Raw genomic sequence first — 56,240 nt, 5'->3', positions numbered from 1 at the left:
GTGGCGGTGCCGGACGTCGGGAGCCCTGCCCGTCAGGCCCTGCCCATGAGGTCCCTCGGGAAGGCCCCGGCGGTCACGGCCTTGAGGACGAGGGCGCCGCCGAGCTCGGTGAGGCGGGCCAGGCCGTCCGCGCCGAGGTGCTCGTAGGGCGCGGCGTCGAGGCGGTCGGTGTCGCTCTCCAGTCGCTCGCGCAGGGCCGTGCCCTCCTCGGTCAGCTCGCCGGCGCCGTCGAGGACGCCGCGCTCGCGCAGCCTGCCGGCCGCGGCGTCGAGGTCGTCCTGGGTCCAGCCGCGCATGGCCTTGAGCCACTTGGGGGTCATGCCCTTGCCGGTGGCGGTGTGGCTCACGAGGGCCTCCACCGGGTCCAGGCCCGCGAGGAGCAGGGCGGCGAGGTGTCCGTCGCCGCGGTGCTCGCGCAGCAGGGTGGTGGCGTGCCACAGCCGCAGGTGCGGCTCCTCGGGTACGGGGAGGTCGGCGTGGGCCGCGTACAGGGTGCGGGCGTGCCGGGTACAGCCCTCGGTGGCCCGCATCGCCAGGTCGGCGGCCTCGGCCACCTCCGGGGACTTCACGGTCTCGGCGCCGAGGAGCCGGGTCAGGGCGGCGTCGGCGGCGCGCAGCCGGGCGGCGAGGGCCTGCTCGGGGGCGACGGTGTCCCAGACGGCGGGCAGGTGCCGGGCGACGAGGTCGTGCCGGTAGTTGTAGAAGGTGGCGGTGACCGCGCCGGCCCCGACGGCGCCCATCGCGGCGGAGCGGTGCGCCAGGTTGACGGCGACGGGGTCGGTTATCCCGAGGGCGGCGAACTCCGAGGCGATCTCCGGCGAGAAGTAGACGGTGGCGTGCAGCGGGTTGACGGCGGCGTGCCAGCAGCGTCGCGCGGCGAGCGGATGAAGGGTCATGCGCGGCACGGTACCGACTATTCGGTACGCCGGACAGGGCTGCCCCTGGGGGCCGTCGAGCAGGGGTGTTTCAACGGCCGGGCAGCCGCCAGGACCGGCTCTCCGCCCGGGGTCGCCCCACACCGCCGACCGGGCGCGGGGGCGACCGCGCGCCCGCAGGGGCGGGTGTGCGGCAAGGGGGCGTCGTGTCGATCCGGACGTTCCCGGGGGCGGGGGCGGGCGTTCGGCGGCGGCGTCGGGACCGGGGCTCCGGGCGGTCGGAGCGCAGGCCGGAGCGGGTGTGCCGGGGCGAGCGGTACCCCCGCGGTCGGCCGCGGCACCGTCCCACGCGCGTCCGCGTGACGGCCGAATGGCGATCGTGTGACAGCAGGGGCCATGGACATGACCTGAGCGGTCAAGGGTGAATACGGTCGAGCCACAAGGCCTTGGACCACTCTGTGAACCGATCTGTCTCCCCTACCACTTGGAGCCATTCGTGCACCGCAAAGTCATCGCCCCGAGCGTGCTCGCCGCTTCCCTCCTGCTGGTGATCCCGGCGTCGGCGGCGGGTTCGGGTTCGGGCGCCCCGGGTATCGGCGATCCCTACTACCCGGCCAGCGGCAACGGCGGATACGACGTGTCGCACTACGACCTGCGCCTGCAGTACCAGCCGAAGACGGACCTGCTGGAGGGCACGGCCACCCTGTTGGCCACCGCCAAGCAGGACCTGTCCCGCTTCAACCTGGACTTCGGCCTCCAGGTCAGCGAGATCCGGGTCAACGGCGTCAAGGCGAAGTTCGCCACGTCCGGCTCCCACGAGCTGGAGGTCACCCCGGCGAAGCCGCTGGCGCGCAACACCCCGCTGTCCGTCGTCGTCAAGTACGCGGGGAAGCCTTCCGAGTTCAAGGTGGACGGCTGGACGGCGTGGCAGCGCACGCCCGACGGTGGGGTCGCGGCGCAGGAGCCCGACTCGGCGGTCTGGTGGTTCCCGAGCAACGACCACCCGCTGGACAAGGCCACCTTCGACGTCTCGATCAACGTGCCCGACGGCACCCAGGCGATCAGCAACGGCGTGCTGCAGTCCCAGACCTCGCGGCTCGGCTGGACCCGGTACAACTGGCGTTCCAACAAGCCGCAGGCCACCTACCTGGCCACCCTGGCCGTCGGCAAGTTCGACATCACCACCGACAAGACGGCGAGCGGGCTGCCGATCCTCAACGCGTACAGCAAGGACCTCGGCGACAACGCGGGCGCGGCCCGCGCGAGCGTGGAGCGGACCGGCGAGGTCGCCGAGTGGCTGGAGGGGGTCTTCGGGCCGTACCCCTTCAACGCGCTGGGGGGCTACGTGCCGAACGTGACCGCCGGCTTCGCCCTGGAGACCCAGACGCGGCCGTTCTACGGCCCGGCCCAGTTCCGTAACGGCGCCAACGTCTCGGTGGTCGTGCACGAGCTGGCGCACCAGTGGTACGGCGACAGCGTGTCCGTCGAGGGCTGGAAGGACATCTGGATCAACGAGGGCTTCGCCCGCTACAGCCAGTGGCTGTGGTCGGAGAAGGAGGGCGAGGGCACGGCGCAGGAGCTGGCCGACTGGGCCTACGCCCTGCGCCCGGCCGAGGACGCGTTCTGGCAGGTCAAGCCGGGTGACCCGGGTCCGGAGAACCAGTTCCACGGGGCCGTCTACGACCGTGGGGCCATCGCCCTGCAGGCGCTGCGCAACGAGATCGGCGACGAGAAGTTCTTCGAGATCCTCAAGGGTTGGCCGACCGAGCGGGCCTACGGCAACGCCAAGGTCGGGGACTTCGTCCGGTACGCCGAGAAGGTCTCGAAGAAGCCGCTCGCGCAGCTCTTCGAGACCTGGCTGTACACCCCGGGCAAGCCCGAGGCCTCGGCCCTGAACCCGGTGTCCGCGAAGCCGGCGGCCCGCTCGGCGCAGTCCGCCCCGGCGACGCCCGCGGCGGAGCCGAAGTCCTGGAAGAAGATCGCGCAGACGAACACGATCCACGACACCGAGCGCGACACCGCGCACGGCTCCGGGCCCGGCCACCGGCACTGAGCCCGCGCCGGCCCCCGCACCGCACGCGGCCCCCGCATCCGGCGGGGGCCGCGTGTGCACCGGGGGCCGTCAGCGCCGTCCCGCACGCCACTCGGCCCGCGCCCGGTAGGCGATCGGCAGGTACCGCAGCCGCTCGGGCAGCAGCGGTACGAGGAGCCGTACGGCCGTGCTGAACCGCCGGAGCGCGCGCTCCTGGGCCGGGCTCCACTCCAGCCCGATCGCGGCGCGGGCCTCGGGCGGCATGTAGCCGACGGTGACGAAGGCCCGTAGGCGCAGGAAGCCGGCCCGCAGCACCGGCCAGGTCGATCTCAGCAGCAGGCGCACGGCGGGCGAGCCGACCTCCGGCCGGGGCAGCTTCACCTCGGTGGAGATCAGCTCGCGGGCGACCGCGGTGGGCTCGATCTCCTCGGCCAGCATCCGGCCCCAGTACGTCCAGTACTCCTCGATGCTCTGCGGCATGTCCCGGTCGCGCAGGCCGAGGATGCGCCCCACCTGGAGCCACTCCTGGTAGAGCTGCCGCTCCTGGGCGGGGGTGAAGCGCCGCAGCAGGTAGCGCCCGGCGTAGAGGTAGACCGGGAAGCCGGTGGCGTGGACCCAGGCGTAGCAGGCGGGGTCGAGGGAGTGGTAGCGACGGCCGCGGGTGTCGGTGCCCTGGATGTCCTTGTGCAGGCGGCGCACCCGGCGGCCTTCCTCGGCGGCTTCCTCCCCGCCGTACACCCACAGCTGGACCGAGCGCAGGGAGCGCTCGCCGCGGCCCCAGGGGTCGGTGCGGAAGACGGAGTACTGGTCGACGCCGGCCGCGATCGCGGGGTGCGCGACCTGCATGGTGAAGGCGGCGGGGAGCATCAGCAGGGCCCGGACGTCACCGGCGATGGTCCACAGCACCCCGCCGGGGGGCGGCGGCTCGGGGTCGGTGCGGCGCGCGGCCGCAGGTCCGGCGGGGTGTACGGGGTCCGTCTTCGTCATATGACAAGTATGCGAGCACCGGACGGCCGTCCTATGGACAGAAAGTCTCTGCACGGGTGTTACCCAGAGGTAACTGCTGCTGCTTGTATGACGGCGTCGATCTTCCCCCGCAGGAATGATGGAGACCTCCATGCTGCTTTCCTCGCCCCGCTCGCGCCGCGCCGCCGCCACGGCCGTCGCCGCGGTCGCCGCAGGCGCGCTGGCCGCCACCACCGCGCCCGCCGCCTCGGCGGCGGAGACCGCCGCCGCACCGCGGCTCAGCGTCCTGTCGTACAACGTGTTCCTGATGAGCAAGAACCTGTACCCGAACTGGGGCCAGGACCACCGGGCCGCCGAGATCCCCAAGACCTCCTTCTACCAGGGCCACGACGTGGTCGTGCTCCAGGAGGCCTTCGACAACAGCTCCTCGGACGCGCTGAAGGCGAACTCCGCCGCGCAGTACCCGTACCAGACGCCGGTCGTCGGCCGCGGCAAGAGCGGCTGGGACGCCACGGGCGGCGCGTACTCCGCCACCACCCCGGAGGACGGCGGGGTCACGATCCTCAGCAAGTGGCCGATCCTGCGCAAGGAACAGGTCGTCTACAAGGACGCCTGCGGCGCAGACTGGTGGTCCAACAAGGGCTTCGCCTACGTCGTCCTGAACGTGAACAGCACCAAGGTGCACGTGGTCGGTACGCACGCGCAGTCCACCGACCCCGGCTGCGGCGCGGGCGAGGCCGCGGAGATGCGCGCCCGTCAGTTCCGCGCCGTGGACGCCTTCCTGGACGGGAAGAACATCCCGGCGAGCGAGCAGGTCATCGTGGCGGGCGACCTCAACGTCGACTCGCGCACCCCGGAGTACGCGAGCCTGCTGGCGAACGCCGACCTGGCCGACGCCGACAGCCGTACCGGGCACCCGTACTCCTTCGACACCGCGCTGAACTCCATAGCGAACTACCGCTACCCGACCGACCCGCGCGAGGACCTGGACTACGTCCTCTACCGCAAGGGCAACGCCCGCCCGGCGGGCTGGGAGAACAACGTGGTCAAGGAGCAGTCGGCGCCCTGGACGGTCTCCAGCTGGGGCACCTCCTACACGTACACCAACCTCTCCGACCACTACCCGCTGATCGGACGCTGAGCGCTCGCTGTCGGATCGGCCCGTCAGGGACGGCCGTCGGGTGGCGAGGACGCCGAGGGCGGCCGGGCCGCGTCCGCCTCCTGGTCGCCGGACGGGCCGATGCGGATCTCGAACTCGCCGCCGTACTCCTCGTGGCCCGCGGCCACGGCCACCGCCACCGCTTCCTCACCCTGTTCGCCCTGGATGATGAGCGGGTCCCGGCGCAGGTCGCGCATGAGTGCCACGCACATACCGATCATGACCAGGGTGAACGGCGCCGCCACGAGGATCGTCAGGTTCTGCAGTCCGGCGAGCGCGTCGCCCTCGCCGTTGCCGATGAGCAGCATGACGGCCGCGACGGCGCCGGTGACCACGCCCCAGAAGATGATCACCGGCCGGGACGGTTCGAGGACGCCCTTCTGCGAGAGCGTGCCCATCACGATGGAGGCGGCGTCCGCGCCGGAGACGAAGAAGATCGCGACGAGGACCATGACCAGCAGGCTCATCACGGTGGCGGCGGGAAACTGCTGGAGCAGCCCGAAGAGCTGCCCCTCGGGGGTGCTCTCGCGGGGGAGGTCGCCGCTCTCCTGGAGCTTCATGGCCGTGCCGCCGAAGACGCAGAACCACAGCAGGCTGACGGTGCTCGGTACGAGGATGACACCGCCGATGAACTGCCGGATGGTGCGGCCGCGGCTGATGCGGGCGATGAACATGCCGACGAACGGGGTCCAGGAGATCCACCAGGCCCAGTAGAAGACCGTCCAGCTGCCCAGCCATTCGGCGACCTCGCCGGCGCCGGTGGCCTCGGTACGGCCCACGAGCTGGGGGAGGTCGCCGAGGTAGGCGCCCAGGGAGGTGGGCAGGAGGTCGAGCACGATGATGGTCGGCCCGGCGATGAACACGAAGACCACGAGGACGAGGGCGAGCACCATGTTGATGTTCGACAGCCACTGGATGCCCCGCTCCACGCCGGAGACCGCGGAGGCGACGAAGGCGACGGTCAGGACGGCGATGACGGCCACGAGGAGTCCGGTGCCGACCGAGTCCATCCACCCCAGCTGACTGATCCCGCTGCCGATCTGGAGAGCTCCGAGGCCCAGCGAGGCGGCGGAGCCGAAGAGGGTCGCGAAGATCGCCACGATGTCGATGACCCGGCCGGCGCCCCCGTGGGCGTGCCGGGAGCCGATCAGCGGCTCGAACACGGCGCTGATCGTCTGGCGGCGGTCGCGCCGGAAGGTGCTGTAGGCGATGGCGAGCCCGACGACCGCGTAGATGGCCCACGGATGGAGCGTCCAGTGGAACAGGGTGGTGGCCATCGCCGTCTGCATCCGCTCGGCGGAGTCGACCGGGTGCGTGCCGGGCGGGGGCGTCCCGTAGTGCGCCAGGGGTTCGCTGACGCCGTAGAACATGAGCCCGATGCCCATGCCGGCGCTGAACATCATGGCGACCCAGGAGACGGTGCGGAACTCCGGGACCTCGTCCTCGTGGCCGAGGCGGATCCGGCCGTAGCGGCTGATCGCCAGCCAGAGGGCGAAGACGACGAAGCCGCTGGCGGCGAGCATGAAGGCCCAGCCGCCGTTGTGGATGAGCCCTTCGAGCAGGCTGCTCGACACGCTCTCCAGCGAGTCCGTCGCCACGGCGCCCCAGAGGACGAACGCGAGGGTCAGGCCCGCGGTGACCCCGAAGACCACCTTGTCCGTGCGGGCAGGCTGATCGGCCGGCAACGAAGCCCCCTTCCCCGAAGGGCTGGAACCACACATCATGACAGAGCATCATGTATTTCACATTTAATCTCATATCGATCGATGCGGGCCACAGGGCGGCCGCGCGGCGGTTCACCCGCACCACGGCACCGGTGCGGTGGGCTCGATCCCGCCCACCGCACCGGTCCGTCCGGGCTACGCGGACGTGGACGGCTCCTCGTACGGCTCCCCGTACGACTCCCCGTTCGACTCTTCGTACAGGCCGTCGATCAGTGCGCCGTACTTGTCACGGACCACCCGGCGGCGGAGCTTGAGCGAGGGCGTGAGTTCCCCGGTCTCGGGGCCCCACTCCTGCGTCAGCAGCCGGTACCGCTTGATCTGTTCGGTCCGGTTGAGCCGGGCGTTGGCCCGCTCCACCGCGCGGGCGATCTCCTCCCGGACGGCGGGGTGCGCGGCGAGCTCGGCCGGGGAAGCCGCCTCGATGCCGCGGGCGGCGGCCCAGACCGGCGCCAGCTCCGGGTCCAGGACCAGCAGGGCGACGAGGTAGGAGCGGCCGTCGCCGTGCACCAGGGCCTGGCCGATCAGCGGGTGCTCCTTGACCGTGTTCTCCACCAGGGCGGGCGAGACGTTCTTGCCGTTCGAGGTGATGATCAGTTCCTTCTTGCGGTCGGTCAGCCAGAGGTAGCCGTCCTCGTCGACCCGGCCGATGTCCCCCGTCGGGAACCAGCCCTCGGTGTCCGCGGCGCCCTCCACCGAGCCGTCCGGCCGCAGATAGCCGCCGAAGACGGTCGCCCCACGGGTGAGGATCTCCCCGTCCTCGGCCAGCCTCAGCTCCAGCCCCTCGATCGGGCGGCCCACCGAGCCGAGGCGGAAACCGTCCGGGCTGTTGACCGTGCACACGCCCGAGGTCTCGGTGAGCCCCCAGGCGTCCATGATGGTGATGCCCCAGCCGGCCCAGAAACGGACCACGTCGATCGGCATCGGTGCGGTGGCGCTGGCCGTCCACATCAGCTTGTCCATGCCCGCGAGCCGCAGCAGCGGATCCAGCACCTGCTCCTTGGCCCCGGCGTACGAGGCTTCGAGCGCGGCCGGCACCTCCTCGCCGCGCTCCCGATGGGCGGCCCGGGCGCGGGCCAGGTCGTTCGCGGCCTCGATGGCCGTGCGCTGCGCCTCGGGGAGCTGGGCGAGGACCGCGCGGACCGAGGCGGCGAGCTTCTCCCACACCCGGGGCACGCCGAAGAACTGCACCGGGTGCAGCTCGCGGACCGCCCCCGACACGGCGGCGGGGTCCGCGCACAGCCGTACGTGCGAGGCCCGCAGCAGGGGCAGGTAGATGCCGAGGACCCGCTCGGCTATGTGCGCGAAGGGCAGGTAGCAGATGTGCTCGGCGTGCTCGGGCAGGTCCACGTGCCGGTCGAGGCGGATCGCCTGGAGCATGAGGTTGCGATGGGTCAGCCGCACGCCCTTCGGGTCCCCGGTGGTCCCGGAGGTGTAGACGACCGTCAGCGGGTCCTCGGGGCGGGTCTCCTGCCAGGCCTTCTCGAAGGCGTCGGCGCGGTGGAGCCGGGCCCCGCCGGCGTGCAGGGACCCGTAGGTGGAGTGTTCGCCGGCCTCGGCGGCCTCGGCCACGACGAGACGCTCCAGGGGCACGTCGGGGTCGGCCAGCAGCGGTTCCCACCGCAGGAGTTCGCGCGCGCCCTCGACGACGGCGACCCGGGCCCGGCTGTGCCGGGCGATGTGGGCGATCTGCTCGGGCGCGGAGGTCCCGTACACGGTGACGGGCACGGCGCCGAGGTGGACGAGGGCGAGGTCGCTGAGCCAGTGCTCGGGGCGGTTGCCCATCATCATCAGCACGTGTTCGCCGCGCTCGACGCCGAGGGCGGCGTATCCGGCGGCGAGGACGGCGACCTTGCGGCGCACCTCGCCCCAGGTGAGGGTCGTCCACTCGGCGGCGTCGGGGCCGGCCCGCCAGGAAAGGGCGGGGAGCTCGCCGTACTCGGCGGCGTTGCGGGCCAGCAGGGCCGGCAGGGTGATCTCTTCGGGTCGTCCGGGCAGTCGCAGGTTCGTGGTCATGGGCAGCTCCTGGCCGTTTCACATCGTTGGTGCGACAGCAATACTGTTGAACCCAAGCTGTGGAGCAGAGAGCGAGGCGCAGACGATGGCCGACCAGGCACCCGAGCCGATGCTCACCGTCGACGAGCTGGCGGCCAGGGCGGGCGTCACCGTGCGCACCGTTCGTTTCTACAGCACCCGCGGGCTTTTGCCCCCTCCCGTGATCGGCCCTCGTCGGGTGGGGCACTACGGGCCGGAACACCTGTCCCGGCTGGCGCTGATCGAGGAGCTGCAGCACCAGGGCATGACCCTGTCCGCCATCGAGCGCTATCTGGACGCGCTGCCGGACGACCTGAGCGCCCACGACCTGGCGATCCACCGCGCGATGGTGTCCAGTTGGGCTCCGGACGCGGCCCAGGAGGTGTCGCGGGAGGAGCTGGAGAAGCGGGCGGGGCGGAGCCTGTCGGACACCGATGTCCGGCGACTGACGGCGATGAACGTGCTCGCCGCCGCGGGGGACGGGTTCCGGGTGGACGTGGGGCTGCTGAGGCTCGGGGTCGCGCTGCTCGACGTACCGATCGCCCACGAGACGATCCTGGCGGCGCGCGGGGTGCTGGTGGAGCACACCCGGTCGGCGGCGCACGAGCTGACGGCGCTGTTCCGGGACGAGGTGTGGGGGCCGTTCACGGAGGGCGAGAGCGATCCGGAGCGGGTGGAGTCGATGAAGGCGTTGTCGGCGCACATGCAGCCGATGGTGGTCCAGGCGCTGGTGACGGCCTTCCAGCGGTCGCTACGGGAGGAACTGCGGGCGGCGTTCGTGTCCGGCGAGGCACCCGGCGGGCCATAGCCGCAGACCGAAGACCTGCTTTGGCGGGGCAGGCCCGTTCTCAGTAGGCTGGAAAGGACTCTTTGCGCCCGCCGGCCTGTGCCCTGAGCGGGTCGGCCCCAGCGGCCCCAGCGGATTCTGCCGCTCAAGGTGGCGGCCACCCCTGCACGTAACGGGCAGGTGTTCCATGGACCTCAACACCATCAGCGAAGTCGTCCGGCGACCGTCCGACCGTCCGGGCGCCGACTGGCGCGAGGGCGACGCATGGCTCGCCGGCGGGACGTGGCTGTTCTCCGCCGAGCAGCCGGGCCTGCACCGCCTGGTCGACCTGACCGCCCTGGGCTGGGATCCCCTCGTGCCGAGCGGCGCGGGCCTGGAGATCGGCGCCACGTGCACCATCCGGGACCTGTACGCCTTCACGCCCCCGGCCGACTGGACCGCGGGCCCCCTCTTCGCGCGGAGCTGCGAGGCGTTCCTGTCCTCGTTCAAGGTCTGGAACTCGGCGACCGTCGGCGGAAACATCTGCATGTCCCTGCCGGCCGGGCCCATGATCACGCTCACGGTCGCGCTCGAGGCCGAGTACGAGCTGTGGGCTCCCGACGGGTCCGTGCGCACGGTCGATGCCCTCGACTTCGTGACCGGGAACAACCGGAACATCCTCGCCCCCGGGGAACTGCTGCGGCGCATCCGTGTTCCGGCGCGCGCCCTGCGAGGCCGCACCGCCCACCGCCTCTTCACGCTGACCCGCCTGGGCCGTTCGACGGTCTTCCTCGTCGGTACGCAAACGGCGGGGAGGAGCGACCTGCTGCTCACCGTCACCGCCGGCACCACGCGCCCGCTGCGCATCGCTTTCGACACCGTTCCCGATGCCCGCACCCTGCAGCAGAGCATCAACGCCATCCCCGCCGACGTCTGGTTCGCCGACCCCAACGGAACCCCGGACCACCGCCACCACCTCACCCTCCACTTCGCCGAAGAGATCCGCCACGAACTCATGGCTGGGGGCCCGGCATGACGTACTCCGTGAACGGCAGGAGCTTCTCCGAGGAACCGGACCCCGGCCAGTGTCTGCGTACCTTCCTGCGCGCGCTCGGCCACTTCGGCGTCAAGAAGGGCTGCGACGCCGGCGACTGCGGCGCGTGCACCGTGTGGCTGGACGGCACTCCGGTCCACAGCTGCATCACGCCCGCGTTCCGCGCGGAAGGGCATGAGGTGACCACGATCGAGGGTCTCGGATCACCCGGCGACCTGCATCCCGCGCAGCGCCGGTTCCGGGACGCCCCGGGATTCCAGTGCGGGTTCTGCACCGCAGGGATGATCATGACCTCGGCGACGTTCACCGAGGCCCAGAAGGCGGACCTGCCCCGGGCGTTGAAGGGAAACCTCTGCCGTTGCACCGGCTACCGGGCGATCGAGGACGCGGTGAAGGGCGTCACCGGCGTGCAGAGGGCCGCGCCGGGACGGGCCGTCGGAACGAGCGTCGGCGCGCCCGCGGCCGACGACGTGGTGACCGGTCTCGCCGAATTCACGATGGACACCCGCATGGAAGGGATGCTGCACCTCAAAGTGCTGCGCTCGCCGCACGCGCACGCCCGCATCGTCTCCATCGACAAGGCCGCCGCGCTCGCGGTGCCCGGCGTGCATCGCGTCTACACGTGGGAGGACGTACCGCGCAGGCCCTTCACCACGGCGATCCACACCGACCACCTCGTCGATCCGGACGACACCTACATCCTCGACCGCACGGTCCGCTTCGTCGGCCAGCGCGTCGTCGCGGTGCTCGCCGACACGGTCGGGGCGGCCGAGGAGGGCTGCCGGAAGGTGGCCGTGGAGTACGAGGTGCTGCCGGCGGTCTTCGACCCCGAGAAGGCCATGGCCGACGGGGCACCGCAACTGCACGGCTCGGAGGACCCGTTCGCCCGCGACTACGTGCACAACCTCCTGCTGGAGATCCACTCGCACATCGGCGACGTCGACGCGGGCTTCGCCGCGGCCGACGTGATCCACGAGGGCACGTACTTCTCACCGCGCGTGCAGCACGCGCACCTGGAGACCCACGGTTCGATCGCCTGGATGGAGGACGGGCGGCTGAACGTCCGCACCAGTTCGCAGTCCCCGTCGATCGCGAAGGTCAAGCTGGCCTACCTGTTCGCGCTGCGCCCGGACCAGCTCCGCGTGTTCTGCAAGCGCGTCGGCGGCGGTTTCGGCGGCAAGCAGGAGGTCATCTCGGAGGACCTGGCCGCGCTCGCCGCCCTCGACACCGGCCGGCCCGTCTGCTTCGAGTACACGCGCGAGGAGGAGTTCACCACGGCTTCGCCCCGGCATCCGATGAAGCTGACGGTCAAGCTCGGCGCGAAGGCCGACGGCACGCTCACCGCCTTCCAGGTCCGCAACCTGTCGAACACGGGCGCCTACGGCAACCACGGCGGCGAGACCCTGTACGCGGGCGGCTCCGCCGTCATGATCTACCGCTGCCCCAACAAGAAGTACGACGCCTTCTCCGTCTACACGAACACCGTCCCGAGCGGCGCCCTGCGCGGTTACGGAATGACCCAGCCCGCCTTCGCCGTGGAATCGGCGATGGACGAACTGGCCCTCGCCCTGCACATGGATCCGCTCGAACTGCGACGCCGCAACATCGTGCGCCCGGGCGAGCCGCTCGTCGCCCTGCACGACGGGCCCGACGACGTGGTGTTCCACGAGGACGGGCTCGGCAAGTGCATCGACCTCGTGGCCGGCGAGCTGGCCCGTACGGCCGACCAGCCCTCCCCCGGCCCCGGATGGGTCGTCGGGGTCGGCGTCGCCAGTTCCATGCACGAGACCGCGCCCCCGACCGAGCACGTCTCCGAAGCCTGGATCACGCTCGGCGACGACCTCGTGTACGAACTGGCCGTCGGCACCGTGGAATTCGGGGAGGGCACGTCGACCGCGCACGTCCAGATCGCGGCCAACCAGCTGGGTACGACACCGTCGCGGATCCGCCTGGTGCAGTCCGACACCGACCGCACGGGATTCGACACCGGCGCCTTCGCGAGTGCCGGACTCTTCGTGGCGGGCAACGCGGTCCTCCGGGCGGCGGGCGCCGTACGCGACCGCATCATGGACTTCGCCGCCACACACACGGGCGTCCACGTCGTGATGTGCTCGATGGACGACGACGGCGTCGTCTGCGGGGACCAGCGCGTCTCGCTGGCCACGCTCGTCGCCGAGGCCCGGGCACGCGGCATCCGGTTCACGGCCGCCCGCAAGGCGTACGGCTCGCCCCGCAGCATCACCTCCAATACGCAGGGCTTCCGCATCGCCGTCCACCAGGTGACGGGTGAGATCCGTGTCCTGTACAGCGTCCAGGCGACCGACGCCGGGGTGCTCATCAACCCGGAACAGGTCCGGGGACAGGTGGAGGGCGGAGTCGCCCAGGGCATCGGATTCGCGCTGACCGAGAACTTCCAGATCGACGCGGACGGCGTCATGGCCAACCCGAACCTCCGCAACTACCGCATCCCCACCTACGCCGACGTGCCGCGCACCGACGTGCTCCTGGTGGGCTCGTCGGACTCCGTCGGGGCCATGCGGTCCAAGGGGATGGCGGAGTGCTGCATCAACCCGGTGGCTCCCGCGCTGGCGAACGCGCTCCGCGACGCCACCGGCGTCCGCTACCGCGAGCTGCCCCTCACTCCGGAGCGGATCTACGGCCGGCTCGTCGACAGCCGGTCGGCGCGGACGGGTACGCGACGATGACGACCGAACGGCAGACGGACGCCGCGGCGACGGTCATCATCGGCCGGAGGGTCCGCCCCGGCATGGACCGGGCATACGAGAAGTGGCAGGACGAAGTCAACGCCGCCGCCGCCCGGTACGCCGGACACCTCGGCGTCCAGGTGTCCCCGCCGACCACCGTGCAGCCCGACTGGGTGATCGTCTACCGGTTCGACTCGGTGGCCCACCTGCAGGCCTGGATGAACGGCGCGACCCGGCAACGGCTCCTCGACGCCGGCGAGCCGTACTTCGACGGTCCCGCGACCCAGCAGGTGATCAGAGGTGGCACACAGCCGACGGACCCGCTCGTGACCGTGGTGGTGACCCACCGCGTCCCCCCGGACCACGTCGACGACTTCCTCGCGTGGCAGCGCCACATGAGTCAGGAGGAGAGCAAGTTCGAAGGGTTTCGCGGCACCGAGATCTTCCGCCCCATCGAAGGCATTCAGGACGAGTGGACCACCCTGTACCGCTATGACAACGCCGAACACCTGGACGCCTGGCTGACGTCGGCGAAGCGGCGGGAGATGCTCGCCGAAGGGGAGAAGTTCAACGACTTCAAACTGCGCACGATCGACAACTCGTTCGGCAGTTGGTTCGCCTTCGAGGAGAACGGCAAGGAAGCGCCGCCGCCCTCGGAGACCAAGACCGCCGTCGCGGTCTGGGTCGGGCTCTACCCGACCGTCGTGATATTGAGCCTCGCCCTGCATCCGCTGGGCATGCCGCTCTGGTTCGGGCTGCTCGTGGGCAACCTGCTGTCGAGCTTCATCATGAGCTTCTTCACGATGCCCCACTACGTGAACCGGCTGCTCAGGCGGTGGCTGTGGCCCTCACCGGACGATCCGCCCGCCAGGACCAACCTGGTCGGCGGCGCCGTCGTCACCGCGCTGCTCCTGTTCTGGGTCGTCGTCTTCTACCTCGTGACGGAGGTGTTCTGGACGCTGCCCTGACAGGGGCTGGGTAGCTTCGTGTCATGGCAGTCATCCACCACACCACGCTGAGCCCGACCAAGCTGGAACTCCTCGCCGAATGGCTCCCGTCGCGGCCCTGGTACCAGGGAGCCACGGGCACCACCGGCCTCGCCAAGGCGGGCGGGTTCCGGCTCGACGACCCCGAGGGAGAGGTGGGCATCGAGTTCATGGTGGTCACCGACGCCGCCGGGGACGAGCCGGTGGCCTACCTGGTCCCGCTGACCTACCGCGGGGCTCCGCTGAAGGGCGCCGAGGACGGCCTGATCGGCACCTGCGAGCACGGTGTGCTGGGCCGTCGCTGGATCTACGACGGGGCCCACGACTTCGTCCTGGTCGAGCAGTTGCTGGCCCTGCTGGCGGGCCGTACGACGGCCCAGGCCCAGAGCGAGAGCGACACCCCCGACCCGACGGTCGAGGTCCGTACCGAGGGGGCCGGGGTGTCGGCGGGCCCGACCGGCCCCGGGACCGTGACGGACGCCGCCGACGCGAGCCTCGTCACCGTGGGCCCGATGATGGAGGAGGGCCCCGTGTCGACCCTGACCGTGTGCCGGGTACTGCGCCCCGCTCCCGCCGGTGACGGCGCGGGGCGACGGGTGCTGGCCGGCTGGTCCGCCCCGGACGGCGCCCGGCAGCACGGGCTGTTCGCCCACCTGGCCGTGTCCGAGGCCTGACCGGAGGGACGCCTCGGGCCCGCTCGCGGGCGGGCCCGAGGCTGTCACCAGATCAGTCGGCGTAGGTCTCGCCGCGCTCGGCCTTCGCGACCAGCGAGGCCGGCGGGGTGAAGCGCTCGCCGTACGTGTCGGCGAGCTCGCGGGCCCGGGCCACGAAGCCGGCCAGGCCGCCCTCGTAGCCGTTGATGTACTGGATCACGCCGCCCGTCCAGGCCGGGAAGCCGATGCCCATGATGGAGCCGATGTTGGCGTCGGCGATCGAGGTGAGGACGCCCTCGTCGAGGCAGCGGACGGTGTCCAGGGCCTCGGAGAAGAGCATCCGCTCCTTCATGTCCTCGAACGGGATCTCGTACCCCGGCTTGGCGAAGTGCTCGCGCAGGCCCGGCCAGATGCGGGCGCGCTTGCCGGCGTCGTCGTACTCGTAGAAGCCCGCCCCGCCGCTGCGGCCGGGACGCTCGAACTCGTCCACCATGCGGTCGATGACCGCGTCGGCGGGGTGCTCGGTCCACGCCTTGCCCTCGGCCTCGAAGGCCTTGCGGGTCTCGTTGCGGATCTTGCGCGGCAGGGTGAGGGTGAGCTCGTCCATCAAGGAGAGCACCTTGGCCGGGTAGCCGGCCTGGGCGGCGGCCTGTTCGATCGACGCGGGCTCGGCGCCCTCGCCGACCATCGCCACGCCCTCGTTGATGAACTGGCCGATGACGCGCGAGGTGAAGAAGCCGCGCGAGTCGTTGACCACGATCGGCGTCTTGTTGATCTGACGGACCAGGTCGAAGGCGCGGGCGATGGCCTCCTCGCCGGTCCGCTCCCCCTTGATGATCTCCACCAGCGGCATCTTGTCGACGGGCGAGAAGAAGTGCAGCCCGATGAAGTCGACCGGCCGCGAAACGCCTTCCGCGAGGCCCGTGATGGGCAGCGTGGAGGTGTTGGAGCACAGCAGCGCGTCCGGCTCGATGACGTCCTGGATCTCCTGGAACACCTTGTGCTTGAGGGAGGTGTCCTCGAAGACGGCCTCGATGACGGCGTCGCAGCCCGCGAGGTCGGCCGCGTCGGCGGTCGGGGTGATCCGGGCGAGCAGCTCGGCGCGCTTGGCCTCGGTGGTCCGGCCCCGGGAGAGCGCCTTGTCGAGCAGCTTCTCGGAGTACGCCTTGCCCTTGGCTGCGGCCTCGGCGGTGACGTCCTTGAGGACGACCTCGATGCCCGCGCGGGCGCAGGAGTAGGCGATGCCCGCGCCCATCATCCCGGCGCCGAGGACGGCGACCTTGCGGACCCCCCGCGCCTCGATCCCCTGCGGGCGGCTGCGGCCCGCGTTGACGGCCTGGAGGTCGAAGAAGAACGCCTGGATCATGTTCTTGGCGGTCTGGCCGGTGACCAGCTCGGTGAAGTAGCGGGCCTCGATGGTCAGCGCGGTCTCGAAGTCCACCTGGGAGCCCTCGACGGCGCAGGCCAGGATGTTGCGCGGCGCCGGGTACGGGGCCCCGTTCAGCTGCTTCTTCAGGTTGGCCGGGAAGGCCGGGAGGTTGGCGGCGAACCGCGGGTTGGACGGCGTACCACCCGGGATCTTGTAGCCGGGTACGTCCCAGGGCTGCTTCGACTCGGGGTTCGCGTCGATGAAGGCGCGGGCCTTGGTCAGCATCTCCTCGGGGGTGGCGGCCAGTTCGTGCACGAGGCCGTTGTCCAGGGCGCGCTGCGGGGTGTACTGGGTGCCCTGGAGCAGCACCTTGAGCAGCGCGTCGGCGATGCCCATCAGGCGCACGGTACGGGTGACACCGCCACCGGCGGGGAGGAGACCGAGGGTGACCTCGGGCAGGCCGATCTTGGAGCCGGGCGCGTCCAGGGCGACGCGGTGGTGGGAGGCGAGGGCGATCTCGTAGCCGCCGCCGAGGGCCGCGCCGTTGATGGCGGCGACGACGGGCTTGCCGAGGGTCTCGATCCGGCGCAGCGAGCGCTTGATCTCGGTGCCGGTGTCGAAGGCGATCCGCGCGTGCTCGGGGCGCAGCTGGATCATGTCCTTGAGGTCGCCGCCCGCGAAGAAGGTCTTCTTGGCGGAGGTGAAGATGATGCCGCGGATGGAGTCCTTCTCGGCCTCGGCGCGGTCGGCGACGGCCGCGATGGAGTCCTTGAAGGCCTGGTTCATCGTGTTGGCGGACTGGTTGGGGTCGTCGAGGATCAGGGTGACGACGCCGGTCTCGTCCTGTTCCCAGCGGATCGTGGTGGACTCGCTCATGGTCACTGCTTTCGTTTCAGAAGGTCCGGTGGGCAGGGGGAACGGGACGGATCAGAGGCGTTCGACGATGGTGGCGACGCCCATGCCGCCGCCGACGCAGAGGGTGACGAGCCCGTAGCGCTTGTCCTGGCGCTCCAGCTCGTCGACGATCGTGCCGAGGATCATCGCGCCGGTGGCACCGAGCGGGTGGCCGAGCGCGATGGCGCCGCCGTTGACGTTGACCTTGTCGAGGGACAGGCCCATGTCCTTGACGAAGCGCAGGACGACGCCCGCGAAGGCCTCGTTGATCTCGACGAGGTCGATGTCGTCGATGGTCAGGCCGGCCTTGGCGAGGGCCTTGCGGGTGGCGGGGGCGGGGCCGGTGAGCATGATGGTGGGCTCGGAGCCGGAGACGGCCGCCGAGACGATCCGGGCGCGCGGCGTCAGGCCGTTGCGCTCCCCCGCCTCGCGGGAGCCGATGGCGACGAGGGAGGCGCCGTCGACGATGCCGGAGGAGTTGCCGGCGTGGTGGACGTGGTCGATCTTCTCGACCCAGTGGTACTTCTGCAGCGCGACCGCGTCGAAGCCGCCGAGCTCGCCGATGTCGGCGAAGGAGGGCTTCAGCTTGGCGAGGGTGTCGGCGGTGGTGCCGGGGCGGACGAACTCGTCGTGGTCCAGGACGATCAGGCCGTTGCGGTCGGTGACCGGGACCACGGACTTCGCGAAGCGGCCGTCCTTGATGGCGGCGGCGGCGCGCTCCTGGGAGAGGGCCGCGTACTCGTCGACGTCGCGCCGGGAGAAGCCCTCGATGGTGGCGATCAGGTCGGCGCCGATGCCCTGCGGGACGAAGCCGGTGTCCCAGTTGGTCATCGGGTCGGCGAACCAGGCGCCGCCGTCGGAGGCCATCGGGACGCGGGACATGGACTCCACGCCGCCGGCGAGGACCAGGTCCTCCCAGCCGGAGCGGACCTTCGCGGCGGCCAGGTTGACGGCCTCCAGGCCGGAGGCGCAGAAGCGGTTCTCCTGTACGCCGGCCACGGTGTCCGGGAGGCCGGCGGCGATGGCCGCGATCCGGGCGATGTCGGAGCCCTGGTCGCCGACCGGGCCGACGACGCCGAGCACGATGTCGTCGATGGTGCCGGGGTCGAGGCCCGGGTTGCGCTCGCGCAGGGCGTCGATGAGTCCGACGACCAGGTCGATCGGCTTGGTGCCGTGCAGGGCGCCATTGGCCTTGCCGCGGCCGCGCGGGGTGCGGATCGCGTCGTATACGTAAGCTTCGGTGCTCACTGGTCAAGCCTTTCGGAGGTGTCCAAGGAGGAGGTGTCCGGGGGGAGGTGTCCGGGGGCCCGGGGGAGGTTCGGGGGAGGTCAGCCGAGCAGGGAACGGCCGATGATCTCCTTCATGATCTCGGTCGTGCCGCCGTAGATGGTCTGGATACGGCCGTCGGTGAAGGCTCGGGCGACCCGGTATTCGGTCATGTAGCCGTAGCCGCCGTGGAGTTGCAGGCAGCGGTCGGCGACGCGCTTTTGCAGTTCGGTGGCCCACCACTTGGCCATCGAGGCGTGCACGTGGTCCAGTTCGCCGTTGGAGTGGTCGGTGATGCAGCGGTCGAGGAAGGTCCGGGTGACGGCGACCTCGGTGGCCATCTCCGCTATCTCGAAGCGGATGTGCTGCAGCTTGGCCAGCGGACGGCCGAAGGCCTCGCGCTCCTTCACGTACTGCGTGGTGATCTCCAGCAGGTGTTCGGCGGCCGCGATGCCGGCCATCGCGATGCCCATCCGCTCCTGCGCGAGATTGGTCATCAGGTGGACGAAGGCGCCGTTCAGCTCGCCGAGCAGGTTCTCCTTCGGGACGCGTACGTCGTTGAAGAACAGCTCGGCGGTGTCCTGGGACTTCTGGCCGATCTTGTCGAGGTTGCGGCCGCGCTCGAAGCCCTCCGCGCCGCGCTCGACGACCAGCAGCGACAGTCCGTGCGCCCCGCCCTCGGGAGTGGTCTTCGCGACCACGATCACCAGGTCGGCGAGGATCCCGTTGGAGATGAAGGTCTTGGAGCCGTTCAGCACCCAGTGGTCGCCGTGGTCCTCGGCGGTGGTCCGGATCCCCTGGAGGTCGGAGCCGGCGCCCGGCTCGGTCATCGCGATGGCGGTGATGGTCTCCCCGGAACAGAAGCCGGGCAGCCAGCGGCGCTTCTGCTCCTCGGTGGCGAGCGAGGTCAGATAGGGCCCGATGATGTCGTTGTGCAGGCCGATGGCCAGCCCCGGGGCACCCGCGCGGGTGAACTCCTCGGCGATCACGGCGGCGTAGCGGAAGTCGGTGTTCCCGCCGCCGCCGTACTCCTCGGGGACGGCGAGGCCCAGCAACCCCTGTCGGCCCGCGGCCCGCCAGGCCTCGCGGCTGACGATGCCGTCCTTCTCCCACTGTTCGTAGTGCGGCAGCACCTCCTTGCCGAGGAAGGTGCGTACGGTCTCGCGGAACGCCTCGTGGTCGGCGTCGAAGATGCGGCGTTGCATCGGGGCCCCCTAGAGCCAGCTCTTGACGGTTTCGATCAACTTGGCCGGGTCGGGGCCGACCGGTGTGACGTTGAGCATGGTGACGCCCGCCTCGCGGAAGGCCTCGACGCGCTCGCGTACGTAGCCCTCGGGCCCGCACAGCGTCATCAGCTCGCAGAACTCGTCCGGGACGGCGGCAGCGGCGTCGCGCCTCCGCCCGGCGAGGTACAGCTCCTGGATCCGCCGGGCCTCTTCCTCGTAGCCGTAGGCGACGGCCAGGTCGTTGTAGAAGTTCTTGCCGACCGCGCCCATCCCGCCGACGTACAGCGCGATCTGCGGGCGCGCGAGGTCCCGTACCGCGGCCGCGTCGTCGCCGATGGCGAGCAGGCCGCCCGCGACGGTCTGCAGCGGGCCGAGCTCCGGCGAGCGCTTGGCGGTGCCCTCGGCGAGCGGGCCGCCCCACACCGCGGCGGCCTTCTCCGGGATGAAGAGCGTGGGCAGCCAGCCGTCCGCGATCTCGGCGGTCAGCCGCACGTTGGCGGGGCCGAGCGAGGCGATGTAGACGGGAATCGCGGGGCGGACCGGCCGGGTGAGGATCTTCAGCGGCTTGCCGTGCCGGCCGCCCTTCTCGGGCGGCAGCGGCATGTCGGTGATGCCGTGGTGGTCGATCGTCTCGCGGCGCCAGATGCGCCGACACAGCTCGACCGTCTCGCGGGTCCGGCCGAGCGGCTTGTCGTACGGCATCCCGTGCCAGCCCTCGACGACCTGCGGGCCGGAGGCGCCCAGACCCAGCAGCGCCCGGCCGCCGGAGAGCGCGTCCAGGCCGGCGGCGGTCTGGGCGATGAGGCCGGGGGTGCGCGAGTAGACGTTGAGGATGGCCGAGCCGATCTTCAGCCGCTCGGTGCGGGCGGCGAGGTAGCCCATGATCGTCGGGGAGTCGAACCCCCAGGCCTCGGCCACCCATACGGCGTCGAGCCCGGCCGACTCCAGCGCGGCGGCCTGGTCGGCGGCCCGGCGCGGGTCCCCGGCGTAGTCGAGCATCATGGACAGTTCCATCAGTTCTCCTCCTCCTTCGCGAGCAGGGCCGGTACGTCCCAGTCGGCCGCGACCGACTCGGTGTGCGCGCCCGGCCGCGCCGGTCCTGTGGTGAGGGCACCCGGGGTCGTCGAGAAGCGCGGCGCGGGCGCGGGCTGGACGATCCCGCCGAAGTCGGTGAAGGTCCCGCGGGCGGCGAGGTGCGGGTGGTCCGGGGCCTCGCGCAGCGAGAGCACGGGCGCCACGCAGGCGTCGCTGCCCTCGAAGACGGCCGTCCACTCCGCGCGCGTACGGGTCCTGAAGCGTGCGGCGACGGCCTCCCGCAGCTCGCCCCAGCGGGCGAGGTCCTTGCGGGCCGGGGCCTGGTCCTGGATGCCGAGGAGTTCCACGAAGGTGTCGTAGAACTGCTGCTCCAGCGCGCCGACCGCCATGTACCGGCCGTCGGAGGTCTCGTAGGTGCCGTAGAAGGGGCAGCCGCCGTCGAGGAGGTTGGCGCCGCGGCGGTCCTGCCAGCCGCCCGCCGCCATCATTCCGTGGATCATGGCGGTGAGGTGGGCGGTGCCGTCGACGATGGCCGCGTCGACGACCTGGCCGGTGCCGGTGGCGCGGGCGTGGTGCAGGGCGGCGAGGACCCCGATGACCAGGTAGAGCGAGCCGCCCGCGTAGTCCCCGACCAGGTTGGCGGGTACGGCCGGCGGCTCCCCCGGCTTCCCGATCATGCCCAGTGCGCCGGTGACGGCGATGTACGCGATGTCGTGCCCGGCGGTCTCGGCGAGCGGGCCGTCCTGGCCCCAGCCGGTCATCCGGCCGTAGACGAGCTTCGGATTGCGGGCGTGGCACCGGTCCGGTCCGACCCCGAGGCGCTCGGCGACCCCCGGCCGGAACCCTTCGAGGAGCACGTCGGCCCGCTCGACCAGGTCGAGGACCCGGGCGGGTCCGTCGGCGGACTTGAGGTCGAGCAGGACGGACCGTTTGCCGCGGTTGGTGATGTCGTAGGCCGGATCGACCGCGAGCCCGCCACCGCCGGGCCGGTCCACCCGTACGACGTCGGCGCCCAGGTCGGCGAGGAGCATGGCGGCGAACGGTCCGGGGCCGATGCCCGCCAGTTCGACGACGCGCACCCCGGCGAGCGGGCCGGACCCGCTCGCGTCCCGGTTCCCGTTCCCTGTCACTGCCATCGGGCCCCCAGCGGCTCTGGTGTGCGTGGTGTGCGTGGTGTGCGGCTGTGTGACACAACTGATGTAACACCAGTGATGCTAGGAACGTGGCCCATCGAACACAAGCCCCCGGGCGGGGCTCCCGGGGGATCGCCCGACCCCGGAGCGTCCGGCTCCGCGCGCCGCTCTCCCCCACCCGGCGCGCCGTACCCGCTCGTACCGGCGGCCGAGCATCACGCTAGCCTCGGCCACCGACACCCCCTGGGAGGAGCCGTTCATGAACGCAACTGTCCCGCACGACCGGCCGGAACGCGCCTACGACGTCGTGCTGTTCGGCGCCACCGGGTTCGTGGGCGCGCTCACCGCCGAGTACCTCGCCGCGCACGCGCCCGCCGGCTGCCGGTGGGCCCTCGCCGGCCGGGACACCGCGAAGCTGGAGCGGCTGCGCGAACGGCTGGCCTCGATCGACCCGGCGTGCGCGCGGCTGCCGCTGCTGCGGGCCGACGCCCAGGACCCCGCGGCCGTGCGGGAGCTGGCCGCGTCCACCCGGGTGCTGGCCACGACCGTGGGCCCGTACATCTGGTACGGGGCGGAACTGGTGGCCGCCTGCGCCGAGGCGGGCACGGACTACGTGGACCTCACGGGCGAGCCGGAGTTCGTGGACCGCATGTACGTCGAGCACGACGCACGGGCCCGGGAGACCGGGGCGCGGATCGTGCACGCCTGCGGCTTCGACTCGATCCCGGCCGACCTCGGGGCGTACTTCACGGTCCGGCGGCTGCCGCAGGGGGTCCCGCTGGCGGTCGACGGGTTCATGCGGTCCAACGCCTTCTTCTCCGGCGGCACCCTGGCCTCCGCGCTGACCGCGCTGAGCCGCGGCCCCCAGACCCTGGCCGCGGCGCGCGAGCGCCGGCTGCACGAGCCCCGGCTGCTGGGGCGGCGGGCCCGCGGGCCGGTGGGGGCACCGCGGTTCAGCCGGGAGACCGGGACGTGGGCGATGCCGCTGCCCTCGCTGGATCCGCGGATCGTGGCCCGGTCGGCGGCCGCGCTGGAGCGCTACGGCCCGGACTTCCGCTACCGGCACTACGCCTCCGTCAAGCACCTGCCCGTCGCGGTGGGCGGTACGGCGGCGCTGGGCGCGACGGTGGCCCTGGCCCAGGTGCCGCCGGCCCGGCGGTGGCTGATGAACCGCTGGGAGCCGGGCCAGGGACCGGACGCGGAACGCCGCGCGCGCAGCTGGTTCACCGTACGGTTCGTGGGCGAGGGCGGCGGCCGGCGCGTGTTCACGGAGGTCGCGGGCGGCGACCCCGGCTACGGGGAGACGGCGAAGATGCTGGCCGAGTCGGCGCTGTGCCTGGCCCACGACGCCCTGCCGGAGGTGGCCGGACAGCTGACGACGGCCGTGGCGATGGGCGACGCCCTGATCGCCCGCCTCCAGAAGGCCGGGATCACCTTCCGGGTGGCGGACGCCCGCTGACGGGCGGTCGGCCGATCGCCCACCGGCCGGGGCACCCGGACCGGGTGCCTCAGGAGGCCTCCCGCAGCGCCCGGCGGCACAGGGAGTCGGCATGGCGGGTGGTCTCGGGGATCCGGAAGCGGGGGCTCAGGGCCAGGGCGTGCGCGCAGGCGTTGTCCAGCGAGACCCGGTGCCCGACGGACACGTAGACCGGCTTGATCCCGTCCTGCGTGCGCAGCGCCCGCCCGACCTCGGTCCCGTCGGCCGCGAGCAGCGCGGCGCTGTCGCCCCGCCGGGCGCCCGGTTCCTCGTAGGTGAAGGTGAACGGGTTCTTCGCGACGCCGATGGCCGGGAGTCCGGTGACCACCCCGAGGTGGCAGGCGAGGCCGAAGCCGCGGGGGTGCGCGAGGCCGTAGCCGTCGCAGACGACGAGGCCGGGCCCGGTCTTCAGGGAGTCGAGGGCGGCCAGTACGGTCGGCAGGTCGCGGAACGCGAGCAGCCCGGGCACGTAGGGGAAGCTGACGTGCCCGACGGCGGTGGCCTCCTCGACGACCTCCAGGGTGGCGGCGTCGAGCACCACGGCCGCGGCGGCGACCAGGTCGCGCGCGTCGTCGTAGGCGACGTCCACTCCCGTGACGAGGCCGCGGCCGGGTGGCGGGCCGGGCTCGGTGAGCACGACCTGATGGCGTAGTTCGTCCTGTATCGCCCGGGCCTCGGCCTCGTCGGCGGGGGTCTTCACACTCGTCATGATGGAGCGAGAGTAGCCTGGCGATCATGTTCGTCATGGAGCTCAGCTACACCGCCCCCCTCGAGTCCGTCGAAGAACAGATGGACGCTCACATCGCCTGGTTGGACGGCTACTACGCCGCCGGCGTGTTCCTCGCGTCGGGGCGCAAGGTCCCGCGCGACGGCGGCGTGATCCTGGCCGGCGGGGTGTCCCGGGCCGAGATCGAGCGGATCGCGGCCGAGGACCCCTTCGTGGTGGCGGATGTCTGTACCTACGCCATCACCGAGTTCATCGCCACGAAGACCTCCGCGGACCTGTCGACGGTGCGGGAGAACCCGATCGTGTAGCGCGCCGGGGGACGGCGCCGGCCGGCCTCCGGCCCGGGCCACCGTCCGCCCCCCTCGGCCGTCCCCTCCCCCGCCGTCCGCCCCGCTCGGCCGTCCCCTCGGCCGTCCCCTCGGCCGTTCCCTCCCCCGCCGTCCGACCCGCTCGGCCGTCCCCTCCCGCCGGAGTGTCCATGCAGCCCCGCCCCGCCGTCCCCGCCGACGTCCCCGAGCTCATACGCCTGCGCGCCGCCGCCCTCGACTCCCTCGGGGTCGACCCCGGGCCCGCCGACGCCGCCTGGCGACAGGTCGCCCGCACCTGGTTCCTCGAACGCGTCGGCGACCGCCCCGACGTACGCTGCCTGGTCGTCGGCGGAGCTCCCGGCGAACCGCTGCTCGCCACCGGCATGGCCTGGGTCACCTACCACCTGCCCGGGCCGCTGTGGACCGACGGCCGGCGCGGCTACCTCGACGGGATCGTCACCGACGCGCCCGCCCGCGGGCGGGGCCACGGCCGCCGGATCGTCGACGCGCTGGTCGCCTGGCTCGACGACATCGACATCCACTACGTCCAGCTGCACGCCAGCCCGGACGGCGAGCCCGTCTACCGGGCAGCGGGCTTCACCGCCGGGCGCTACCCGGGCATGGACCTCGTCACCACCCCGGCGCCGCCCGCGCCCCCGGCCCCGCCGGCCGCGGCGGGCTGATCAGCGGCGTCGTTCCAGCCGCGCCACCCGTCCCTTCTCCCCCGCCGCCCAGCATCCTGTGTCCGCCGCGCAGTCGACCGTGTCGAAGGAGCCCGCCTCCAGGGACCGCCAGCCGCGACCCCCGTCCGTGGTCACATCGGTGCCGGTGGGCCCCACCGCGAGCGCCGTCCCCCGGCTGTACGGGAACCAGGCCGCGCCCGAGCGGTAGGCCGGCGGCGGTGTCGCGGCCTGGCGCCAGGTGCGTCCCCCGTCGGCGGACACGGCCGCGGCCTGCGGGGAGGCCTGCCCGGTGCGGTAGTCACCACCGACCGCGAGTCCCCTCGTACGGTCCCGGAAGGCGAGGGCGAAGACCCCGCGCGCCGGATCGCCCGCCGGGACGGTGGATTCGGCGACCCGCCAGGTCAGGCCGCGGTCCGCGGAGTGCAGCACCCGGGCCTGCGCCCCGCCGCCGGTGGCCAGCCACACGTCGCGCGGGCCGGAGCTCACCAGGCACTGGCCGCTCGCGGCGAAGCCCGCCTCGCCCGGCAGTGCCTCGGGCATGCCCTCGCTCGGCAGGACCCGCCAGGTGCGGCCGCCGTCGTCGGTGGCCAGGATGCGGAACTTCCCGTCCACCGGATCGCTCATCGCCAGACCGTGCCGGGCGTCGAAGAAGGTGAGGCAGTCGTAGAAGGCGCGCGGGTCGGGGTTGCGGAAGGCCTCGGTCCAAGTGGCTCCGCCGTCCTCGGTGCGCAGGACGCGGGAGGCCTCGCCCTCCCCGATGGACAGGGCCACCGCGCGCCGCGCGTCGAAGGCCTCGATGTCGCGGAACTCCAGGCCCTCCGCGGCCGCGCCGGGTGGCGAAACGTCACGCCAGCTGCGACCGCCGTCCCCCGTGCGCAGCACGGTCCCCTTGGAACCGGCCACCCAGGCCGTGGTCCGGGTGACCGCCGCGAGCCCGCGGAACCGTACGTCGCCCTTCCCGGTGTCCTTCAGGGCCCAGCCGGCGCCGCGTAAGTCCTGCGCCACCGGGGCCGGGTCTGGGGCCGGGGCCGCATCGGCCTGGGCGGGGGCGGCCAGTACCCCCACGACCAGGGCTGCCGCGCACATACCGATTCCGAGTTCCAGAAGTCTCATGGCGCCGGAAGCTAACGCACCCCGGATGCGCCGTCCAGAGCGCCTTCCGGCCCCTGCCGCCACACCTGTCACAGCCCCCGTACCCGGGTCACAGGCTCGCGTCGCGGTGGGTCACGCCGCCGTCGACGACGGTGAGGAGCACGGGCAGGTGCGGCAGTTCGGTGGCGGGGACGGTGAGCGGGTCGTCGGCGAGGACCGTCAGGTCGGCGCGGCGGCCGAGGGCGATCCGGCCCGTCCGACGCTCCGTCAGCGTCCTGTTCGACGGGGCCGTCGCCGTCGCGCTGACCCTGTACGGCCTGCTCGTCTCGAACCTCCTGGACACCGTCAGCAACTCCCTGCAGCTGATCGTCGTCCTGATCGGCCCGGTCATGGCGATCTACGCGACCGACATCCTGGCGCGCCGGTTCCGCTACGACGGCCGGGCGCTGGCCGACGAGAGCACCGGCAGCCCCTTCTGGTACACCGGGGGCGTCCATCTCGCCGGCGCCCTCGCGCTCGCGGCCGGGGTGGGCGCGGCCGCCCTGTGCGTCAACACCCTCTACACCGGGCCGATCGCCTCGGCCCTGGGCGGCATCGACCTCTCCCTGCCGGTCGGCATGACCGTCTCCGCCGCCCTCTACGCGGCCTCGATGCGGACCCTTACGCCTGTGGAGTGATCGGTTACCAGCCCTTCTCCGAGGCGCCCCGGACCCGTCGCGGTGCGGGGCCGCCTTCGGGCACATCACCCGTCCGGTCACTCTGTGCGATCACACGGAGTGGTTCAAGCCAATCGGTGACACAGCTCACGCAACGGCCCATGCACGGATTTGCCGATTCCGGCGTCTATCGGGTTGCCGGGCCCCACCCACAGTCCGGCAGCAGATCCGCCGCAAGGGAGTGAGCCTTGATCACTGTCATCGAGCAGGCCGCACAGGCCCGTCTGGTCGCCACCGCGCCGAAGGTCGAGACCGTGCCCGTCACCCTCTGCTACGACCGCGCGGATCCGTTCGCCGTGCGCATGGCCTTCCCGGCCCCCGCCACGCTGGAAGGCGTCGAGGTCTCGTGGACCTTCTCGCGCGAGCTGTTGGAGTCCGGGTTGGACCGCCCGTCGGGCTACGGCGACGTACGGGTGCGCCCGTACGACGGCGACCGGACCACCATCGAGTTCCACGCGACCGAGGGCGTCGCGATCGTGCTGATGCTGACGGCGGAGCTGCACCGCTTCCTGGAGCGGGCGGCGACCGTGGTGCCGCCCGGCCTCGAACACCTCTACCTGGACATGGACCACAGCCTGGCCGAGCTGATGAGGGACACCTGCTGAGTAATTCGATTGCGGGCGGTCACGGCCGCCCGTAGCTTCGAAGACGGCCCATCCCCGTCGAAACGGAGCAGGACATTGCTCGTCTGAGGTTCGAGACACCGACCACCACGCCCTGCGGCTGAACCGTCGGCTGTCTCCCCGCGTTGCACGCACCACTCACGCAACCTGGAGGCCTCCATGAGTCATGCCCCTGCTTTCATCACCTGCTCCGCCCTGTCCTTCGACTGGCCCGACGGCACTCCCGTCTTCGACGGGTTCCAACTCACCGTGGGTCCTGGCCGCACCGGCCTGATCGGGCTCAACGGCTGCGGGAAGTCGACCCTGCTGAAGCTGATCGCCGGCGAACTGACCCCGACCGAGGGCCAGTCCTCCATCGCCGGCTCGGTCGGTCACCTCCCGCAGAACATCACCCTCGACACCGCGCTGCGCGTGGACGAGGCACTCGGTATCCGCACCACCCGCGCCGCGCTCCACGCCATCGAGGCGGGTGAGGCCACCGAGGCGAACTTCACGGCCGTCGGCGACGACTGGGACGTGGAGGAGCGGGCCCTGGCCACGCTCGACCAGCTCGGTCTCGCCCGGATCGGTCTGGACCGCACCGTCGGCGAGCTCTCGGGCGGTGAGTCCGTACTCCTGCGGCTGGCCGCCCTGCTGCTCGCCCGCCCCGACGTCCTGCTGCTGGACGAGCCCACCAACAACCTGGACCTGCGGGCCCGTAGCCGGCTGTACGCGGCGGTCGAATCCTGGTCCGGGGTGATGCTCCTGGTCAGCCACGACCGGGAACTGCTGGAGCGGGTCGACCAGATCGCCGACCTGCGCGACGGCGAAGTGCGCTGGTACGGCGGCAACTTCACGGACTACGAGGAGATGCTCGCCGCCGAGCAGGAGTCCGCCGAGCGGATGGTCCGGGTCGCGGAGGCCGACGTGCACCGACAGAAGCGCGAACTGGCCGACGCGCAGGTCAAATTGGCGCGGCGCAAGCGGTACGGACAGAAGATGTTCGAGAACAAGCGCGAGCCGAAGATCGTGATGGGCGCGCGCAAGCGCGCGGCCCAGGAGTCGGCGGGCAAGCACCGGATCATGCACACCGAGAAGCTGGCGCAGGCGAAAGAACGCCTGGACCAAGCGGTGGAGGCGGTACGCGACGACGACGAGATCCGGATCCAACTGCCCGCCACCCAGGTCCCGCCGGGACGGCAGGTCCTGACGCTGAGCGATCTGCGCCTGGCCCACGGGGCCGCCGTACCGGGCGAGTGGGAACTGCGGGGTCCGGAGCGGATCGCCCTGGTGGGCCGCAACGGCTCGGGCAAGACCACCCTGCTGCGCACGATCGCGGGGCAGCTCGCGCCGGAGTCCGGGGCGGTGGTGGCGCACGTGACGACGCGGTTCCTGCCGCAGCGGCTCGACGTACTGGACGAGAGCCGTTCGGTGGTGGAGAACGTGGCGCGGTTCGCCCCGCAGGCCACGAACAACCTGATCCGGGCCCGGCTCGCGCACTTCCTGTTCCGCGGCGCCCGGGCGGACCGTCCGGCCGGCACGCTCTCGGGCGGCGAACGCTTCCGGGCGACACTGGCGGCCCTGCTGCTGGCGGAGCCGGCTCCGCAGCTGCTCATGCTGGACGAGCCGACGAACAACCTGGACCTGTCGAGCGTGCGGCAGCTGACCGACGCGCTGGAGTCGTACGAGGGCGCGCTCGTGGTGGCGAGCCACGACGTGCCGTTCCTGGAGTCGATCGGCATCACCCGATGGCTCCTGCTGGACGGCGAGCTGCGGCCGACCACGGCCGAGGAGGTCCGGGAAACGCTGTGGTCGGGTGAGTGACAGCTCGTCGGCGTCGCCCGTGGGGCCGGTACCGGCCCCGCCGTCGACGCCGGTGCCGCACCCGGACCCGCACCCGCTGCCGCTGCTCTCCGACGTCTATCCCGCCCTGGTGTCGTTCCTGGCTTCAAAGCTGGCGGCCGAGGACGAGCCGGCTCTGGCGCAGGGTGTGGCACGGTTGCGGTTCCACGGCTGGTGCACCTGCAGCCGGACCTGCGCCTACCTCCGCACCGCACCCGCGGACCGCGCGGACAACTCCTGGATCCATCTCGACGACGGGGACACCCCCCTCGTGTGCCTGCAGCTCGACCGCGAGCACACTTCGTTCGCGGGGATGGAGATCTGCGCGTTCGAGCTCGGCCCCGCGCCCGCGCTCGACCCCCGTCGGCCTGCCCGCGCGTGAGCGGCGAGGGGCCGGATCAGCGCCGGCCGCCGGTGAAGCGGAACCAATTTTTTCGCGTCGAAACGGGGCTCACGAGCCACCTGCCGGCGTGATTTCGGCCCCTCAAACCCCGCTCAGGCCACTCATAAACTGCATAGATAACTGGATGTAACCGGACATACACCTACCGGGGGGTTGGCTGGCCTTGATGTCACGCTTAACCTACGACTCCGTAGGCTACGGAACCGTAGGTAGTTCGCTTTACACCCAGGAGTACCCGTGACGATCACCTCTCCCCACCTCGGCAGCTCGGAGGCGTGGACGGACGCCAAGCTGCTGTTCGCGCTGGAAGAGGTGGTCGAAAAGGAGCTCAACCGCCATCTGAAGGTCACCAAGGACTGGATGCCCCACGAGTACGTCCCGTGGAGCGAGGGCCGGAACTTCCCCGGCTTCTTCGAGGACGGCGAGGCCTGGGACCCGCAGCAGTCCAAGGTCACCGACATCGGCAAGATCGCGCTGGTCGTGAACCTGCTGACCGAGGACAACCTCCCCAGCTACCACCACGAGATCGCGTCGCTCTTCGGCCGCAACGGCGCCTGGGGCACCTGGGTGCACCGCTGGACCGCCGAGGAGGGCCGCCACGGCATCGTGATGCGCGATTACCTGCTGGCCTCGCGCGCCGTGGACCCGGACAAGCTCGAAGCGTTCCGCATGCAGCACATGTCGGAGGGGTTCGAGTCCGACAACCGTCACTCGATGCTGCACTCGGTGGCGTACGTGGCCTTCCAGGAGCTCGCGACCCGCATCTCGCACCGCAACACCGGCCACCAGTCCGGTGACCCGGTCTGCGACCGGATGCTGGCCCGCATCGCGCAGGACGAGAACCTGCACATGGTCTTCTACCGCAACCTGCTGGGCGCGGCCTTCGAGCTCGCCCCGGACCTCACCATGCAGGCCGTGCGCGACGTCGTCGTCAACTTCCGGATGCCCGGACACGGCATGCCCGGCTTCGAGCGGATGGCCGCGCAGATGGCCATCGGCGGGGTCTACAACCTGCGGATCCACCACGACGACGTGCTGAGCCCCGTGATCCGCTTCCTCAAGATCATGGACATCGACGGCCTCGGCCCCGAGGGCCAGAAGGCTCAGGAGGAGCTCGGTCTGTTCATGAACGGCCTGGACTCCGAGGCCCGTAAGTTCGACGAGAAGCTGGCCGCCCGCGCCGCACGCCTCGCCGCCCGCAAGGGCTGACCGATTTCCGCTCGCTCGGGCGAGTGACGCCGATTGCCCTGGCAGAGCCGCGCTCTGCCAGGGTTTCGCGTCATGACCTCGCTCCAGGTGGACATCGACCAGCTGACCCGTCTGACGCGCGCCCTGGACTCCTCGCTGGTCTCCCTTCGGGAGGCCCGGCGCGCCCTGGACCACGTACGGCCCGATCAGCTGGGCACGGCGGACCTCGACGCGGCGTGTGACGGCTTCCAGGAACGCTGGGCCTACGGCACGCAGGAGCTGACCAAACGCGTCAAGGACCTCCGGGAGGGCGTGGACCGCAGCGCCGCGGAGTACGCGGAGCTGGATCAGGCCGTGCGTGCGGCCTTCCTCCGGGCGGCGGCCGCGCGTGACTGAGTACGCGGCGCTGGGCTTCGACCCGGCCCCCGGAAATCCCGCGACGGTCCTGGCCCTGGCCAAGAAGCTCAGCGCCTCGGCCACCTCCCTCGGGGAGGCCTCCCGGGTGGTGAAGGACCTGGTCTCCCACAGCTCGGCCTGGCAGGGCGAGGCCGCCACCGCCTTCCGCGCCTCCCTCTCGCAGGACCTCCCCCGCTACCTCGGCGCGGCCCACACCTCCCTCGCGGAGGCGGCCCGCAGGCTCACGGGGTGGCACGACACCCTGGTCGCCCACCGCGCGCTGGCCACCCGGTACGAGGACCGGGCCGCGGCGGCGAAGACGGAGGAGGCCCTCACCGACGCCCGCCGCCTGGCCCGCGAACTCGCCTCCGAGCACGGCACGGCCGCCCGCCGGGTGGCACAGACCCTGAACGCGGCGACGGATCGACTGGCCCCGAAGGAACCGGGCCTCCTGGCCTCGATCTGGAACAAGATCGTCGAAGACCCGGCGGACGCGATGTCGAACGCGTCGGCGATCCTGGGCGCGATCGGGGCGGGCATTGCCCTGGTCTGCCCGCCGGCCGGACTCGCGATCATGCTCGTCGGGAGCGGCCTGTCCCTGGCGGCTCTGGCGATGCACACCTCGGACCCGAAGTTCCGCAAGTCCCTGTCCGACGGCTTCACGAAGGGCCAGTTCGACGCGGACTTCTGGAAGAGCAGCGTGACACTCCTGGGAGACACCGCCGGCGCGGTCCCGGGCGTGGCGGCGGTGGCCTCCGGCGCGAAAGCCGGCACGGCAGCGGCCCGAGCGGCCATGGCCGCCGCTCCCGAAGGCAGCGCGGTGGTGGGACTCGCCCCTGGGGCCGGCGCGTTCAGGCAAGCGGCCTGGAGCACCTCTGACGATCTGCGGCAGCTGGACAGTCCACTGACTGGATGGGCCATGCGGTCGTCGTCTCAGGACGCAAGGGATCGAGTGGGCGTGGCGGTGGCAGCAACGGGCGCGGCAACCGCTGGAGGGGACTACGCCTCGGACAGCGAGACGCTCGAGCAAAGCTCGACCGCGGTGGACGGCACCCGAGGGGTCCTGGACGACGCTCCCTCGGCCATCAGGAAGTCAGGCCATGTCTTGTCGGTGTTGCGGCCATGATGCGTCAGGGCAGCCTTCCGCCGGTCTGGTTCCGTCTGCCTCCAGGCTTCTACGACGTCGGCCCCGAGGACAGGGCGAACTTGGACGCCTTCGCCGAGGCCCTGGGCGGCTCCGAGGCACAGCAGCAGTTGTCCCGGCTCATGGACGGGCTCGAGGGGCTGGCAGAGCACGAGGTCGTGCACACTGCGTTCGGATTTCATCCCGAGGAGCCGACCGGCGTCGCCACGTCACTGTTTTCCCTGACCGTACGCCGGATCGAGCAGCCCAACCCCCGCCTCGCCGTGGCACGTACCGCCCTGGCGATTGCCCGCTCGCCCTTGTGGACCAGCGCCGACCGCAGGTTCATCGAGTTGCCGTCCGCCCGTCCCTGCTGTCTCGTCGCCGGGACGATGTCCCTGCCCGACGTGGACCGATGCCCCTTTCAGGCCAGGGCCGTGACCACCCATCCGGACGGGCGACATCTGCTCGTCCTCGATCTGACCACTGCGTCGACCCAACATGCGGGCGCCTACACGGACATCCTCGAAGCGATCGCGCACACCCTCGCCTTCTCCGACCCCGACCCGGCTGCACATAGGCCGATGGTCTCGGGGGCCTCACGCATCCTGGAGGTACTCCTGTGAGCGTCACCCTCACCAAGGCGGCTTGGGACCATCCTCCGACCGTGGTCGGCTACAAGCGACTGGTGGTCCGCCGCCTCATCTGGGTGCTCAGCCTCGGCGTTCCTCCACTGATCGCCCTATCCTGCTCCGGCGTGAGCCGCCGCGCGGCGTGGGCCTTCATCATCATGATCATTCTTGGGACGCCCTATTTGCCGTGGGTGGTCGTCACGTACTTCCGGCGACGCAGGGTCGCCGCCGTGCTCCAGGCCTACCCCTGGCAGGAGTGGCCGTGCCGCCACCCGCGCAGGCCGCCCGGGAGCCCCGCGACCATCGCCATTCCGTTCCGGGAGGACTTCACCGCCATGTTCCGCGTCATCCCGTTCCCGGTCCCGGTCGAGACCATGGAAGGTGACTACCCCGACCGGATCTGGTTCGCGGGCGACCCCCGGTTCGGTGGCGTCGTGTCGCCCGTCGGGGGGCATTACCCGGTGCGGGTCGTGCCCCACACACCGCGTCGGGAGGAGTGCGGTGGCGAGGGGTTCGACCTCGCGCGGCGCGTGGGGCTGGTCCGTGGCAGCGGGAAAGGGACGCGCACCTGATCAGCGGCGGGGGCGCAGAGCCAGGCGCTCGGACTCCGAGAGGCCGCCCCAGACGCCGAAGCGCTCGTCATTGGCCAGGGCGTACTCCAGGCACGCAGTCCGCCCCTCGCAGGCCCCGCACAGTCGCTTCGCGTCGCGCAGCGAGGAGCCGGGCTCCGGGAAGAAGAAGCCGGGGCCGGTCTGGGCGCACAGGGCAAGGTCGTACCAAGCGGTGTCAGTGGATGCGGCAGTGGTGTTAATCGACATGCCGGTGATACTTACCGCCGCCGATGGACGTCCGATCAACGACTGATCAACACCTCGCCATGACCCGGGCGCGGGCGTGCCGGCTTTCACCGAGAACCGCGCGCCGAAGGGGTCCGCCGGCTTGGCGAGCTGGCCAACTCCCTTCATTGACACCGGGGCCATACGCGCTTCGCCACCGCCGCCTCACAGTCGGCCACTTCGAAGTACGGCATCCAGTAGGGCCGTTCGACTGCCTCCACCGGGTCCTGTCGAGAGCGACACCAGACCGCCGAACGCCGCTTCGTCCGTCGCGCCTACTGGCTTGGCCATCGTGTATGTACTGCCCTCGTAGGGCGTCGCGGTGGTCTCCCAGCCGAAGACCGCGCGGCAGAACTCGGCGGCAAGGGCCACGTCACCCGTGTACAGCTCCGTCCAGTACAAGGTGCCGACGTCGGTCACCGCGCCGAAGCCGGTGTTCATCCTCGGTTGCCACACTCCGCAGCCCACTCCCGCCGGGGCGGCGCATGTCGCCACGTGGCCGAACGTCACCGTGCCGCGTGCCTTGGTCACGGCGGCGGCCGTCGCGTCCGCGTCCGCGCTCTCCGCGACGGTCGTACCGTCGAGGTGGAACATCCCGTACCCGCCGACCTCCTCGCTGCCGGCCTGGAAGTCCCGCCCGAACCGTGGCCCGTCGAACCCGGCGGCGCCACCGATGTCGGGCGTGAGCTGGTGAGCATGGTCCGCTCTCCTTCCGACCCTGGCACTTCGTGCGCCGTCCGCTGTTCTGCCTCGTCGAGCATCGCACCCGCCACTGACAGCGGCCCCCTTCCTCCACTGAGTGAACGACCGTGCGTTCGGTAAGATGGTGCTATGGCTGACGGACGCGTGGAACGCGGCAACCAGACGCGGCGGGTCGTTCTCGACCGCACGATGAACATCGCTTCCGTGGACGGCCTGGAAGGCCTGTCCCTGGGGAAGATCGCCACGGATCTCGGCCTGAGCAAGAGTGGGGTGTTCGCGCTCTTCGGCTCCAAGGAGGACCTGCAGCTCGCCACCGTCCGTGCCGCCGTGGACGTGTTCAAGGACGAGGTGGTGCGGCCGGTGCACCGGGACCCCGACGGTCTCGCCAAGGTGTGGCGGCTGTGCGAGCGCTGGCTCGACTACTCCGGGCGCCGGGTGTTCCCCGGCGGGTGCTTCTTCTACTCCGTCTCCGCGGAGTTCGACGCCCGCCCCGGTCCGGTACGGGACGAGATCGCCAAGGCGCGGGCCGACTGGACGCGTTACATCGAGCGGCTGCTGGACGAGGCGCGGCTGACGGGCGGGTTCCGGGACGCGTCCGACGCGGACGAGGTACCGCAGGTCGCCTTCGAGTTGACGGCCCTGATGGAACTGGCCAACGCGCATTCCGTCCTGCACGGCGACCCGCTGGCGTACGAGCGGGCCGGCCGGGGGATCCTCCGTCGGCTGCGCGCGGTGGCGACCGCTCCGGACGAACTCCCGGAACGACCGCCGGCGTTCAGCTCGCCTTCCTGACCCCGCTCGTCACCCGCGCCGCACGGTCGCAGGGGCGGGCTCGGGCTCGGACAGCGCGAAATCGACCGTGGTCGCGATGATGTCGGGGTCGGACAGGATGCGGCGGTGGCCGAGGCCCGTTGTCTCGATCAGGTGGGCCTGCGGGCCGTAGGCGGCGGCGATCGCGCGGGACTGGGCGGGGTCGATCACGTCGTCCTCCGTGTCGTGGAAGAGGAGGATCGGCGCCCGCGTGCCGGGAAGGCGACGGCGGGCGTCGAGACGCTGCCAGATGTCGGGGTCACCGGGGAAGAGTCGGCGCTCGACATGGGTGCGCAGGGCGCGGCCGACTCCCTCGCCGAGGTTCAGCCCGGCCCGGAACCGCTCGACGAGATAGTCGAAGTGGGCCACGCCTCCGATACCGATGACGCGATCGGCCGGTATGCCGTCGTTCAGCATGGAGAAGGTGGCGACCACGCCGAAGGAGTGGGCCACGACGGCCGAGAAGTCACCGTGCTGCGCGTGCAGTCGGCCGATGATGGCGCGGTAGTCGAGGATCGTGGAGAACTGACCGTCCGACTCCCCGTGCCCGGGCGCGTCGAAGGCGATCACGGTACGGCCCTGGGCGCGCAGGGCCTCGACGAAGCCGGCGAACCGTGAGGCGCGCGAGGACCAGCCGTGCACGATCAGTACGGGCCCGTCCCCGTCCCCCCACCGGTAGGTGGTCACGGCCGTGCCGTGCACCACCATCCTCCCGGTCTCCGCCCGCGCCATCACCTCCGCCTCCTCGGGCCGTAGTCGCGCGCGCCCGAGGGGCTTGACGAAGAGTGCGAAGGCCCGGGGCCCGGCCAGGCCCGGGGCGAGCCGGCTGGTGATGTTGAGGGTGGTGCTCAGGAGTGAAGCCATGGGGTGCATGTGCGGGTTCTCCGGAATTCTCCTCAGGGCGGCCAGATGCCGATGGCAAGCCAATGAGGGGATATTAGCACGATCGTTCGTGTTGTTTCTGAGCGTCACCAGCTTCCCCCGGGCATCCGGGGCAGGCGCCAGGTGAATTCACTCGAGGACGCCACTGTCGAGGCGTTCCGAGAGTGCTCTTGAACGGCGCCCGGGTCGGCGCCCGCCGACGGCCGTCTCCGACGGCGGCGCCGCCCCGAGGAATTCCCGCAGCTTTCGCGACCTGTGGCTCAGTCCGATCCAGGGGGCGACAAGTCTCGCTACGCCGATCAGGCAACGGCCGAACCGGTGGACCTGAAACCACGTCAACCCGGCTCTGGCCAGCGGGTCGACCACTCCCGCACGGCAGAGGGAACCTCACGGCATGCTCGTCGACTGAACATGTGCGCTATGACTGAAAAGTAAGTTGGTGAACACGGAAATTCAGGAGGATCAACATGGCAGGTGCAGCTTTCGCCAAGCTTCTGTTCCTGGAGGCGAAAAGAGTTCAGGACCCGGATGGTGCGGACGAGATCCTCGTCGGCAGGGGTGACGGCGGCACCTTCGAAAAGGTGCGCATGCGCGTAGGGGACGTGTTCGAATTCGACGAGCGGTTCGTGCCGTTCGTCAACCAAGCGCCGATCGACATCGTCCTGCACGAAGTGAACGAAGCAGCCAGCAAATCCAGCTTCATCGGAGGGGCGAAGATTATCCCCTCCGAGGTAGGCCTCGGAGAACGAACGCAGGCAATCGGCGCGCTGTCTCTGGCCCTGTACGAGCTGACGTACAAGGTCCTGTAATGACCCGCCATCGGCCATCGAGACTCTGGCCTTCCTCGGTCTGAGCAGGCCGGCTCGTGGTGTCGGAGGCGGCAGGGACGCGGACCGCGCCCCTGCCGCCTCGACGGCCGTGTCGGCCCAGCAGCAGCACCACACGACCGTCAGCCGCGCAACGGGAATTCGTGCTGGAACCCGGCCGCGCGCACGTGTTTCGGAGCAGGATGCCGCCGCGTGGCGCCCGCCGCCCGTCAGTCCTCGTGCTTCGCCCGGCTGGGCTGGACGCGCTTGGGCTCGCCCGGCATCTTCGGGTAGTCCGGGGGGTAGGGCATGTCCCCCAGACCGTGCTCGTGTTCGTCGCGGGCCGCGAGTTCCAGTACCGCGTCCAGGGAGAAGGCGTGCTCGTCCATGTCGGCGTGCAGATCGCCCAGTTCGGCAAAGCGGGCCGGCATCGTCACGATGTCGAAGTCGCGGGGTTCCGCGTCGTCCACCTCGTCCCAGCGCAGCGGCGCGGATACCGGGGCGTGCGGGCGGGGGCGGACGGAGTAGGCCGAGGCGATCGTGCGGTCGCGTGCCGTCTGGTTGTAGTCGACGAAGATCCGCTCGCCGCGCTCCTCCTTCCACCAGGCCGTCGTGACCTTGCCCGGCATTCGGCGCTCCAGTTCCCGGCCGAGGGCGATGGCGCACCGGCGGACCTCGGTGAAGGTCCAGCGCGGCTCGATCGGCACGAAGACGTGCAGCCCGCGACCGCCCGAGGTCTTGGGCCAGCCCCGCAGACCGAGCTCCTCCAGCAGGGCGCGCAGTTCATGGGCGGCCGCCACCGCGTGGTGGTAGTCGGTGCCCGGCTGCGGATCCAGGTCGATCCGGAGCTCGTCGGGGCGGTCGGTGTCCTCGCGCCGCACCGGCCACGGGTGGAAGGTGAGGCACCCCAGGTTGGCCGCCCACAGGACGGCGGCCGGTTCGGTCGGGCAGATCTCGTCGGCCGAGCGGCCGCTCGGGAACGCGATGTGGGCAGTGGGGATCCAGTCGGGAAGGTTCTTCGGCGCCCGCTTCTGGAAGAAGGACTCGCCCTCCACCCCGTCCGGGAAGCGCTCCAGGGTCGTCGGCCGGTTGCGCAGGGCGCGTGTGATGCCGGGTGCCACCGCCAGGTAGTACTCGGCCACATCCCTCTTGGTGAGGCCGCGCTCCGGGAAGTACACCTTGTCCGGGCTGGACAGCCGTACCGTCCGCCCGCCCGCGTCCAGCTCGATCGCATTACCGGCAGCACCCATGTGCGCCACGGTAGGCGGGCCCGGTCATGCGCGCATACCGGGCGGGTCTGGACGTACCACCGCAGAATCGGAGGCATGGATCTGCCAGTGATGCCGCCCGTGAAACCGATGCTCGCCAAGTCCGTGGCGAAGATCCCGCCCGGTATGCAGTACGAGGCCAAGTGGGACGGCTTCCGGGCCATCGTGCATCGCGACGGCGATGAGATCGAGCTCGGCAGCCGCACCGGCAAGTCCCTCACCCGGTATTTTCCCGAGCTGGTGGAAGCTCTGAAGGACAACCTGCCGAGCCGTTGCGTCATGGACGGCGAGATCGTCATCGTTCATGGCGGGCGCCTCGATTTCGACCGGCTGACCGAGCGGATCCATCCCGCGCAGTCCCGCGTCGCCCTGCTGGCCGAGACCACGCCCGCCAGCTTCGTCGCCTTCGACCTGCTCGCCCTCGGCGACGACTCGCTGCTCGACAGCCCGCTCGCCGACCGCCGTGTCGCCCTCGTCCGTTCCCTCTCCACCGCTCGGCCCCCCGTTCATCTCGCGCCCGCGACCACCGATCCCGCGCTCGCGCAGGAGTGGTTCGAGCGGTTCGAGGGCGCCGGGCTCGACGGGGTGATCGCCAAACCGCTCGATCTCCGCTACCGGCCCGATGCCCGCCTCATGTTCAAGGTCAAACACCAACGTACGGCCGACGTCGTCGTCGCAGGTTTCCGTTTCCACAAGAGCGGTCCGATTGTCGGATCGCTGCTGCTCGGCCTGTACGACGCCCACGGCGCCCTCCAGCACGTGGGCGTGTGCGCCGCCTTCCCCATGAAGCGCCGCGCCGAGTTGGTGGAGGAACTCGAACCCCTGCGGATGCCCGACCCGACCGGCCACCCGTGGGCCGCCTGGGCCGAGGAGTCCGCCCACGAGAGCGCCCGGCTGCCCGGCGCGCAGAGCCGCTGGACCGGCAAGAAGGACCTGTCCTGGGTGCCGCTGCGACCCGAGCGGGTCGTGGAGGTGAAGTACGACCACATGGAGGGCGACCGCTTCCGTCACACCGCCCAGTTCCACCGCTGGCGGGACGACCGGACGCCCGAGAGTTGCACCTACGCCCAGTTGGAGGAGGTCGTCGGCTACGACCTCGCCGAGGTGCTCGGCCCCACCACCGGCCCCACCACAGGCCCCACCACCGGCCCGGCCGCCGACACCGCATCCGGCTGAGCGGCCGCCGCCGACCGAGCGACCCCCGCCCCCGCCCCCGCCACGACGCCGACGCCGCCGCCGCCTCGCCTCAGCCCGCCGTCAGCTTCTCCCACTCCTCCCGGTCCGGCCCCGCAACGTTCGGCGCGTAGTGCGGCCGATCCGCCAGCCAGCGCGTCACCCGGGCGCGGATCTCCGGATCCGCGTACGCCCGCTCCGGCGGCTCCGCCAGGTGCCGGACCCTCGCCCGCGCCCGCATCACCACCGGATCCTCCAGCGCGCAGTCGAACAGCGCGGACACCTCGCGCGCCGTCCCACCGCGCATCGCCCGGGTCGCGAAGCGCTCGCCGATCGCCGCGTCCGCGACGACCTGGAAGTCGAACCACGGCTTCAGGGTGCGCTCCGCCCAGGCGTGGTGATCGGCGGCGTACCGCGTCGATCCCGGGTCCCGGTGCGCCGTACGGGCCACCCTGCGCGCGGCCCACAGCGCGAGCGAGGTGCCCTGTCCGAGGGTCGGGTTGGTGTGCGTGATCGAGTCCCCGACCGGCACCAGCCCGGTCACGACCGGCCCCGCCTCGTCGACCAGCGCGCTCCACCGGTTGTCCAGGCTCGCCGTGGCCAGGACGCCCGACAGCGGCTCGGCGCTTAGTCCCAGCCAGGCCGCGCCGGGCGGGAAGGCGCGTGCCGCCGCCTCGAAGACGGCAGGGTCGCGCAGGGCCGAGCGCGTGGTGTCCGCGGTGTGCACGAACAGGGTCACGGCGAACACCCGGTTGTCGGCCGGGAAGACGGCGCACCCGGCGAAGGGCCCGCCGGTCACCGCCCACGGCCGGCGCGGCCCCTCGTCCATGCCTTCGGGCAGCCGGTACCAGCGGCAGAAGTACGCGAGCCCGGTGCGGTGCCGTTCCACGAGGGGTGGTCGGCAGCCGGCCTCGGCCAGCCTGCGTTCGGTGCCGCCGCGCCGCCCGCCGGCGTCCACAACGAGGTCCCCCGGGTAACTCCCGGTCTCGGTGGTCACTCCCGTCACCTGGATCACGGCGCCCTCGGACGAGCCCGGGGCCGTGATCAGCCCGTTGACCGGTTCCCCGTACCGGACGACGACCCCCGGTTCCGCGCGCAGCGCCGTGGCCAGGGCACTCTCCAGCACGATGCGCCGGGCCTGGAGCATCACGAGGTCGTCGTCGCCCGGCCGCGCGGGCGGACGTACGTCGAACCAGTCGAGCTCGTGCCGTTCGCGGGCGCCGAGCCGGAGCATCTCCTCGTGGACGTCGGGCAGATCGCCGCGCAGGACGTTGCGGGCGGCTCCGAGCAGCACGTGCGGCTGGGCGGCCTGCGGTACGGTCGGCCGCCGCCAGCCGAAGAAGTCACGGTCGAGCGCCGTGCCCGGGGCCCGCGTATCGCGCTCGAAGACCTCCGCCGTGTGTCCGTGCCGCGCCGCGAGCAGGGCGGTGGCGGCCCCCGCGACACCTCCGCCGATGACCAGCACATGTGCCATGGAGCGTCCCCCCGAGCCGTTGGACCGTACGACGATCACACCGCCCAGAGCCTGCGCGAACGGGAGGCGACCGAAACCCGCACAGATGTCCGAGAACCGCTCGCGCGGTCACCTCTCCCGCCCCCACTCACCCCCCGCTCGCCCCCCGCTCACACGCCAGCGCCCGCGCGGTGGGCCTCCAGGGCCCGCCGGGTCTCCGCCTCGATCAGGTCGGTGTTGACGGCCACCGCCGCCCGCACCCCTTGGGCTGCCGCGCCCGGCACCTTCTCCAGCGGGGAGGTCGCGTTGCCCGCGACCCAGACCCCGTGCAGGGCGGTGGCCCCGGTGTCCGGATCGGACTCGACGCAGGTGCCGATCGCCTCGCCGGCCCGCTCCATGACGACGGTCGGCAGGCCGAGGCTGCCGAGGACGCCCGAGCGGGCGGTGAACCGCGGGGCGACCACCAGGGCCTCGCACTCCTCCACGGCGCCGCCCGCCAGGGTCACGCCGGTCAGCCGGTCCTCCTGGACCGCGAGGCCGGTCACCTCGCCCTCGACGACCCGGACCCCGAGGGCGGCGAGCAGTTCCCGGTCCTCGCCGGTGATCCGCCAGGTGTGCGCCAACAGGGTGATCCGCTCGCTCCACTGCCGCCAGAGCTGGGCCTGGTGCACGGCGAGGGGCCCGTCGGCCAGTACCGCGATCGGCCGGTCCCGGACCTCCCAGCCGTGGCAGTACGGGCAGTGCAGCACGTCCCGCCCCCAGCGCGCCCCGAGGCCCGGCACGGCGGGCAGCTCGTCCACCAGGCCGGTGGCGACCAGCAGCCGGCGTGCCCGAACGGTCGTGCCGTCCCCGCAGCGCACCAGGAAGCTCCCGTCGGGCAGCCGGTCCGCGGCCACGGCCGTGCCCGGCCGGATCTCCCCGCCGTACCCGGCCACCTCCGCGCGCCCCTCGGCCAACAGCGCGGCGGGGCTCCGCCCGTCCTGCCCGAGGTATCCGTGCATGTGCGCGGCCGGGGCGTTGCGCGGGCTGCCGGCATCGATGACCAGTACCGAACGGCGGGCCCGCACCAGGGTCAGTGCCCCGGCCAGCCCGGCGGCCCCACCGCCCACGACCACCACGTCGAAGGAGTTGTCGCTTGCGTCGTCCATGCCTTCGAGGGTCCGCCCACGGCGGCCCGCTTGACAAATGTTCTTGCCGAAGTGGCAAATGGATCCATGGCCACCGAGGAACAGGACGAGGACCTCGCCGACGTGCTCACCGCCGTGGGTCCGCGGCTGCGCGCCCTGCGCCGACAGCGCGGCACCACGTTGGCCCAGCTCAGCGAGGCCACCGGCATCTCGCTCTCGACCCTCTCCCGGCTGGAGTCCGGACAGCGCAGGCCGACGCTGGAGCTGCTGCTCCCGCTGGCCAGGGCGCACCGGGTGGCGCTCGACGAGCTGGTCGGCGCCCCGGAGACCGGGGACCCCCGGATCCGCCCGCGCCCTTTCGTCCGGCACGGCAGCACCTATGTGCCACTGACCCGGAAGTTCAGCGGGGTGCACGCCTTCAAGCAGATCCTCCCGCCCCTCGAAGGTCCGCCGCCCCAGCCCGAACTGCAGGTACACGAGGGCTACGAGTGGCTGTACGTCCTCGCCGGACGCATCCGGCTGCTGCTCGGCGGGCACGACCTCGTCCTCGGTCCGGGCGAGGCCGCCGAGTTCGACACGCGCACCCCGCACGCGTTCTTCAACGCGGGTCCGCAGCCCGCGGAATTCCTCAGCCTCTTCGGCCCCCAGGGCGAGCGGATCCATGTCCGGGCCCGGCCCACCCCTCCATCGGAAGGACGCCCATGACCACCACCGGCGAACACCCCGAGCGTGCCGTGCCGCGGCCCCATGCCGTCGTCGGCGTCGGACTGGTCGTCCTGGCGGCGGACGGCCGGGTGCTGCTCGGCCAGGCGCACGACGGCCGCTGGGAGCTGCCCGGCGGCAAGGTCGACCCCGGGGAGGGCTTCGAGCGAGCCGCCGCCCGGGAACTCGCCGAGGAGACGGACCTGCGGGCGGCCCCCGAAGCGATCCGGATCCTGTCCGTGCAGATCGACGCGCAGGCTGGACTGACCCGGCTGACGGCGGCCGCCGTCACCACCTCGGCGGAGGGCGTCCCGGCCGTCACCGAGCCGCACAAGATCGCCCGCTGGCAGTGGTTCGGCCCCGCCGAGATCCCCTCGGCCCTCTACCCCCCGTCGGCGGCCGTGCTGCGCGCCTGGCGCCCGGACCTCACCACGCTGCCGCCCGTCCCCTCGTACGACTACCCGGTCGCGGGCCCGGCACCCAGCGCCTGAGCGGCAGGAACACGCCGGAGGCGGCCCTCCGGAGGTGGCCGTCAGGAGGTGGCCGTCAGGACCGTCACGACGGTCACCGTCACCATCGCGGCCTGCATGTCGCGGATGGCGGCCCGGACGCTCTCGGCCGCCCACCGGCCGGCGGCGATCTCCGCCATCCGGGCGGTCACCTCGTCGGGCTGCCGGTCGGGGAAGGCGAGCCGGTGCAGCTTGGCCGAGTGGATCAGGGCGATGAGTCCGGCCGTGCGCTCGTCCGGCTCGGCGCCCTCGAGGACGACCTCGCGGAGCCGCTGGCGCAGGGCCCTCTCGACGGTGCCGTCCGCCTCCGGGTAGCGGCGCTGCGGGAACACCCCGAACACCTTGTGCACCTGGGCCACCACCAGCCCGCGCTCACCCAGCCTCTCCAGGGTGGCGCCGACCGCCTTGGGCTGGTCCTTCGTCAGCCAGTCAGTCACCCGACGCTTGCCGCGCCCCCGTAGCCAGGTCTCCAGCAACCGGATCCGACCGTCGAGCAGTTCCTCCCCCGTGGACTCGGTGCTGCTGAGCTCCAGGTACTTGCCCGACACCGACACCCGCTCCGCCAGGACGAGTTCGAGCAGCAGCGCGCCCGCCACGGCCCAACCCGCCGACTGGCGCTGCCGCGCCGCCCCGGACTCGTCGTCCAGGGACAGCAGCATGATCTCCTCGGCCAGTGTGATTCTCACGAGCGCCCCCGTCGTCCGGCTGCCGGTCCCGCTGTCCGAACCGCTTCGAAGGGGATGACGACGGACGATGCCAAGGGGTTCCGTTCCGAGCCCGGGTCTACCGGCGCACCACCATCTTTGGCGCGAAGTTGCCCTCCCCCAGGTCCTCCGCGAGCAACCGCTTGGCGATCGCGTCCGCCGCGACCCGCAGTTCGGCGCTCCGCGGCCGCCCCCGGTCCTTCTCCAACTGGTCCTTGAGCCACTCGGCCCACGCCTTCGAGATGACGTCCGCCTCCCGCTGCCCGGCCGCCGTGAGGGTGAAGAAGCTGCCCTCCCGGCTGAGGAAGCCCTCGTCCGCCATCCGCTCGTAGACGGGGATCAGCACCTCCGGCGGCAGGGACCGGCGGCCCGCGATCAGTCCGAGGCTGGCGTGGCCGATGGTCCGGGTCAGCAGGTCCACCTGCATCACCGCCCAGGCGCCCGCGATGTCCAGCCGGGTGTCGGAGCCTTCGACGATCCCCCGTGCCGTGTCCGCGCCCATGTTCCGTACGAGTTTGCCGACGGCCAGCTCCAGCAGCTTGGCCGAATCCCCCGAGGCCGTGGCCGGTGAGCCGAAGCCGTCGCCCATGTCCGTGGAACCGGCACGGGCGCTGTCGCGCAGCCGCACCTGCTTGAGGAAGAGCGCCACGACGAAGCCGAACACGGCGACCGGAACGGTGTAGACGAACACGGTCTGCAGGGCCTGCGCGTACGCCTCGATCACCGGGGCCGCGGCCTCCGGGGCGAGCTGGTGCACCCCTTCCGGGGTGGACGCCGCCTTGGCCAACTGCTCCGGGTCCTGCCCGGTGAGGCGCGCCGCCTCCACGTACGCCGCCTCCAGTTCGGGCCCCAGGTGGTTCGCGTAGATCGTCCCGAAGACCGCGGTCCCGAAGGCGCTGCCGAGCGTGCGGAAGAAGGTGACGCCCGAGGTGGCGGTGCCGAGGTCGGCGTAGTCGACGGTGTTCTGCACGGCGATGGTCAGTACCTGCATGGACAGGCCGATGCCGGTGCCGAGCACGAACATGTACAGCGATTCCAGCAGGGTGCCGGTCCCGGGACCCATCAGCGACAGCAGGTACAGGCCGACGCCCATGACCGCGTTCCCGACGATCGGGAAGATCCGGTACCGGCCGGTCCTGCTCACCACGTTGCCGCTGAACACGGAGGCGATCAGCAGGCCGATGACCATGGGCAGGGTCCGGACGCCCGAGATCGTGGCCGAGTCCCCGTCGACGTACTGGAGGTAGGTCGGCAGGAATGTCATCGCGCCGAGCATCGCGAACCCGACGACGAAGCTCAGGATCGAGCACACGGAGAAGACCGGGTTGCGGAAGAGCCGCATCGGCAGCATCGGTTCCGCGGCGCGCGTCTCGGCCAGGCAGAACAACGCCAGCGCGACCGCGCCGCCGGCGAACAGGCCGATGATGACCGGCGAGGTCCAGGCGTACTCGTTCCCGCCCCAACTGGTGGCCAGAATCAGCGCGCCGGCGCCGACGGTGACCAGCGCGATGCCCAGGTAGTCGATGACCGGCCGGCCCGAGGCGCGGACCGCCGGGATGGTCTTCGCGGCCGCGACGACGACGAGGATCGCGATCGGGACGTTGACGTAGAAGCACCACCGCCAGGTCAGCTGATCGGTGAAGAATCCGCCGAGCAGCGGTCCGATCACCGTGGCGACCCCGAAGACGGCGCCGATCATGCCCTGGTACTTGCCGCGTTCGCGCAGGGGCACCACATCGGCGATCAGCGCCATCGCGGTGACCATCAGGCCACCGGCCCCGATGCCCTGGACGCCGCGCCACACGATCAGGAAGGTCATGTTGCCGGACAGGCCGCACAGGAACGAGCCGCTGATGAAGACGATGGCGGAGATCTGGAAGATCAGTTTTCGGCCGAAGAGGTCACCGAACTTGCCGACCAGGACCGTCGCCACGGTCTCGGCGAGCAGGTACGAGGTGACCACCCACGACATGTGGTCGCCGCCGCCCAGGTCCCCCACGATCGTGGGCAGCGCGGTCCCGACGATCGTCTGGTCGAGTGCCGCGAGCAGCACACCGAGCATGATCGTGCCGAAGATGATGTTGCGCCGCCGCCGGTCGATCACGGGGGGCGCCGTGGCTTCGGCGGGCGCAGTGGTCACCCTCGCACTGTCACAGCGCGCCCGCCGAGGCGCATGCGGCGGTGAGCCGTACGGGGGACGCGCGCGCCGGGATCAGCGCAGGTAGGCGAGGCCCGGGTGCTCCGCCGCGTACCCGTCGAGCAGTCGTCGGGCCACGCCCACCGAGTCGATGAGCGGATGGAGCGCGAAGGCCTTGACCGCGTCGGTCCGCGATCCGCTCGCGGCCGCCGCCAGGATCTCCCGTTCGACCGCCTTGACCGCCGTCACCAGCCCCACCGCGTGCAGGGGCAGCTGCTCGACGCCCATCGGGTGGGCGCCGTTCGCGTCGACCAGGCAGGGCACCTCGATGACGGCCTCGGCGTCGAGGACGGACAGCGTCGAGCCGTTCCGGACGTTCAGGATCAGTGTGGCCCGTTCGTCCCGGGCGATGGCCCGCATCAGCGCGAGCGCGACCTTCTCGTAGCCACCGGATTCGAGGTCGCTCTCCTCGCGCTCCGGGGCACCCGCCGCCTCGCGGTTCTCGGCCATGTACGTGGCTTCGCGCTCGGCCCGGGTACGGTCCCAGGCGGCCAGCGCCGCCCCGACCGGCGCCTCGGCCCGGCCGGCCTCGGCGTAGAAGCCACGCTGCTGGTCGCGCAGGAAGGCCCCGCGGGTCTGCTCGGCCTCCTGGTACGCCCGCACGGTGTCACGGTTGAAGTAGTAGTAGTGCAGGTACTCGTTGGGGATCGCGCCGAGCGAGCGCAGCCATTCGGCCCCGAAGAGCCGGCCCTCCTCGAAGGACTCCAGGGCCTCGGTGTCGGCCAGCAGCCGGGGCAGCTCGTCGCGGCCGCCGATGCGCAGCCCGCGCACCCAGCCCAGGTGGTTGAGGCCGACGTAGTCGATCCAGGCCTCCTGCGGGCGGGCGCCCAGCAGCCGGGCGATGCGCCGGCCGAGGCCCACGGGGGAATCACAGATGCCGATCACCCGCTCGCCGAGCTCCTCGGCCATGGCCTCGGTGACCAGCCCGGCCGGGTTGGTGAAGTTGATGACCCATGCCTCGGGGGCGTTGCGGGCGATCCTGCGGGCGATCTCGCGCGCCACCGGCACGGTCCTCAGGCCGTACGCGATCCCGCCCGCGCCCACCGTCTCCTGGCCGAGGACTCCCTCCGCCAGGGCGATCCGCTCGTCCGCGGCGCGCCCTTCCAGGCCACCGACGCGGATCGCGGAGAAGACGAAATCGGCCCCGCGCAGGGCCTCGTCGAGGTCCTCGGTGACCGTCACGGTCGGCGCGTCCACCGTCGGGTCGGCCGCCGACGCGGCCGCGGCCTGGTCGCGGAGCACCCGGGCCATGGCGGTGAGCCGCGCCGGGTCCTCGTCGTACAGCGTCACCTGGGACACCCTGCCCTCGGCGCGGTCGCCGAGCAGTGCTCCGTGGACGAGCGGGACCCGGAAGCCGCCCCCGCCGAGGATCGTCAGCCGCACGCCCCTACCGCCTTTCGCCAGTGCAGATCCCGTCGCCGACGCCGCCGCCGTGACGGCCGATGCCACGATCGGTGACACGATCGACGGCACGGAAGCCACGGCACACGTCCGCGGGCACCAGTCTGCCCCGGTCGGTCACTCCACCGGCGACGGCACGGCGCGCAGCCTGGCGCCCTGCTGCTGCGCGAAGCCGCCGCCGCGGACGGGGCCGCTCGGTGCGCCCGTGGGCGTCGACAGGATCAGGGTGATCCGGGTCAGCCCCATCTCGCCCAGCATCCGACTGGTCTCGGCCACCATCCGGCAGCGCACCAGCCCCCACCGCGGGTCGGGGTGACGCACGGTGCGCACCGCCCCGTCGAGCTCGGCGGCGTCGGTCCCGTGGGTGCTCAGCCAGTGCGGCACGCCGTACCGGTAGGCCGCCTCCATGAACGGGTCACGGGCCACCTCCTGGCGGATGCTGCGCAGTCCCTCGTCCTCGGGGTCGCCGGCCAGCGCGGTCGCGAACTGGGCCAGCAGCGGTACGCACCAGGCCGGTTCGTGGTCCTCCAGTACGGCCGCCGCGTCCGGGTGGAACAGCACGAAGCGCAGGAAGTTGTCGTCCGGCAGGGCCGTCGGGTGGGGTCTCACCGACCGGAAGAGCTGGTCGAAGGCCGAGTTGGTCAGGGCCACGTCCCAGCGGTGGTCCACCAGGAAGCTCGGGTACGGCACGGACTCCATGAGGGCGGCGTAGTCGCACAGGTAGTCACGCTGCGCCGGGTCGTCGGGCAGCCGGTTCTCCTCGGCGGCCCGCCACGTGGGCGGCGGATCGCGGTCCACCATGACGCGGAACAGCCAGAAGCACTGCCGCTCGCTCATCTCCAAGGCCTCGGCCAGGGCGAGCAGTTTGCGGTCCGTCCACTCCTTGACCAGACCTCTTTCCCAGTTCCCGTAGGCGCGCACGCTGATGCGCAGTCGGGCGGCGAGGTCTTCCTGACTCAGGCCCAGCTCCTCGCGGCGCTGGCGCAAAATCTCCTTGCGTCGCTCCGACCGCACGGCACCGCGGGCGGGTTCCTCGCCCGTCAGGCGCTCTTCAACGGCTCGGGCGAGTCCATCGGACGGGCCCACCGCTGCGAGATGTGGCACTGAGAGCTCCCCCTCCTCCGGTCTGGATCTTCATTTCCGTGTGGCGATCCTGCTACCGACTTCATTCGAGTGTCAACTATTGTGGCAATTCCAGCCTCTTGACAGCTCATTCCCGCCACAGCTGTGGCACGTTCTAGCCCTTACGGGCGAGAGCGGCTAGATTCCAGAAGCCGACCATGTGTCCATACCGACTTCGCGCGATCTAGGAGAACCACTGGTGACAGACGGCTTCCCGGCTCCCGTCGCGGTGGCCGACGCACCCCTGGCAGCCACCATCACGCGTGTCGCCGAACTCGCGGGCAAGATGGGCCGCGATCGCAACCAGGTCTTCGACCTGCGGCGGCTCTCCGAGGCCTCCGGCGTACCCACGGACGTGGTCAGGACCCTGCTCGACGGCAGGCCGGCCGGCGAACCCGATCTGCAGACCCGCTTCCTCCAGCGCCTCGACCTGCTGCGGCGGACCCGTGTCAAACCGAACGGCCGCCGCTACACCCAGCAGGAGATCGCGGACGGCGCCGGCATGTCGCGGCAGCAGGCCGGAGCACTGATCAACGGCGACCGGCGTCCCACCATGGAACACTGCGACGCCATCCAGCGGTTCTTCGGAGTGCACGCCGGATTCCTCACGGCGCACGACGCCGACGCCCTCACCGACGCGCTCCAGCGGACGGAGCAACAGCTGCTCCAGGACTTCGCGGGGCGGGCGCGGGAAACCGTACCGGCCTCGGCCGCATCGGCGGGCGATCCACTGGCAAGACTCCTCCAGAACCACGGTGTACGGGGCATCGCCTGGCGCGCCGCCCAACTGCCCAGCGACAAGCACCGGGACAAGGTGACCGAATGGCTGGACATGCTCCTCGAAAGCGTCAAACCGAACGAATCCTGACCCAGTCGAAAGTCTGGGTCTGATCCTTGAGTCCTGATCCGGATCCGCGCCGACGGGGAGAACGGTGAGCATAGGCAGAGAGCAGCGGCGGTTGTGCGGGGAGCTGGTGGCCGGTATCCGGCTGACCGCCCCCGTGGAACCCGTGGACCTCTACGCTGCCCTCTGCGAGGGCATGAGCAGACACCGCGGCCGCCGGGTGGACTTCCGGATGGCCTCGTTCCCACCGCGGACGGCCAGCGGCCTGTGGCTCGACATGGCGGACCGCGATCTCGTGGTCATCGAGGAACGCACCGCCCCGGACCACCAACTGGTGATCCTGGGCCACGAGCTGTGGCACATGAAGGCCGGCCACTGCAGTCACCACGTCGACGGCGCCGCCGTCGCCGCGCGGCTGCTGACCGACGAGGCCGACATCGGCGAGACCGTGCGCCGCGTCGCCGCGCGCACCCGCGCCGACGTCCAGGAGGAGACCGAGGCCGAAACCTTCGGCTTACTGCTGGGTAGTCGGTGTCGGAACTGGCTGGCCGGATCGGCGAGCCGCCGCGCTCCGGTCCAGCGCGATCAATTGGCGGGCCGGATCGAGGCTTCGCTGGGCTACCGGGGGCACAGGAAAGAGCGTTGAACGGCAAGGACTACTACATACCGGCGGCCGCGATGGCGGTCTCACTCGCCTTCAAGCTGCCGGCCCTGCGGCACAACTGGCGCGACCCGCTCCTGCGGTCGGTCGTCGCCCTGCTGACCCTGGCCGGCGCGGTGTTCACCTTCGCCGCCCCGCCCACCATCGCGGCGGTCAACCGCTGGAGCGGGGTCGTCAACGTCTCGGCCCCCCTCGTCTACTGCCTGATCACCGCCTTCAGCGCCTCCTGCCTGGTCCTGATGGTCAATTGGCGGGGCGGACCGGCCGAACGGACCCAAGGCATCTCGCGCCGCTGGATCCAGGGCTACAGCGTGGTGGTCATCGCCCTGGTCGTGCTCTTCGCCCTCGGTGAGGCCCCGCAGGAGCGACTGCGCGACTTCGACACCTACTACGCGAACACGCCCTACATCGGCCACATGATCGCCCTCTACCTGCTGGCCCACCTCGTGGCCGCGGTGGTGATGGTGGTCCTGTGCTGGCGCTGGTCGCTCCAGGTCCGCGGCTGGCTGCGGGTCGGCCTGGTGATCATCGTCATCGGCTACGTCTTCAACCTCGCCTACGACGCCACCAAGATGACCGCGGTCGTCGCCCGCTGGACCGGTCACGACCTCGACGGCCTCAGCACCTACGCCGCTCCGCCGCTCGCCTCCCTCGGGGCCCTGATCAGCGCGATGGGCTTCGTGGTCCCGCTCGTCTGCCAGCGACTGTCGGACCACTGGCAGATCTGGGCGACGTACCGCCGGCTCGGCCCGCTGTGGCACGAGGTGCAGATCTCCGCGCCCAGCGGCACCCCCTCCGTGCAGATGGCCTGGTGGTCCGCGGCGGAACTGCGCGTGATCCAGCGCGAGTCGGACATCCACGACGGCTTCCTGCACCTCGGGCCGTACTTCGACAAGGGGCTGCGCGACGGCGCCTACGACAGCGCCGTCGCCGAGGGGGCCGACGAGGAGACCGCCCGCGCCGTCGCCGAGGCCGCCATGGTCGCGGCCGCCGTACGGGCCCGCTCCGCCGACCCCGACGGAAGGATCATCGGCGAGGACGAGGAGACCGTCCTCGACACCGCCGACGGTCCGCGCGACCTGCTACGGATCTCCCACGCGCTGCGGCACTCGCCGGTGGTGCAGGCGGTCCGGCGCGAGGTGGGCGTGTAGCGGCGACGACGCGCCGGCCGTCGCCACCGCTCAGCGGGCGGCCACGGCCGCCGTCGCGCTGACCGGGAACAGGTCCTGGAACGGCGCCGCCGAATCGATCCCCTCCCGCCCGTACGGCGCGTCGAAGCTCCACACCATGAAGAGCAGGAACACGATCAGTGCGCTGAACAGTCCGGCGAGCAGCAACTCCCGCCCGGAGCGGCGGATCTGCAGGGTGAAGATCAGCCCGATGGTGACCAGCCCGCCGACCAGCAGCCCGAACCACACCACCCCCGGCAGGGTGGACTCGGAGCTCTGCGTCCGCGAGTGCCGCGCGTCGTCGGCCGCCGCGATGTGGTCCAGCAACGGCTGGTAGGCCTGCGCCTGGAGCTCGTTGGCCGGACTCTGGTGCGTGACATCGGTGCGCAGCTTGCCGAGCAGCGCGGCGCCCTCGGCCGAGGCGCCGTCGCCGGAGGTCAGCAGCGGCCAGTCCACGGCGACGGTGTGGGAGACGTACGCGTCCACCTCGCCCCGGATCCGGTCGCGGACGACCGCCGGGTAGACGTCGGCGCGCTGGGTGACCTCGTACAGGGCCTGGGCCTCACGGCGCACGCTGTCCTCGGCGGCGCCGCGCGCCTCCCAGACGCCCGCGATGGCCAGGCCCAGCACGATCGCGTAGACCACCCCCACCATCATCGTCATGTACTCGATGACATCGGGGGTTTCGCTGGTGTCCTCGTCGTCGGCGGCCCGGCGGTGCCGGATCGCGGTGATGGCGAGGACGACGGCGCAGACGAGCGCCATGGCGATGGCCAGGACCAGCCATTCGGACACGTGGATTCTCCCGGTGTGGGTCGATGGGTGAAGGGGGAACAGCGGCGTCGGTCAGCCGCGGCTCTTGGAACGGGGGCGCAGGGCGGCGGCGGCCAGTACGGCGGCGCGGCTGCTCGGTGACAGGGCGCCGGTGACGCCGCTGGTGACGAGCGCTCCGCAACGGGTCAGCAGCGCGCGCCAGGACGCGATGTGGTGGGGCGCGAGGGTGGAACCGGCGCTGCGGGTGCGCCAGTAGACGAACGCGCGGTCGCCGTCGGTGTCGGCGGAGAGCAGGTAGGCGCCGTTGGGGTGCGGGGCGCGGCGGACATGGGAGACGTCCACGCCGAGTTCGGCGGCCCGGCGGAGCAGCGGGACGGTGAGTTCGTCGTCGCCGACCACGGCGAGCAGGGCGGTACGGGCGCCGGCCGCGGCCGCGGCGGCCGCCGCGTTGAGGGCGTCCCCGGAGTAGGAGATACGGGCCCGGGTGCCGTCGGCGGCCTCGCGCAGGGCGGTGTCCGCGTGGATCTCGACCAGGACTTCGCCGAGTACGAGGACGTCGTAGCGCGGGCCGGTTCGTCCGGGCACGGTCAGCGCCCCGCGGCGGCGTCGCGGTGCGCCCGGCACGGCGTGGCCGCTCCGGCGAACACGGCGGCCAGTTCGTCCGGATCGGTCGGTAGTCCGCCGCCGATGCCGACGGCCGTGGCGCCGGCCGCGAGCCAGTCGGGGACCTCGGCGGGCCGGATGCCGCCGGTCGGGACGATCACCGCGGTGGGCAGGACGGCCCTGAGCGAGCGGACGAATCCGGGGCCACCCACGTGCGCCGGGAAGACCTTGGCGGCTCCGGCGGCCCGGACGGCGGCGGCGATCTCGCCGGGGGTGAACCCGCCCTCGATGAAGACGGCTTCGCGGCGTACGGCCACGGCGCGGACCTCGGGCGCCGGGTAGGGGGAGATCAGGAAGACGGCGCCCGCGTCCAGGGCGGTCTCCGCCTGCGCGGTGGTGGTGACCGTGCCGACGCCGATGAGCGCCGGGCGGCCGTGGACGTCGCTCAGCGGGGCGGTGCGGGAGACGGCCCCGGCCCAGCCGGGGGTGGAGGTGGTGAGCTCGACCGCGCGGCAGCCGGCGGCGAGCAGGGCGGTGGTGCGGCGGACCGCCTCGTCGGCGTCGGCCTCGCGCAGGACGGGCAGCACGCGCTGGGCGGCCAGCGCCGCGTACAGGTGGCCGGACAGGTGATCGGGCAACGGAGGACCCTCCCCTTCGCTCCACACGCTTGTTCCACGTAGCGGAACGGCGTACCGTGCAACGGAACCATGTGGTCGAGACCCTACCCACGCGAGGAGCGCCCGTGTCAATGGACGAAGCGGCGGCGGGCGGACGCGCGGGGCGGACCTCCGCGGCCGGTTCCGCCCTGGAGAAGTCCCTGCGCGTCCTGGAGGCGGTGGCCGCGCCCGGCGGCCCGCACCGCCTCGCCGATGTGACGGCGGCGGCCGCGGTGCCCAAGTCGAGCGCCTTCCGCATCCTGGCCTCGCTGGTCGAGCAGGGCTTCGTACACCAGGAGGCCGACAGCCGGTACGGGGTGGGGCCGCGGCTGCGTGGACTGTCCGCCCTGGTCGACGCCGGGGAACCTGCCAGCGTCGGGCGCATCCTCGGCGAACTCCGGCGGGCCACCGGCCAGACGGTCCATCTGGCCCTGCACAGCGGGCGGACCATCACCTACATCCGCAAGCTGGAGAGCGAGGAGCAGCCCTTCCGGACGGCCTCCCGCGTCGGCATGCGCATGCCGCTGCACACGACCGCGATCGGGAAGAGCATCCTGGCCATGCTGCCCGCCGAGGAGGTACGGGAACTGATCGACGCGACCGGGCTGCCGCGCCGGACGCCGCACACCCACACGACCGCGCGGGCCCTGCACGCCCAACTGGCGGCGGTCCGCGCCCAGGGCTTCGCCGTCGACGACGAGGAGAACGAACCCACCATCCGTTGTATCGGCGCGGCGATCCTCGGTCCGACGGGCCGGCCGGTCGGCGGGGTCAGCGTCACCACCGTCACCTTCCTGGTGTCCCGCGAGGAGATCGAGGCGTACGCACCGGCCTTGCGCACGGCTGCGGAGGCGCTGGCTCCACTGCTGTGACCCCCGGTGGAGGGGCAGTGAGAACTCTTCGGGAAAATTCTTCCGGATAACTGTTATCGACGCCCCCGTCGACGGTCTCCCATGTATCGGGCATCATCGACCGCCGGTACGGACAGGGAACATCACATGACTACTCAGCACACCGCAGCGCTCGTGGCAGCGGCCCGCGCGGGTGACCCCCGCGCGCAGGACGAGCTCGTCAGCGCCCATCTCCCGCTCGTCTACAACATCGTCGGGCGGGCTCTCAACGGGTCCTGCGACGTGGACGACGTGGTGCAGGACACGATGCTGCGGGCGCTCGACGGGCTGGGCGGCCTGCGTGTGGACGAGAGCTTCCGGTCCTGGCTGGTGGCCATCGCGATGAACCGCGTACGGGCACACTGGCAGGCCCGGCAGAGCGGTTTCGGCGAGAGCACCCTCGAGGCAGCGAGCGATGTCGCCGACCCGGGTGCCGACTTCGTCGACCTGACGGTCGCCCGCCTGCACCTCGCCGGCCAGCGGCGCGAGACGGCCCGCGCCACCCGTTGGCTGGAGCCCGAGGACCGGGCACTGCTGTCCTTGTGGTGGCTGGAGTGCGCCGGGGAGCTGACCCGGGCCGAGGTGGCGGGCGCGCTGGAACTGTCCCCGCAGCACACGGCGGTGCGGGTGCAGCGGATGAAGGCGCAGCTGGAGTCGGCCCGTGTGGTGGAGCGGGCGCTGGACACCCACCCGGCGTGCGAGGAGCTGCGGACCGTGATGGGGGGCTGGGACGGGGAGCCCTCGGCGCTGTGGCGCAAGCGAATAGCCCGGCACGCCCGTGAATGCGCACGTTGCTCCGGTCTGTGGAGCGGACTGGTTCCGGCGGAGGGATTGCTGGCCGGTCTGGCCCTGGTCCCGGTGTCGGCGGCCCTGCTGGCGGGGATGCGGACGGCCGGGGCGGCCGGTTTCGCCCCCGCGAGCGTCGCCTTCGCCGAGGGTGTCGACGGGGGCTTCGGTGGCGGCTTCGACGATGCCGCGACCCAGCTCACCCCGGTGGCCGACGTGGGCGGCGGTGGCCGGGGAGCGCTGCGCAAGCGCCGGCAGAGCCGCCGCCGGGTGGTCGGCGGTGCGGTGCTCGCCGCCTGTGTCGCGGGCGGCGGGCTCGTGTACCTCGGGGGCCTGCCCGGTTCCGGCGACACGAAGGACGGCGCCTCCGCGGCCGCGACCCCGCTGGCCGCGCTCTCGGCGACCGAATCCCCCGCTCTGCCCTCGGAGTCGGCCTCGCCCTCCGCCTCCGCCTCCCCCTCGCCTTCCCCGTCGGCATCCGCCTCGCCGAGCCCGTCGGCGAGCCCGAGCCCGACGCAGTCCAAGAGCAAGTCCCCGAGTCCGCGCGCCTCGGCGGCCAAGCCGGCGCCTGCTCCGCCGTCGGGGATCGCCGGCCAGGTCGTGGCCCTGGTCAACAACGAGCGGGCGGCGGCCGGCTGCGGCCCCCTCAAGGAGGACCCGCAGCTGCGCACGGCCGCTCAGGGGCACTCCGACGACATGGCGGCCCGGGACTTCTTCTCGCACACCAGCCCCGACGGCACGGACCCGGGCGACCGGACGACCGCGGCCGGCTACCGCTGGTCGACGTACGGGGAGAACATCGCGCGGGGCCAGCAGACGGCCCAGTCGGTCATGGACTCCTGGATGAAGAGCCCGGGCCACAAGGCGAACATCCTCAACTGCTCCTTCAAGGACATCGGCGTGGGCATCCACCAGGGTTCGGGCGGCCCCTGGTGGACCCAGAACTTCGGCGCGCGGTAGGAAGCGGTCGCCCGGTGCGGTGAGGCTTTCCGGTCATCGCACTAGGCCGTCTCTTACGGATCTTGCCGGGTCCGCGCCGCCCGGTGCCGTGCCTCGCCGCACTGCCGGGGCAACCGAGTACGTCCAGTACACGGCAGCCCCG

At 71.8% G+C, this 56,240-nt stretch carries 52 protein-coding genes and 2 pseudogenes; 29 read left to right on the top strand and 25 right to left on the bottom strand.

The annotated features are described in order from the left end of the window. Positions 1–32: 32 nt before the first annotated feature. Positions 33–896, bottom strand: coding sequence for a hypothetical protein (locus AB8A24_RS27780; protein WP_369477919.1), 864 nt, complete (start codon positions 894–896; stop codon positions 33–35). Positions 897–1,371: 475 nt separating this feature from the next. Here AB8A24_RS27780 and AB8A24_RS27775 point away from each other — a divergent pair, with 475 nt between their 5' ends. Then, a complete protein-coding gene (locus AB8A24_RS27775) occupies positions 1,372–2,928 on the top strand; it encodes a M1 family metallopeptidase (RefSeq protein WP_369477918.1) in 1,557 nt (518 codons plus the stop codon). Between the two features lie 69 nt (positions 2,929–2,997). Here AB8A24_RS27775 and AB8A24_RS27770 read toward each other — a convergent pair whose 3' ends face one another. Further along, positions 2,998–3,894, bottom strand: a complete 897-nt coding sequence (locus tag AB8A24_RS27770) for an oxygenase MpaB family protein (protein WP_369477917.1) — start codon at positions 3,892–3,894, stop codon at positions 2,998–3,000. 130 nt (positions 3,895–4,024) lie between these two features. Here AB8A24_RS27770 and sph point away from each other — a divergent pair, with 130 nt between their 5' ends. Then, positions 4,025–5,014: a sphingomyelin phosphodiesterase gene (gene sph, locus AB8A24_RS27765; RefSeq protein WP_369477916.1), complete on the top strand. Its 990-nt coding sequence runs from the start codon at positions 4,025–4,027 to the stop codon at positions 5,012–5,014. Positions 5,015–5,037: 23 nt separating this feature from the next. Here the strand turns inward: sph and AB8A24_RS27760 are convergent, their stop codons facing one another. Both AB8A24_RS27760 and AB8A24_RS27755 read right to left on the bottom strand, forming a co-directional pair. After that, positions 5,038–6,753 (bottom strand): BCCT family transporter, encoded by a 1,716-nt coding sequence (locus AB8A24_RS27760; RefSeq protein ID WP_328965804.1) that lies wholly within the window; start codon positions 6,751–6,753, stop codon positions 5,038–5,040. A 138-nt stretch (positions 6,754–6,891) separates the two neighbouring features. Continuing rightward, positions 6,892–8,769 carry an AMP-dependent synthetase/ligase gene (locus AB8A24_RS27755; RefSeq protein WP_328960842.1) on the bottom strand — a complete coding sequence of 626 codons (1,878 nt, stop codon included), beginning with the start codon at positions 8,767–8,769 and terminating at the stop codon, positions 6,892–6,894. Positions 8,770–8,854: 85 nt separating this feature from the next. Here AB8A24_RS27755 and AB8A24_RS27750 point away from each other — a divergent pair, with 85 nt between their 5' ends. From AB8A24_RS27750 to AB8A24_RS27730, 5 genes are all read left to right on the top strand, one after another. Beyond that, on the top strand, positions 8,855–9,595 hold the full coding sequence (locus tag AB8A24_RS27750) for a MerR family transcriptional regulator (protein ID WP_328960843.1): 741 nt from the start codon (positions 8,855–8,857) through the stop codon (positions 9,593–9,595). 166 nt (positions 9,596–9,761) lie between these two features. Further along, positions 9,762–10,589 (top strand): FAD binding domain-containing protein, encoded by an 828-nt coding sequence (locus tag AB8A24_RS27745; protein ID WP_328960844.1) that lies wholly within the window; start codon positions 9,762–9,764, stop codon positions 10,587–10,589. After that, positions 10,586–13,312, top strand: coding sequence for a molybdopterin cofactor-binding domain-containing protein (locus tag AB8A24_RS27740; RefSeq protein ID WP_328960845.1), 2,727 nt, complete (start codon positions 10,586–10,588; stop codon positions 13,310–13,312). Before AB8A24_RS27745 ends, AB8A24_RS27740 begins: the two co-directional genes overlap by 4 nt. After that, on the top strand, positions 13,309–14,280 hold the full coding sequence (locus tag AB8A24_RS27735; protein ID WP_328960846.1) for an antibiotic biosynthesis monooxygenase: 972 nt from the start codon (positions 13,309–13,311) through the stop codon (positions 14,278–14,280). The genes AB8A24_RS27740 and AB8A24_RS27735 overlap by 4 nt, the downstream gene beginning before the upstream one ends. Positions 14,281–14,303: 23 nt before the next feature. Then, positions 14,304–14,972: a 1,4-alpha-glucan branching protein gene (locus AB8A24_RS27730; protein ID WP_369477915.1), complete on the top strand. Its 669-nt coding sequence runs from the start codon at positions 14,304–14,306 to the stop codon at positions 14,970–14,972. 52 nt (positions 14,973–15,024) lie between these two features. On the opposite strand, the gene AB8A24_RS27725 is transcribed toward AB8A24_RS27730, so the two are convergent. The 5 genes from AB8A24_RS27725 to AB8A24_RS27705 all read right to left on the bottom strand — a co-directional run bounded on the left by AB8A24_RS27725 (position 15,025) and on the right by AB8A24_RS27705 (position 21,877). Beyond that, positions 15,025–17,196 carry a 3-hydroxyacyl-CoA dehydrogenase NAD-binding domain-containing protein gene (locus AB8A24_RS27725; RefSeq protein WP_328960848.1) on the bottom strand — a complete coding sequence of 724 codons (2,172 nt, stop codon included), beginning with the start codon at positions 17,194–17,196 and terminating at the stop codon, positions 15,025–15,027. Between the two features lie 51 nt (positions 17,197–17,247). After that, the gene (locus AB8A24_RS27720) at positions 17,248–18,462 is read right to left on the bottom strand and encodes an acetyl-CoA C-acetyltransferase (protein ID WP_030728882.1); all 1,215 of its coding nucleotides are present in this window, start codon (positions 18,460–18,462) and stop codon (positions 17,248–17,250) included. An 80-nt stretch (positions 18,463–18,542) separates the two neighbouring features. After that, entirely contained in the window at positions 18,543–19,685 is a 1,143-nt protein-coding gene (locus tag AB8A24_RS27715; RefSeq protein ID WP_328960849.1) for an acyl-CoA dehydrogenase family protein, read from the bottom strand. A gap of 9 nt (positions 19,686–19,694) precedes the next feature. After that, positions 19,695–20,720, bottom strand: a complete 1,026-nt coding sequence (locus AB8A24_RS27710; RefSeq protein WP_328960850.1) for an LLM class F420-dependent oxidoreductase — start codon at positions 20,718–20,720, stop codon at positions 19,695–19,697. Next, positions 20,720–21,877 carry a CaiB/BaiF CoA-transferase family protein gene (locus AB8A24_RS27705; RefSeq protein ID WP_328960851.1) on the bottom strand — a complete coding sequence of 386 codons (1,158 nt, stop codon included), beginning with the start codon at positions 21,875–21,877 and terminating at the stop codon, positions 20,720–20,722. Before AB8A24_RS27705 ends, AB8A24_RS27710 begins: the two co-directional genes overlap by 1 nt. A 256-nt stretch (positions 21,878–22,133) precedes the next feature. On the opposite strand from AB8A24_RS27705, the gene AB8A24_RS27700 reads away from it, so the two are divergent. Then, positions 22,134–23,333 (top strand): saccharopine dehydrogenase NADP-binding domain-containing protein, encoded by a 1,200-nt coding sequence (locus tag AB8A24_RS27700; RefSeq protein ID WP_328960852.1) that lies wholly within the window; start codon positions 22,134–22,136, stop codon positions 23,331–23,333. 49 nt (positions 23,334–23,382) lie between these two features. On the opposite strand, the gene AB8A24_RS27695 is transcribed toward AB8A24_RS27700, so the two are convergent. Further along, positions 23,383–24,060, bottom strand: a complete 678-nt coding sequence (locus tag AB8A24_RS27695) for an endonuclease V (protein ID WP_369477914.1) — start codon at positions 24,058–24,060, stop codon at positions 23,383–23,385. 26 nt (positions 24,061–24,086) lie between these two features. Here AB8A24_RS27695 and AB8A24_RS27690 point away from each other — a divergent pair, with 26 nt between their 5' ends. After that, positions 24,087–24,386 carry a YciI family protein gene (locus AB8A24_RS27690; protein ID WP_328960854.1) on the top strand — a complete coding sequence of 100 codons (300 nt, stop codon included), beginning with the start codon at positions 24,087–24,089 and terminating at the stop codon, positions 24,384–24,386. A gap of 170 nt (positions 24,387–24,556) precedes the next feature. Then, on the top strand, positions 24,557–25,069 hold the full coding sequence (locus AB8A24_RS27685; RefSeq protein ID WP_369477913.1) for a GNAT family N-acetyltransferase: 513 nt from the start codon (positions 24,557–24,559) through the stop codon (positions 25,067–25,069). On the opposite strand, the gene AB8A24_RS27680 is transcribed toward AB8A24_RS27685, so the two are convergent. Together AB8A24_RS27680 and AB8A24_RS27675 are read right to left on the bottom strand one after the other, a co-directional pair. Continuing rightward, a complete protein-coding gene (locus AB8A24_RS27680) occupies positions 25,070–26,155 on the bottom strand; it encodes a WD40/YVTN/BNR-like repeat-containing protein (protein WP_369477922.1) in 1,086 nt (361 codons plus the stop codon). Positions 26,156–26,270: 115 nt separating this feature from the next. Then, a pseudogene (locus AB8A24_RS27675) lies at positions 26,271–26,414 on the bottom strand (amidohydrolase family protein); the annotation flags it as partial. Between AB8A24_RS27675 and AB8A24_RS27670 the strand changes: the two are divergent. The 9 genes and pseudogenes from AB8A24_RS27670 to AB8A24_RS27630 all read left to right on the top strand — a co-directional run. After that, positions 26,401–26,838 (top strand): annotated as a pseudogene (locus AB8A24_RS27670) (cytosine permease); the annotation flags it as partial. The pseudogenes AB8A24_RS27675 and AB8A24_RS27670 sit on opposite strands and share 14 nt — an antisense overlap. Before the next feature lie 227 nt (positions 26,839–27,065). Then, positions 27,066–27,482, top strand: a complete 417-nt coding sequence (locus tag AB8A24_RS27665) for an SsgA family sporulation/cell division regulator (RefSeq protein ID WP_033220016.1) — start codon at positions 27,066–27,068, stop codon at positions 27,480–27,482. Positions 27,483–27,659: 177 nt separating this feature from the next. After that, positions 27,660–29,303 (top strand): ABC-F family ATP-binding cassette domain-containing protein, encoded by a 1,644-nt coding sequence (locus AB8A24_RS27660; protein ID WP_369477912.1) that lies wholly within the window; start codon positions 27,660–27,662, stop codon positions 29,301–29,303. After that, complete coding sequence (locus AB8A24_RS27655; RefSeq protein ID WP_369477911.1) at positions 29,296–29,703, top strand: hypothetical protein; 408 nt, start codon at positions 29,296–29,298, stop codon at positions 29,701–29,703. Before AB8A24_RS27660 ends, AB8A24_RS27655 begins: the two co-directional genes overlap by 8 nt. A 258-nt stretch (positions 29,704–29,961) precedes the next feature. Then, positions 29,962–30,933, top strand: coding sequence for an acyl-ACP desaturase (locus AB8A24_RS27650; RefSeq protein WP_030728836.1), 972 nt, complete (start codon positions 29,962–29,964; stop codon positions 30,931–30,933). Positions 30,934–31,005: 72 nt separating this feature from the next. Beyond that, positions 31,006–31,308, top strand: coding sequence for a hypothetical protein (locus tag AB8A24_RS27645; protein ID WP_328960858.1), 303 nt, complete (start codon positions 31,006–31,008; stop codon positions 31,306–31,308). Continuing rightward, entirely contained in the window at positions 31,301–32,434 is a 1,134-nt protein-coding gene (locus tag AB8A24_RS27640; RefSeq protein ID WP_369477910.1) for a hypothetical protein, read from the top strand. The genes AB8A24_RS27645 and AB8A24_RS27640 overlap by 8 nt, the downstream gene beginning before the upstream one ends. An 80-nt stretch (positions 32,435–32,514) precedes the next feature. Further along, on the top strand, positions 32,515–33,057 hold the full coding sequence (locus AB8A24_RS27635; protein ID WP_369477909.1) for a hypothetical protein: 543 nt from the start codon (positions 32,515–32,517) through the stop codon (positions 33,055–33,057). Beyond that, positions 33,054–33,635, top strand: coding sequence for a hypothetical protein (locus tag AB8A24_RS27630; RefSeq protein WP_369477908.1), 582 nt, complete (start codon positions 33,054–33,056; stop codon positions 33,633–33,635). Before AB8A24_RS27635 ends, AB8A24_RS27630 begins: the two co-directional genes overlap by 4 nt. Here the strand turns inward: AB8A24_RS27630 and AB8A24_RS27625 are convergent, their stop codons facing one another. Both AB8A24_RS27625 and AB8A24_RS27620 read right to left on the bottom strand, forming a co-directional pair. Continuing rightward, entirely contained in the window at positions 33,636–33,881 is a 246-nt protein-coding gene (locus tag AB8A24_RS27625; protein ID WP_328960862.1) for a WhiB family transcriptional regulator, read from the bottom strand. Positions 33,882–34,064: 183 nt separating this feature from the next. Continuing rightward, positions 34,065–34,493, bottom strand: coding sequence for a hypothetical protein (locus AB8A24_RS27620; RefSeq protein ID WP_369477907.1), 429 nt, complete (start codon positions 34,491–34,493; stop codon positions 34,065–34,067). 237 nt (positions 34,494–34,730) lie between these two features. Between AB8A24_RS27620 and AB8A24_RS27615 the strand changes: the two genes are divergently transcribed. Further along, complete coding sequence (locus AB8A24_RS27615) at positions 34,731–35,393, top strand: TetR/AcrR family transcriptional regulator (protein ID WP_369477906.1); 663 nt, start codon at positions 34,731–34,733, stop codon at positions 35,391–35,393. A gap of 9 nt (positions 35,394–35,402) precedes the next feature. Here AB8A24_RS27615 and AB8A24_RS27610 read toward each other — a convergent pair whose 3' ends face one another. Beyond that, positions 35,403–36,275 carry an alpha/beta hydrolase gene (locus AB8A24_RS27610; protein WP_369477905.1) on the bottom strand — a complete coding sequence of 291 codons (873 nt, stop codon included), beginning with the start codon at positions 36,273–36,275 and terminating at the stop codon, positions 35,403–35,405. Between the two features lie 485 nt (positions 36,276–36,760). On the opposite strand from AB8A24_RS27610, the gene AB8A24_RS27605 reads away from it, so the two are divergent. Further along, complete coding sequence (locus AB8A24_RS27605; protein ID WP_369477904.1) at positions 36,761–37,102, top strand: hypothetical protein; 342 nt, start codon at positions 36,761–36,763, stop codon at positions 37,100–37,102. 227 nt (positions 37,103–37,329) lie between these two features. Here AB8A24_RS27605 and ligD read toward each other — a convergent pair whose 3' ends face one another. Beyond that, positions 37,330–38,349: a non-homologous end-joining DNA ligase gene (gene ligD, locus AB8A24_RS27600; RefSeq protein WP_369477903.1), complete on the bottom strand. Its 1,020-nt coding sequence runs from the start codon at positions 38,347–38,349 to the stop codon at positions 37,330–37,332. A 75-nt stretch (positions 38,350–38,424) separates the two neighbouring features. Here ligD and AB8A24_RS27595 point away from each other — a divergent pair, with 75 nt between their 5' ends. Then, positions 38,425–39,543: an ATP-dependent DNA ligase gene (locus AB8A24_RS27595; protein ID WP_369477902.1), complete on the top strand. Its 1,119-nt coding sequence runs from the start codon at positions 38,425–38,427 to the stop codon at positions 39,541–39,543. Between the two features lie 70 nt (positions 39,544–39,613). Here AB8A24_RS27595 and AB8A24_RS27590 read toward each other — a convergent pair whose 3' ends face one another. Continuing rightward, a complete protein-coding gene (locus tag AB8A24_RS27590) occupies positions 39,614–41,014 on the bottom strand; it encodes an NAD(P)-binding protein (RefSeq protein ID WP_369477901.1) in 1,401 nt (466 codons plus the stop codon). A gap of 149 nt (positions 41,015–41,163) precedes the next feature. Further along, positions 41,164–42,141, bottom strand: a complete 978-nt coding sequence (locus tag AB8A24_RS27585; protein WP_369477900.1) for an NAD(P)/FAD-dependent oxidoreductase — start codon at positions 42,139–42,141, stop codon at positions 41,164–41,166. Between the two features lie 66 nt (positions 42,142–42,207). Here AB8A24_RS27585 and AB8A24_RS27580 point away from each other — a divergent pair, with 66 nt between their 5' ends. Further along, on the top strand, positions 42,208–42,825 hold the full coding sequence (locus AB8A24_RS27580) for a helix-turn-helix transcriptional regulator (RefSeq protein ID WP_328960871.1): 618 nt from the start codon (positions 42,208–42,210) through the stop codon (positions 42,823–42,825). Continuing rightward, a complete protein-coding gene (locus AB8A24_RS27575; RefSeq protein WP_328960872.1) occupies positions 42,822–43,313 on the top strand; it encodes an NUDIX domain-containing protein in 492 nt (163 codons plus the stop codon). The genes AB8A24_RS27580 and AB8A24_RS27575 overlap by 4 nt, the downstream gene beginning before the upstream one ends. Before the next feature lie 41 nt (positions 43,314–43,354). Here the strand turns inward: AB8A24_RS27575 and AB8A24_RS27570 are convergent, their stop codons facing one another. The 4 genes from AB8A24_RS27570 to AB8A24_RS27555 form a co-directional block, all read right to left on the bottom strand. Continuing rightward, positions 43,355–44,017 (bottom strand): GPP34 family phosphoprotein, encoded by a 663-nt coding sequence (locus AB8A24_RS27570; RefSeq protein WP_369477899.1) that lies wholly within the window; start codon positions 44,015–44,017, stop codon positions 43,355–43,357. A 97-nt stretch (positions 44,018–44,114) separates the two neighbouring features. Beyond that, positions 44,115–46,175: an MDR family MFS transporter gene (locus AB8A24_RS27565; protein ID WP_369477898.1), complete on the bottom strand. Its 2,061-nt coding sequence runs from the start codon at positions 46,173–46,175 to the stop codon at positions 44,115–44,117. A gap of 72 nt (positions 46,176–46,247) precedes the next feature. After that, the gene (locus AB8A24_RS27560; protein ID WP_369477897.1) at positions 46,248–47,615 is read right to left on the bottom strand and encodes a 6-phospho-beta-glucosidase; all 1,368 of its coding nucleotides are present in this window, start codon (positions 47,613–47,615) and stop codon (positions 46,248–46,250) included. Between the two features lie 135 nt (positions 47,616–47,750). Beyond that, entirely contained in the window at positions 47,751–48,620 is an 870-nt protein-coding gene (locus tag AB8A24_RS27555) for a helix-turn-helix domain-containing protein (protein WP_369477896.1), read from the bottom strand. Positions 48,621–48,954: 334 nt separating this feature from the next. On the opposite strand from AB8A24_RS27555, the gene AB8A24_RS27550 reads away from it, so the two are divergent. From AB8A24_RS27550 to AB8A24_RS27540, 3 genes are all read left to right on the top strand, one after another. Further along, complete coding sequence (locus AB8A24_RS27550) at positions 48,955–49,623, top strand: helix-turn-helix transcriptional regulator (protein WP_030728783.1); 669 nt, start codon at positions 48,955–48,957, stop codon at positions 49,621–49,623. A 64-nt stretch (positions 49,624–49,687) separates the two neighbouring features. After that, positions 49,688–50,245 carry a toxin-antitoxin system, toxin component gene (locus AB8A24_RS27545; RefSeq protein WP_369477895.1) on the top strand — a complete coding sequence of 186 codons (558 nt, stop codon included), beginning with the start codon at positions 49,688–49,690 and terminating at the stop codon, positions 50,243–50,245. Next, on the top strand, positions 50,242–51,411 hold the full coding sequence (locus tag AB8A24_RS27540; protein ID WP_369477894.1) for an MAB_1171c family putative transporter: 1,170 nt from the start codon (positions 50,242–50,244) through the stop codon (positions 51,409–51,411). The genes AB8A24_RS27545 and AB8A24_RS27540 overlap by 4 nt, the downstream gene beginning before the upstream one ends. A gap of 30 nt (positions 51,412–51,441) precedes the next feature. Here the strand turns inward: AB8A24_RS27540 and AB8A24_RS27535 are convergent, their stop codons facing one another. Genes AB8A24_RS27535 through AB8A24_RS27525 form a run of 3 tightly spaced genes read right to left on the bottom strand, consistent with a single transcriptional unit; the run spans position 51,442 to position 53,444 of the window. Next, complete coding sequence (locus AB8A24_RS27535; protein WP_328960878.1) at positions 51,442–52,224, bottom strand: hypothetical protein; 783 nt, start codon at positions 52,222–52,224, stop codon at positions 51,442–51,444. Between the two features lie 51 nt (positions 52,225–52,275). Next, positions 52,276–52,788, bottom strand: a complete 513-nt coding sequence (locus AB8A24_RS27530) for a PfkB family carbohydrate kinase (RefSeq protein WP_369477893.1) — start codon at positions 52,786–52,788, stop codon at positions 52,276–52,278. Between the two features lie 2 nt (positions 52,789–52,790). Then, positions 52,791–53,444, bottom strand: a complete 654-nt coding sequence (locus AB8A24_RS27525; protein WP_328960112.1) for a bifunctional 4-hydroxy-2-oxoglutarate aldolase/2-dehydro-3-deoxy-phosphogluconate aldolase — start codon at positions 53,442–53,444, stop codon at positions 52,791–52,793. Between the two features lie 110 nt (positions 53,445–53,554). On the opposite strand from AB8A24_RS27525, the gene AB8A24_RS27520 reads away from it, so the two are divergent. Both AB8A24_RS27520 and AB8A24_RS27515 read left to right on the top strand, forming a co-directional pair. After that, positions 53,555–54,334: an IclR family transcriptional regulator gene (locus AB8A24_RS27520; RefSeq protein ID WP_369477921.1), complete on the top strand. Its 780-nt coding sequence runs from the start codon at positions 53,555–53,557 to the stop codon at positions 54,332–54,334. A gap of 126 nt (positions 54,335–54,460) precedes the next feature. Then, a complete protein-coding gene (locus AB8A24_RS27515) occupies positions 54,461–56,098 on the top strand; it encodes a sigma-70 family RNA polymerase sigma factor (RefSeq protein WP_369477892.1) in 1,638 nt (545 codons plus the stop codon). Positions 56,099–56,240 lie beyond the last annotated feature (142 nt).

The organism is Streptomyces sp. BF23-19, from assembly GCF_041106355.1.
Classification (GTDB): domain Bacteria; phylum Actinomycetota; class Actinomycetes; order Streptomycetales; family Streptomycetaceae; genus Streptomyces; species Streptomyces virginiae_A.
The sequence above is the reverse complement of the archived record's forward strand: the minus strand, read 5'-3'. Positions and strand labels throughout refer to the sequence as shown.

Coding starts and splice junctions, on each gene's coding strand:
- AB8A24_RS27610 (WP_369477905.1), bottom strand. CDS start 36,275: ATGGCTTCACTCCTGAGCACCACCCTCAACATCACCAGCCGGCTCGCC.
- AB8A24_RS27755 (WP_328960842.1), bottom strand. CDS start 8,769: ATGACCACGAACCTGCGACTGCCCGGACGACCCGAAGAGATCACCCTG.
- AB8A24_RS27620 (WP_369477907.1), bottom strand. CDS start 34,493: ATGTTCCACCTCGACGGTACGACCGTCGCGGAGAGCGCGGACGCGGAC.
- AB8A24_RS27590 (WP_369477901.1), bottom strand. CDS start 41,014: ATGGCACATGTGCTGGTCATCGGCGGAGGTGTCGCGGGGGCCGCCACC.
- AB8A24_RS27695 (WP_369477914.1), bottom strand. CDS start 24,060: ATGACGAGTGTGAAGACCCCCGCCGACGAGGCCGAGGCCCGGGCGATA.
- AB8A24_RS27715 (WP_328960849.1), bottom strand. CDS start 19,685: ATGCAACGCCGCATCTTCGACGCCGACCACGAGGCGTTCCGCGAGACC.
- AB8A24_RS27735 (WP_328960846.1), top strand. CDS start 13,309: ATGACGACCGAACGGCAGACGGACGCCGCGGCGACGGTCATCATCGGC.
- AB8A24_RS27700 (WP_328960852.1), top strand. CDS start 22,134: ATGAACGCAACTGTCCCGCACGACCGGCCGGAACGCGCCTACGACGTC.
- AB8A24_RS27770 (WP_369477917.1), bottom strand. CDS start 3,894: ATGACGAAGACGGACCCCGTACACCCCGCCGGACCTGCGGCCGCGCGC.
- AB8A24_RS27580 (WP_328960871.1), top strand. CDS start 42,208: ATGGCCACCGAGGAACAGGACGAGGACCTCGCCGACGTGCTCACCGCC.
- AB8A24_RS27690 (WP_328960854.1), top strand. CDS start 24,087: ATGTTCGTCATGGAGCTCAGCTACACCGCCCCCCTCGAGTCCGTCGAA.
- AB8A24_RS27605 (WP_369477904.1), top strand. CDS start 36,761: ATGGCAGGTGCAGCTTTCGCCAAGCTTCTGTTCCTGGAGGCGAAAAGA.
- AB8A24_RS27740 (WP_328960845.1), top strand. CDS start 10,586: ATGACGTACTCCGTGAACGGCAGGAGCTTCTCCGAGGAACCGGACCCC.
- sph (WP_369477916.1), top strand. CDS start 4,025: ATGCTGCTTTCCTCGCCCCGCTCGCGCCGCGCCGCCGCCACGGCCGTC.
- AB8A24_RS27660 (WP_369477912.1), top strand. CDS start 27,660: ATGAGTCATGCCCCTGCTTTCATCACCTGCTCCGCCCTGTCCTTCGAC.
- AB8A24_RS27615 (WP_369477906.1), top strand. CDS start 34,731: ATGGCTGACGGACGCGTGGAACGCGGCAACCAGACGCGGCGGGTCGTT.
- AB8A24_RS27705 (WP_328960851.1), bottom strand. CDS start 21,877: ATGGCAGTGACAGGGAACGGGAACCGGGACGCGAGCGGGTCCGGCCCG.
- AB8A24_RS27745 (WP_328960844.1), top strand. CDS start 9,762: ATGGACCTCAACACCATCAGCGAAGTCGTCCGGCGACCGTCCGACCGT.
- ligD (WP_369477903.1), bottom strand. CDS start 38,349: ATGGGTGCTGCCGGTAATGCGATCGAGCTGGACGCGGGCGGGCGGACG.
- AB8A24_RS27575 (WP_328960872.1), top strand. CDS start 42,822: ATGACCACCACCGGCGAACACCCCGAGCGTGCCGTGCCGCGGCCCCAT.
- AB8A24_RS27730 (WP_369477915.1), top strand. CDS start 14,304: ATGGCAGTCATCCACCACACCACGCTGAGCCCGACCAAGCTGGAACTC.
- AB8A24_RS27515 (WP_369477892.1), top strand. CDS start 54,461: ATGACTACTCAGCACACCGCAGCGCTCGTGGCAGCGGCCCGCGCGGGT.
- AB8A24_RS27585 (WP_369477900.1), bottom strand. CDS start 42,141: ATGGACGACGCAAGCGACAACTCCTTCGACGTGGTGGTCGTGGGCGGT.
- AB8A24_RS27685 (WP_369477913.1), top strand. CDS start 24,557: ATGCAGCCCCGCCCCGCCGTCCCCGCCGACGTCCCCGAGCTCATACGC.
- AB8A24_RS27780 (WP_369477919.1), bottom strand. CDS start 896: ATGACCCTTCATCCGCTCGCCGCGCGACGCTGCTGGCACGCCGCCGTC.
- AB8A24_RS27625 (WP_328960862.1), bottom strand. CDS start 33,881: ATGTCGATTAACACCACTGCCGCATCCACTGACACCGCTTGGTACGAC.
- AB8A24_RS27645 (WP_328960858.1), top strand. CDS start 31,006: ATGACCTCGCTCCAGGTGGACATCGACCAGCTGACCCGTCTGACGCGC.
- AB8A24_RS27710 (WP_328960850.1), bottom strand. CDS start 20,720: ATGGAACTGTCCATGATGCTCGACTACGCCGGGGACCCGCGCCGGGCC.
- AB8A24_RS27595 (WP_369477902.1), top strand. CDS start 38,425: ATGGATCTGCCAGTGATGCCGCCCGTGAAACCGATGCTCGCCAAGTCC.
- AB8A24_RS27520 (WP_369477921.1), top strand. CDS start 53,555: ATGGACGAAGCGGCGGCGGGCGGACGCGCGGGGCGGACCTCCGCGGCC.
- AB8A24_RS27725 (WP_328960848.1), bottom strand. CDS start 17,196: ATGAGCGAGTCCACCACGATCCGCTGGGAACAGGACGAGACCGGCGTC.
- AB8A24_RS27680 (WP_369477922.1), bottom strand. CDS start 26,155: ATGTGCGCGGCAGCCCTGGTCGTGGGGGTACTGGCCGCCCCCGCCCAG.
- AB8A24_RS27760 (WP_328965804.1), bottom strand. CDS start 6,753: ATGTGTGGTTCCAGCCCTTCGGGGAAGGGGGCTTCGTTGCCGGCCGAT.
- AB8A24_RS27750 (WP_328960843.1), top strand. CDS start 8,855: ATGGCCGACCAGGCACCCGAGCCGATGCTCACCGTCGACGAGCTGGCG.